Genomic DNA, 57,671 nt, shown 5'->3' on the forward strand with positions numbered 1-57,671 from the left:
GGTCTCGGTCGTGGTCCCTGCCTGCAAGCGGTGGTATGGTAGAAGTACATGCCGCTCGGAAGGCTCGCAGCATTGAAGCGGATCCTGCGATACCCGGCCTCCTTGTTCGTTGTTCACCAAAAGCTCCGCCACTTCGACGCCCAGCAAAATTAAAGATCTTCAACTGCACAGAGGCCTTTCGCGGGGAGACTGTAACGGATCGTTGTGATTTACTTTTCTGAAACGGATTCGGATAGTTCTGATCCAGCGTCACGGTCGCTCGGCGTGGTCCGGTTCTCCGCAACACTCGTCAGGGAGATACGCAATTCTCCATGTGCTGCTGAGCGGGCCCCCACCCGCTTAAGATTGCCCGCGACGCACGCGCCAGTAGTAGGTACCGGCGAGTGCCAGGCCGGAGACGCTCTTGGTCGTATCGGTCATTGAAGAATCCACGGACCGGCTTACGGTGAACAGGAATCCGTCGCGATCTCGAACCAGTACTTCGTCACACCTGCAACACCCCTGTTCCACACGGCTGTCCGTGGTGGCGGCGCTCACGCTGCCGTTCAGAGGGAGCAGCAATACCTTGGCGTTGATCACCACCGGCCCGTTCACCGTCAGCGGTTGGTCTGAATCGTGCCAGGGATTCTTGATCGCCAACAACGGTACTGCGCACCGTTGTCACCTGACCCCCGCAGGCGGGATAACGTACCGCGGACCGTCGGCACCAATGAAACGATATCCACCGGGTTCTTCTGCCACTCATACGTGATCGGTGGGGTCCCTGAGACTGCGGCGATGAACACCGCCGTGTCGCCTACCGTGATCGATGCTGACGCCGGATGGCCTTGCCACCGACATAAAGCGGGGCCACACTGCTGACCTTGAGAGATCATCGAAGGAGAACACGTCGCTTACCGAGTCATACGGCGCAAGGTAGAACATCATGCGGGCATCCGTGGCGACACCGGCAAAACTCCCGACGCGGTGAACGTCACCAGTGGTCTTTCCAGGTGGTGTCCAGATTGAAGACCTGTCCCGATACGCCGTACGATGTGAACGGTGACGCATGCTTGAATGCTCACGGAGACATCATGGCCGGACGTGCTACGCACTTAGGAAGTACAACCTGCATTGCGCACCGGCTTCGGAGCGTCACGCCGGTCTGGTGCCAATTGCACGTTGTTGCCTTTCCGTTGCGACCGCCACGCGACCGGCATGTAGTTCCGTCGGGCTTACCTGGTGCAGCGGGTGAACGTGGCGCTCCCATTCGTATAGAACGCCCACGATGCCGTTCCCTGTTCAAAACCTGCATTCGCAAGGACGGGAGAGATTGCCCCGTGGTGACCTTCTTAACTTCGCTTCGGCGCTGAAGGTGCTGTCGAGAGTGTTCTTCACGACACACTGGTACACCGACCCGCTGTCGACGAGGGTCGTTGCCGGAGTGGTGGAGACGGAGCCCCGTGGCACCATTGATCGGTGCGCCGTTCTTCTGCCATTGGAAGGAGATCGGCGGGGCACCCTGGACGCGCACGGTGAAGGTGGCAGGTCGCCCGACGCCGACCAGCTGGTCGACCGGGTTGAACAGGATCGTGGGCGCAGCAGAATCACCACGATCAGCCGCGCTGCCGCGCTGGGCGTATCGCCTCCGCCATTGCTGACGATGCAACGGAAGAGTGCGCCGCCGTCGGCCTTGCTTCACCGGTGGCGTCGTATGACGGTTCCGATGGCACCATCGATGTCGGCGCTGTTCTTCTGCCACTTGTAGGTCAACGGTGCCTGCCGGATGCCTGCACCGTGAATGTCGCGGTCGCACCCACGATCACCGTCTGGTCCGTGGGGTCCTTGTCGATCACGGCGATGTCGTCCCACTTCCTACCGCCGCGTTGCCCGGTTGCTCGTCGCAGTACCATAGTCACTGGTGACCACACACCGGAACGTGGCGCCATTGTCACCGGAGCTGGTTGCCGGGGTGGTGGAATCGAGCCGGTCGCCCCATCGATGTCGGCATCGTTCTTCTGCCACCGATACCGGAGCGGGGGCATGCGCTCGCGCCGACGGAGAATGAGGCCGTCGCGCCAAGTGCGACACTGCGGTTCGCCGGATGGCTGCTGATGCTCGGGCCAAAATTCCCCGCACTGCCGCCATACCGTACGATCAGGCCGGGACCCGGCCAGAGGATCTCGATGCCGTGATGGAGGATGTTCGACGAGAAGAACGTGATGGTATTCGTCCCCGACTGCAGATCTCCCGTCGGATACGAGCGGATGTTGAAGGAATACGCATGGTTCCCGCCATACTCACCATCCGTCCAACCGTTGAACCTGGCGATAACTGTAGTCGCCCGGCTCCTGGGCACCGTCGATGCCGTCTCCAGGTGACCATGCCGACCACTTCCGGTAGCCCGGGAGACATCGTCCGTCACGTTGTAGTGAACGTTCACCATCCAGGTCGCCGCGTGCCCATGCGCGTTCGGGCATATCCAGGGGTTCATACAATCGCACGTAACTTCCTGACCGCTGCAGGGTTAACCCCTGAGACCTCGGGCGACACATACCAGACACCATTGCCATTCCGGATCCGGGCAACGAGCTTGATGCTCCCCGGTGCCTGGTCCGGCACATACCGGGTGTCCCACACCGTCTGCCACCCGCCACCGGTCACCGTGCCAACATGGTTCTTGATGGTCGGCTCATATTCGCCGCCAAGCGGCGGTGCATAGTCATGATGATATTCCTGCCAGACCCCGTCGCCGTCCGTGTCGTATCCATCATAATACGCAAGGAAATCCACCCGGTCGGTCCCGCCGCTCACGCTCGCGGAGATCATCGGGTTCTCGCCCATCGTTCCGCCGCCGGAAGGCGACGTGATGGTTCCCGTGGAATGGGCCTTGCCATTGTCATAGTAGACGCGCAGGATGATGCTGTACCATCCGAACTGCCCCCAGCCGAAACCTACGGGCCTGTCTGCCCGGTGTTCGCCCCGAAACGTGTTCGTGCCGGAATGCAGGTCCGACAGCGGCACGGGGATGGTGAGGTCCATCTGGGAGATGTAGTAGAAGCCATCATGCCCGTCCGGAATACCGTTACTACTCGCCGAGTTCCGAATGTCGATCCAGCGTTCCCATTGAAACGGATCTTCTTCCCCGCGGTACCGACATGGCCGCCCCAGATATTGACAATTGCTTCCGCACGCACCGCACCGGAGAGATCGTCCACGCCAAGGTCCAGTGTGGGATTCGGGAGGAACGCGCCCTGCCTGGGGATACACATCGAGGTTGATGTTCGTCCGTGACGCGCCAATCGTCGCCGCTCATCGTCCGCATGAATTCTTGTACACATCACCGGGCTGCGGCGACATCAGGTCTGCGCGCAGAGCGGGCGAGAGGAAGAGCGGCAACGAGCAGGAGCAACAGGAATGCGCGCTGCACGATGCGAGGTGCAGGGGCAAATGAGCCATGAGTATCTCCATTCAATGAGAAGGATGTATATGATTAGTAGAGTCCAAAGTGCGGCCGTGCCGCTTTGAACCACGACCCGAGATCGAATTTCAAGACATACGGCGTGACGGTTTGGCCATCCGCCACCGTAAAATCCCCCTTCACCTTGAAGTCCTCATTGATGTCGGTCTTGAACACGAACGGTACCCATGCGCCGCCCGGATACTTCACCGATCCGGCGACCACCACACTGTAGCCGACAAGAGAATCGGGCAACAGCGGATCACGCGTCACATCGGACATGCGGAGTTTGTGGATATTGAACTTGAGGCCCGAATACTGACCGGGTGTGATGGTATCCACCGCGATCTGCACGGGGTGGTATCATGCAGCGCAACGATGAAGGGTCCCTTGAAGTGTGTCGTGGAATCCCTCTTCCAGCCATCATGGTCTTCCCTGTCCGCGTCGAATCTGCATTCAACGGAATCCCGGAGTTTTGCAGAATCGGGCGCTCCGAGAAAATGGATATCTTTCAGAACGATGAGCGCCTGCGTAACTTCCAGCGATTCGACCGGCGCAAGGACGCCGGTGGCTCCGCTGGTTTTCCTGAGCCGCACGGTACTCCTGATCGGCACCGCCGGAAACCATCAATTGAACGCCGCCATTTCGATCCCCCGGACCGGACGAGATTCCGGTGAGCACCCCACGATCATCACCGCCAGCACAACCGCCATCATCCGCACGAATGTCATGGCCTCGCCCTCTCCTTGCCGAACATTGCCCCGCCTCTTGCATGCTGGTCCGGGCGACATGAACCCCGTCCCGGTTCCCCGGCACAGGAGTCCGCTTCGTCCTCGCCTCCTGATGTCCATGATATCGGAATGGCCACGCCGCTGCAATCGGGAAAACGTTGTATTCCTACGCTACATCGATCGGTACCGGAGGGGTGTCACCGGCGCAGGATGCAGCGGGAATCGGTGGGGCGATCAAGGCTGGCGCGGACCGGCGTACCACTCCGTGCTGAACGGAGTCTATCCGTTCCGTGTGGCGCACTCGGGGCACTTCCTCGAAGCAACGTGGTTCTCTGAGATCCGCGCGACGTACTCCTGCACGGTCTCCCATTGCGTGTCGGCATGCTGGATGCGGCGGCACTCCGGACAGACAGAAGCGAGCCCCCGGAGTTCGGCAACCTCCGTATGGAGCGCGAGCATGCGCTCGGCGACACGAAGGCGTGCGTTCAGGGATTCGAAGTCGAAGGGCTTGGTGATGAAATCATCCGCTCCGGCATTCATCCCTTCGAGGTAACTCCCTTTCCCGCCCAGCGCCGTGAGGATGATGACATACGGTACACGGGCCTGCGATCTGCCCGGATCATGCGCGTGAACTCCGCCTGTCGATGAACGGCATCATCCAATCGGTGATGACGACATCCGGGTGTTCCGCGCGGTAGAGTTCCCATCCTTCCCGCCGTCGTTGGCCGCGATGACATGAAACTTCATCGACTGCAACTTGGTCATCAGGACAAGTTTCGAGACCGCATCGTCTTCAGCTATGAGTATCTTCATCCGGCAGGATCCCTTGCGCCTTCTCTGCGAGTTCTTCCCTGTCTATATCAAGACCCGTGCCCCTTTTCCGCACCGTGAATTCTCTCGAAATTGCGCAGCTGAGGGAAGCGCTTCCGGGAGGGGTGAACAATAGTGGCCATGAGCCCCAAAAAACAACGATGCCATAGGCAACAATCGACGTTTCACAGGTTACACCCTTCAAGACTTCCGTTGACTTTCTGCGGGATGAGCAGTATACTTTCGCATGTGTCGGGCACCCCGTGGCCGCTTCGCCGGCCGCAGCCGGTGCATGGACACTGCCTGTCGCCACATCCGCACCGTCCGCACGAGCATCCGCTTCCGCTCAGAGGCATACCGCTGCTGAAGGCACAGCGTCGATACCCGGCATGATCTGATCGTTCGCGCAGTATGTAGTTCCCGCCCCCTGGGACATCCTCTCCCCCGGGGCACTTCCACGCTCATCAACACGTCAAGACAAGGATAACATGAAAGCGGTCAATCTCTTTGACCTCGTGGTGATCTTCACCTACTTCATCATCATCATGGGGATCGGTCTGTTCTTCATGAAGGTGAACAAGGGAGGGAAGGAATATTTCACCGGTGGCAACATGATCCCGTGGTGGATGTCCGGGCTTTCGCTGTACATGGGCAACTTCAGCGCCTGGATCTTCACCGGGGCGGCAGGCTTCGCGTATTCGGCCGGGTTGTTCACCACGCTGTACTTCGCCATCTCCCCCTTCGCCTACATCATCGGCACGTCGCTCACCGCACGGCGGTGGCGCCGCACGCGATCCATTTCACCGTTGCAGTACACCTACACGAGGTACAACATCACGACCCAGCAATTCATGGGATTCGTGATCGCGACGAACTTCATCCTCTCCGCCGGTGTGCAGCTTGCCTCCACCTGTAAGCTCTTTGCGCCGGTGATCGGCATCGACATGACGCTCATCGTGCTGTTGATCGGCACCATCGTCATGATCCACAATTTCCTTGGCGGACTCTGGGGCGACATGGCGATGGATGTCGTGCAGGGCGTGATCCTGCTCGGTATCACCTTCATCGTGATGCCCATGAGCCTCGCGCTCGTTGGCGGTCCCGCCAACCTCTTCGAGCAACTGCCGCCGATCAGCTTCGACCACACCTACAACAACGTCCACTACACCGAGCACTGGTTGATCTCGATCTTCATGATCACCTCCCTGGGCTTCGCCGCGGGCGGGCACCAGAGGTTCTACTCCGTGAAGAACGAGAAACATGCACGCCGGGTGGGCTGGACCGCTGCCGCGCTCGCGCTGACGGTACCGCTGGTGTTCGGCATCCCGCCGCTCGTCGCGAAGGTGTACTGGCCCGACCTTGCGCAGGTCGATTTCTTCAAGCCGTTCATCGGCAAGAACCCGCAGGACCTGGTGTTCGTCGGCCTCGTCTTCAAGCTCCTGCCCCACGGATTGATCGGTGTGTTCATCGCGGCCATGCTTGCCGCCACCATGACCACCCTGAGCACGGTCTATAATATGGTCTCGTCGGTGATCTCGCACGACATCTACAAAGGGATCTTCCGTCCCGACCTCGACGATCAGATGCTCCTGAAGGTCGGCCGCGGCGTGGCGTTCACCCTCGGACTCATCGTGATGGGCCTCGCGATCGTGTTCGTGAACAGCACGTTCGGCATCTTCAATCTGATGCAGGCGTTCTTCACCCTGTTCAACATTCCGGTCATCGTGCCCATCGCCTTCGGTCTCATTTTCCGCCGCGTGCCGAAGTGGTCCGCTGCGGCCGCGATCACCTGGGGACTCGTTGTCGGCGCCACGACGCGGTATCTGTTGGGCTGGGACATCGGTCCGCAGGTCTACCTCGCTCTCGCCATGACGCTGGCGATCTTCGGGACCTCCCGGTGGACCGGCGTGCTGTACACGAAGAACAAGCCGGTCCTCGCAGCGATCTGCCTCGCGGTCATCGCCGGAACCGCCTCCATCTTCATGAATTTCGTCGTCGGCGAGCACGCCGCCTGGCATATGCCGCTCGCGATGGCGGCCGCGGCATTGCTGGGGATCAGCCTCTATGCGTATGCGCGGATGTTCGCGAAGGAGTCCGACGAGGACCGCCGCGTGGTCGCAGAGTTCTTCAAGAAACTCGATACGCCGATCGATGTCCCGAACGAGGTCTACGGCGCCGGCCGGAAGCAGGTGTCCACGCTCCCGCTCGTCGGGCGTACGATCATGTTCATGGGCATCCTGGTCTCCGCGGCGTTCTTCACCGGACTCACCGGCACGGAGATGATCGCCGTCGGGGTCATGGCCGGACTGCTCATCGCGTTCGGCGGCGGGATGTGGTTCTTCGGCAAACGCAGCGAGCGCAAAGAAGCGGAAGAGATCGCGGCTCTCAGCACACAGAGCTGATGCAGCAGTGCTGCTCCGTCACCGGCGTATCCCGGTGACGGAGCAGGTTCCTCCGGCGTCCCTCCCCGCCCGCCGTGCTTCTGAATGTTTTTCTGTGTACATTGGGCCGTTCATCCTGCCGTACACCCGCCGCCCCCGGCGGTTTGACCCGGCTTCCTCCTTGTTCATTATCTCGCGTGGCCATACATGGAATTCGTACCGATCCTCCGCGGACTGCTGGGCGTGCTCTTCATCACGGTGCTTGCGGTCCTCTTCTCCTCGAACCGCCGCGCGATCAACTGGAAGCTCGTGGGCATCGGCATCGTGATGCAGTTCGCGTTCGCCTTCATCGTTCTCAAGACCGATACAGGACGGTGGCTGTTCAGCGGGCTGAGTTCACTGTTCGTGACGTTCTTCACCTTCGCGTCAGATGGCGCAGCGTTCGTCTTCGGGAACCTCGCCAGAGGACCCGGCGCCGAGGGAAGTCTCGGCTTCATCTTTGCCTTCCAGGTCCTCCCCACCATCATCTTCTTTGCTTCCACGATGGCCGTGCTGTATCACTTCGGGGTGATGCAACGCGTCGTGCAGGGGATGGCATGGGTGATGCTGCGCCTCCTCCGCACCAGCGGCGCAGAGTCGCTGTGCGTCGCCGCGAACACGTTCATGGGCCAGACCGAGGCCCCGCTCGTGATCCGGCCCTACCTCGCCCGGCTCACCGAATCCGAACTGTACACGATCATGACCAGCGGCATGGCACATATCTCCGGCGGCGTGATGGCGGCCTACGTTGCGATCCTGGGAGTGGCGTACGCGGGCGCGACCGCGGGTGACGCAGGGGCATCGCAGGTCTTCTTCGCCGGACATCTCCTCGCCGCATGCATCATGGCGGCGCCCGCCACGATCGTCATCGCCAAGATCATACGTCCCGAAACAGACGATCCGGTGACGATGGGGACGGTGAAGGTCGCCATCGAAAAACAACACGCCAATGCGATCGATGCCGCGGCATCCGGCGCCGGCGACGGCCTCCGGCTTGCCCTCAACGTTGCCGGTATGCTCATCGCCTTCATCGCCATCGTGGCCCTGCTGAACGCAGTCCTCCTCTGGTTCGGCGGGATCACGGCGCTGAACGGATTCACCCAGACGCAGTTCGGACAGCCCCTCTCCATGGAGCTCATCTTCGGTCTCGTGTTCCAGTTCATCGCCTTCGCCATCGGCGTCCCGTGGCATGAAGCCATGCAGGTGGGCAGTCTGATGGGCATCAAGCTTGTCCTCAATGAGTTCGTGGCCTATTTGAAAATGGCCGATGCGATCGCCGCACACCAGATCTCCGCCCGCTCGATCGTCATCGCGACGTACGCGCTCTGCGGCTTCGCCAACATTTCCTCCATCGCCATCCAGATCGGCGGCATCGGGCCGCTGGCGGAGAACAGGCGCGGCGATATCGCGCGGCTCGGCGTCAAGGCTGTGCTGGGTGGCACCCTCGCGACGTGGATGACCGCGTCGATCGCCGGACTCTTCGTGAACTGACCCTGTCGCACAACCGGAAACGCCCCCCATGGAAACACGCGGTCAACGGTATAAGTGGTTCGTCCTCGGAGACCTGAACGGATTCTTCGGTCTCATCTTCGACAACCTGACGGTCCTCTCGTTCCTCGCAGGGATCCTCATCTTCGCGTTCAACTTCCCCGCGGACATCGTCTACACGAAGATGTTCCCGGGGACGGCCCTCGGCGTCCTCTTCGGCGATCTCGTGTACACATGGATGGCCTTCCGCCTGGCGAAGAAGACCGGCAATCAGAATGTGACCGCGATGCCGCTCGGTCTCGACACGCCGTCGACCATCGGCATCGCCCTCGTCGTGCTCGGACCGTGTTTCATCGCCATGAAAGCGAACGGCATGGACCCGCGTGAAGCGGCGATGATGACGTGGTACGTCGGCATGGCCACAATGGTCATGATCGGCATCATCAAGGTGATCTTCTCCTTCCTCGGCGGCTGGGTCCAGAAGATCGTGCCGCAGGCCGGACTGCTCGGGTCTCTCGCCGGCATCGGACTCGCCCTCATCGGGCTCATCCCCCTGATCGACATCTTCGGCATGCCGGTCGTCGGCCTGATCGCCCTCGGCCTGGTCCTGTATTCCCTGGTGGCGGAGATCAAGCTTCCGAGGAACATCCCCGGCGTGTTCGCGGCGGTGGTGGTGGGGACCACGCTGTATTACATCCTCGGTCCGCTCGGACTCGTTGGTGGCGGCACGTTCTCCGCCCCTCCACTCGAATTGCACGTCGGGTTCCCCCTCCCGACGCTCAGCTTCATCAACGGCCTCATCCCGGCCCTGACGTATCTCCCCATCGCAATCCCCTTCGGCATCCTGACGATCGTCGGCGGCATCAACGTCACCGAGAGCGCCCGCGTGGCAGGTGACGACTACAACACCCGCGACATCCTGCTGACCGAAGCCTTCGCGACGCTGATCGCCGGCATCTGCGGGGGTGTTGCCCAGTCCACGCCCTACATCGGCCAGCCCGCATACAAACGCATGGGCTCACGGGCCGGCTATACGCTCCTGACGGGCATCGTGATAGGGCTGGGCGGCATGCTCGGGGCCGTCTCGTTCGTTGTGGAATTGATCCCCCGCGCCGTGCTCGCCCCGATCCTCGTGTTCGTTGCACTCGACATCATGGTGCAGTCTTTCCAGGCCTGCCCGCCACGGCATGCTCCCGCCGTGGCCCTGGCGTTCTTCCCCACCATCGCCCGGCTGCTCGCGATCAAGTTCGGGAACCCCGAGATCGTGCCGGTACAGAACTTCCTGCGCCTCCTCTCCGCGGAGGGAAAGGCGCTCCCGGAGATGCTCGTGACCATCGCGCTCGGGAACGGGTTCATCGTTACTGCCATGCTGTGGGGCGGATTCCTCGCCGAGCTCATCGATAGAAAGATCAGAAGGTCAGTGGTGTATCTTGTTATTCTTGCGGTACTTACCTTCTTCGGCATCATCCATTCTGCATCACCCGACGGAAACATGTATCTCCCCTGGCTCCTCACCGGCATGGCGCGCCAGATACCGTATCAGTTCGCCACGGCATACCTGGTCCTGGGAGCCCTGTTCTTGTTCCTGTCCTTCAGGAAGATCGAGCCCGCAGAGCACTGAAGGGAAGCTGTTGGCTGTACGTATTAAAGAGCGAGAGCCGCCCCTCCCGGAGAACGGGACGGACGGCTCTTCGCATTTCAGAAGGGATGGATCAGGAGCGTTGTGCGGAGAATCGGCGCCATATGTAATAGACAGGGACGCCGGCCAGCACGATACCCACGCCAGGCCACGTATAGACCGGTTTCAACACCAGGAGCGCGATGCAGATGCCGGCAGCAGCCATGATATAGAGGGCCGGGAGCACGGGATATCCGAAAGCGCGGTACGGGCGCTCCGCATCGGGTCGCGAGCGGCGGAGCAGAAATATCCCGGCGACGGTCAGGATGTAGAATACCAATACCGCGAAGACCACGTAGTCCAGCAAGTCGCCGTAGGTCCCCGAGAGGCAGAGGAGACTCGCCCAGAGTGCCTGAAACCCGAGGGCCGCGGCCGGAACACTGCGCCCGTTGAGCGTGCCGGCACGTGCAAAGAACAGCCCATCCCTGGCCATGGTGTAGTACACTCTCGCACCTGCGAGGATCAAACCGTTGTTGCACCCGAACGTCGATACCATGATCAGCGCCGCCATGACGATCGTGCCTGCACCGCCGAACATCACTGTCGAGGCTGCGGTGCCCACGCGGTCGGAGACTGCGAACTGGATGCCGCGGCCGATCGCATCCCCCGCTTCGGGAGAACCGGCAAGCGGAAGCACCATAAGATAGACGGTATTCATGATGAGATAGAGGACCGTCACGATGCCCGTTCCCAGCGCCAGGCTGAGCGGGATCGTCCGCTTCGGGTCCACCACCTCCCCGGCAGTGAACGTCACATTGTTCCAGGCATCGCTCGAGAAGAGTGAGCCCACCATCGCAACGGCGATCGCCCCGAGCAGAGCAACGCCCGAGAGCGGAACCGCCCCGGAGCCGGAGAGGCCTACCGGGGTCAGCATGTCCAAAAAGTTCGCTCCCATCGCAAGGGCATTCCTTCCGATCACGGCGCCGCACACGATCAGCGCAACGAGGGCGATCGTCTTCGCCACGGTGAAGGTGTCCTGAACGAGCCGCCCGAGCTGGATGCCACGTGTGTTCATGAAGGTGAGGAGTACGACGGAGAAGACCGCAACGATCTGTGCGGCATTGATGTGAAAGGAGCCGGCATGGATCACGACGTGCGCTTCGCTGGCGGCGGGCACGAGCACCGCGGTGAATTTAGCAAAGGCCACGGCGACCGCAGCGATCGTGCCGGTCTGGATCACCATGAACAGGGTCCAGCCATAGAGGAACGCTGTCAGCGGCCCCCAGGCCTCACGCAGGTAGACATATTGTCCTCCTGCCCGGGGGAACATCCCGGCCAGCTCACCGTAGCTCAGAGCCCCTGTCAGCGTCATCATGCCGGTGAGAAGCCATACCAGCAGAAGATACCCGGGCGAACCGACGGTCCGTGCGATATCCGCGCTGACGATGAAGATCCCGGACCCGATCATCGACCCGATGACGAGGAGGGTTGCATCGATGGGGCCGAGGGCCCGTTTGAATTCGTGTGCCTGGCTGCTCATCACGCAAAGCCCCTTCGTTATTTCACGGTGAAGCCTGCGGGCACAGCGAACTTGGCTGCTGGAACCGCGACCTTCTCATCGAATTTCACTGCCCGCGTCGTCACGGTCATGTTCTCACGTTTCAATTCATGGAAGAGCGTCACACCTTGCCAGCCGGCGAACGTTGAGACGACGCTGCCGGACGTCACCTCATAGGACTGGCATTCCTTTCCGGCGATCGTCCGCGCAGGAAGTTGCTTTGCCTTCCCGGCTTGTTTGTCCTTGGCCGGCACCTCTCCCCAGTCGAACCGGTACTCGGTACCGCGCGATGCGTTACCGGACTTGAAGGCGGTCCGCTTGGCGGTCTTCACCGTATAGAGCGAGACGCCATCACTGAAGAACGACCCGGTCACCGCCCCGTTCTCCATGGTCTCCTTTGCCTCTTTCGTGCCGTAGTCATCGAACCAGACGACGTAGTGTTCGTTCATTTTGATCTTGCCCATGACGGTCTCTGTTTCGAAGGTCACGGAACCGGACTTGATGCCGTACTTGTGTGTCTGGGAGTTGCCCGAAAGCGGGCAGAGCATGAGGATGAGGACGGCTGCAGCAAGGCATGAGCGAACCATGGTGTCTCCAGGAGCGTTCGTTGATGGGTGGACAGCTGGCGGGAACAAGGTAGAGAACAGTTACGGGAATGGCAACCGCCGGCGAGGAACGCAACGGGAGCGTGCCAGGGGTGGGCACGAAATCGGCTTTCACTCCATTGAACTCGTCCCCATCGTGCAAAGCGGAGGCAAGATCGGGAGAATTTACATGAAAATGCCCAGAAAAATTCACTTGACACATTGTTCATAAGGGCGTATATTCAACGAGTCAGTTGGTTGACACAACCAACTAAGAGCACCTGGACGTTCGTGGCCACCCCTCCTGGTGGCACCCGTGTATCTACGATCCCCTACTCCCTCATATCCGGTCATCGATGCAGGCACGGCGGCAGAAACATGAAGGGATCACGCGCATCAATTCAAAGGTTGCGCGCGACATCAACCGCTCGATCATCCTGGCAACCGTCCGGCGTGGTCAGCCTATCCCCCGTTCTGAGATCGCCGAGATCACCCGCCTGAACAAGAGCACCGTTTCAAGTATCGTTGCACGTCTTATCGACGAAGAGCTTTTGATCGAATCACCCGACCGCATTGGCGCGGGGACGGTCGGACGCAAGCCGGTGAACCTGAGCCTTGCCCAGGGCAAGCACTTCATCGGCGCGATCTCTTTCGATGCACCGTGCACGCGCGTGGCGATCGTGGACATCAATGGCACTCTCCGCGCCCGCGACGAGATCTGGACCAAGGTCGTTTCTCCCGAAAGCCTGGTCGCCCAGAGTGTGGCGCGCCTGAATGCCCTGCGCGCAACCATCGGCCCGCACCGGTTCCATGGGATCGGCGCAAGCGTCGGGGGCATCGTGGACGCCGACCAGTCGCGTGTGATCTATTCCGCGAACCTTGGCTGGAGCAATGTGGACCTTTCGGCCCTGATACGGGAGCAGGCCCCGGATGTTGAGACCATCAGCGTCGAAAACGATGCCAAGGCATCGGCACTGGCTGAACTTTTATGGGGCGCACACAGAATTTCTCCGGCCAATCTGGTGTTCTTGCTTGTAGGGGTCGGGATCGGGGCCGGCATCACCATCAACGGCCGGGTGCTCAGCGGCGACACGCACGCGGCAGGTGAAGTTGGCCACATGACGGTTGTCGAAGGGGGCGAGCGGTGCTCCTGCGGCAACTCCGGATGCTGGCACCTGTATGCGTCCGAGCAGGCGCTCATCCGCTGGTTCACCGAACTCAAGAGCGCGAAGCCGGGATTCGTCCCGGCAGTTGCCCTCTCCGATGTCGTCGACGCCGCACGCGCGGGCGACGATGATGCGCTCCAGGCGCTCAAGACCTGGGCGCAGCACGTCGGGGTTGGCATCGGTGATCTGATGTGTATCCTCGACCCGTCCGCCGTCATCGTCGGCGGGCCGATCACGCAGGTGTGGGACCTTGTCGGCGAGACGGTCAACGCTTCCGCCGGCGGCCGCCGCCCGCTCGCATCCCAGCATAAGACAACGGTACTGCCTACATCGCTCCCCGACAATCCTCCACTGCTCGGGGCAGCAGCGTTGTCGATCAGAAGTGTCTTTGCAGATGTCACCATTTCCATGTGAGTCATTCACGATCATTCCTTTGTAAGGAGAATCGCATGTTCCACAGATACCAGGTGCTCGTCGGCGTCCTCGTCCTGACGCTTCTCGCATGTGCAGGCTCGGTGTTCGCACAGGGAAGCGGTACGGTCAAGGGCACGGTGAAAGACGGACAGACGGGAGAACCTCTTCCTTCCGCGAACGTCAGCGTGGTCGGGACCAGTCTCGGTGCGGTCACGGACGTCGAGGGTCGGTACATCCTGCGCGGCGTTCCCGTCGGGACGCGTACGTTGCGTGCCTCCTACCTTGGCTACAAGCCGAAGGATGTTCAGGTGCAGGTGAAGGCCAATGCCGAGGTGACGCAGGAATTCAAGATGGCGTATGAAGGCATCACGGGTGAAGGCGTCACCGTCACGGTGCAGGCCGAAGGCCAGATGCAGGCCATCAACAAGCAGCTCTCCTCGATGCCCGTCATGAACGCCGTATCGGCCGCACGCATCCAGGAGCTGCCTGATGCGAACGCCGCAGAATCCGTCAGCCGCCTTCCGGGCGTGTCGCTGGTCCGCACCGGTGGCGAGGGTTCGAAGGTCGTTATCCGCGGCCTCTCGCCGCAGTTCAACCAGATCACGGTGGACGGTGTGGAGTTGCCGAGCGACGTTGGCTCGAGCAACACGATCAGCGATGCGGGCGCGGGAAACATGGGGACCCTCGGCGACCGTGCCGCGGAGCTCAGCATGATCTCCTCCAGCATGCTGGGAGGCATCGAGGTGATCAAGGCCATCACGCCGGATATGGATGCGACCCTGATCGGTGGCGTCGTCAACTTCGGCCTCCGCAAGGCGGCCAAGGGCACGACCAGCATGTTCGCCGATGAGGCATCGTGGCTGCCGCTCATCGAATTGAGGGCATCAGGCGGGTACAACGACCTCAAGAAGACCTACAACGACTACAAGTTCGTCGGCTCCCTCGAAAAGCGATTCTTCGATCAGGCGTTCGGCGTCTTCGTCCAGGTCTCCAGCGAACGCCGTAACCTCAGCAACAACGCTCTCGGGGCAAGCTATAGCCTGACACAGAAGAACCTCGGGGATATCCCCTTCCCTGACCTTACCTCTCTGTCGCTGACGGACACGTGGCGGAAGCGCGAACGCCTCGGCGCCACGCTCGTTCTCGACTATCAGCATGAAACGGGCGAGATCGGCTTCATGAACTTCGTCAATGCCGGCGACACGCGCGAGACGAACCGCGGCATGCGTATCAATCAGGGCGGCCGCGGGTCGATCCTGTACTCCACGAGCGACAACCACAACGAAACCAACGTGATGAGCAACCTCCTCAGCCTCAAGCAGGAGATCGCCCTGTTCCATGTCGACCTGAAGCTCTCCCACAGCTATTCTGAAAGCCGCAATCCGGAAGACCTGTACTTCGATTTCTATCAGGATGGCGCCGGGCTGGACAATCTGGACCTTGCCAAAGTCCACCCGAAGGTCCTCTTCCAGTTCGCGAAGCCGAACATCAGCATCGCGCGCCTGAACAATCTGTCCACTTCCGGATCATTCCAGAAGGAGCGGGCGTTGACCGGGTCTCTCGACCTCCAGACCGAGATGCCGATCACGGATGAGATCGGCCTGAAGGTCAAGTTCGGCGGCGCGCTCCAGCGCCGCACCCGCGACTTCGACTTCAACTCCGGAAGCGGTAACCAGTACTATTCGGGCGGCGGCGCGATCCTCACGGCATTCGGCCAGGTCATGCCATCGCTCGCCGCTGCTACGGGCGGCGTGGGCGCCATGTCCAACTGGGCGCGCGGCGACTACGAGTACGGCGAGTTCCTGAGCGGCGAGTATTCGCTCCCCTATAAGATGGATCCGGACCTCATGTGGCAGCTGATGCCGGTGGCGAAGAGGACCTCGTCGCTGGAAGGCTACCAGGTCAACAAACTCGCCACCGTGATCAACGATTACGGCGGGACCGAAACGAAGAGTGCGGGCTACCTGATGACAACGGTGAACCTCGGCGAGGCCATCTCCATCCTCCCCGGCGTCCGCTATCAGAATCTTTCAACGGAATACACCGCCATGCGCGGCCGGACGATCCCCGGGCGGCATCCAGGGCGGCGACACCACCGTGGGGATCTCGCACGGCTACTGGCTCCCGATGGTGCACGTACGGTACCGTCCGTTCGAGTGGCTGCAGCTGCACTTCGCATACACGAATACGCTGAACTACCCGGACTACAGCACGATCACCCCGCGCTTCTTCGTGGGCTCGACCTCGATCAACTACAACAACTGGCGCATCAAGCCGGCGCAGTCCGAGAACTTCGACCTTGTGGCGTCGATCTACTCCAACGAGATCGGATTGCTCTCGGTGAACGGCTTCAAGAAGCGGATCGAGGACCTGATCTTCTTCTCGCAGACTTACACCAGCGACCTTTCCAAGTACCCCGATCTCCCGCAGATCACGGGGAACCAGCTGTTCGATCTCAACACCTACATCAACAACCCGGTCCCGATCGACATCTGGGGCCTCGAGACCGAATGGCAGACGCACTTCTGGTTCCTCCCCGAGCCGTTCAACGGGATCGTGTTCAACATCAACTACACGCACATCTTCTCCGAGGCCAGCTATCCCCGGAGCGAGAAGCGCGTGTTCTATGATGACGACGGCAATGCGGTCACCGTCCTGTCCGACACGACGTACCAGACGCGTATGCTGGACCAGCCGAACGACATCCTGAACATGGCACTCGGCTACGACTACATGGGCTTCTCGATGCGCCTGTCCCTGCTGTATCAGGACAACATCTTCAAGCGTCCGGATTTCTGGATGCAGAACCGTGTGAATTCGGACAAGTTCTCGCGCTGGGACCTCTCCGTGAAGCAGGAACTGCCCTGGCTGGGTATGCAGGTGTTCCTGAACATCAATAATATCACCGGCGCGGACGACATCGACATCAACCAGAAATCGAGTTTCCCTGCATCCGAACAGCGGTATGGCATGTCCATGGATGCAGGCGTGCGTATCCGACTCTAACCAGGACCCATTCACAAAGCAGGAGGTCACCGGCACCCCGCACTCCGTGGTACGCTGACAGCAGTCCATGCAATGTCGTTCCAGTGGCAGCGCAGTACATTCACAGAGGTAGATCCACCATCACAACCACCAGTAGTAAGGAGAAGTACCATGAAACACTTGTTCTCTTTCCTGGCACTCATCGCGCTCGTCGCGCTGTGTGCCATGCCGATGCACCAGGTGGCAATGGCCGCGGGCGACACCCTCGTCGTCCTCGCCACGCCTCCCGGTAACATCAACAACGTGATCAACGGTGACACGCTGACCGGCGGTCTCCGTGCGCATCCGGATCGCGTGTACAAGCTGCGCCGCGGTAACGTGTACCAGGTCACCGAGCCGATCAAGGTGAACGGTTCGATCCGCATCGTTGCGAACGACACCACCGCAGGTCTCCGTCCGCCGGTCCTCGCTCCTGGTATCCTTCTCGACAACTCGTCCGTCGATCACTTCTTCAATTTCATCGGCAAGGGCGCCACGGTCGAGATGACCAACCTGTACCTCCTGTCGGTCCGTTCCGATCAGAACTGGCTGGGCTGGAGCGACGGTATCCGCATCAACGCCGACAGCGTCAAGATCAAGCTGCGCAGCGTTGTGTTCGATGGTTGGAGCGATGCCGGTATCCGTATCGATGCACATTGGACCCGGATGGACGTGCAGGATTGCATGTTCCGTAACCACCAGCACTCCTCGTCGTGGTTTGGCGGCCAGCCCTTCATGACGGGCTCCCCGATCGCGTTGGACACGGTGAAGTTCATCAACAATAGCTTCTTCGCGAACAACTCGTATCTGTGGTCGATCCGCGGTTATGATGTGAAGTCCATCTTCGAGCACAACACGCTGGTGTACGGCACGGTGAACCCGTTCCTCACCCGCCAGGGCTCGCACCTCTTCATCAAGAACAACCTGTTCTACGCCATGCACGCCATGGGCGGAAACCCGGATCACGTGTGGGGCGGTTGGTTCCTGAACTATCCGGACACCACCTCGTCCGGTATCGTCCAGATCCGTTCGAAGATGACGTGGCAGGCAATCGAGACGACCGGACCGGAAGTGTATGTTGACTCTGCACACGGCGTGTATGCACCGATGGTCGCAGCGTCCAACCGTTCGCTCGACCTCCGCAACAACTACTGGTACCTCCCCACGACGCTGACCGGCTTCTATCAGGCCTACAACGACACGACCACCAAGTTCGACAGCCTTGACTACCAGCAGTATGGTCTTGGCCAGAAGGGCTGGATCAAACGCATCCTGGTCTCCCCGACCTGGATCAACCAGATGAGCGGCAAGGTCGTGGATAGCGTCATCGTTGCACAGGGCGGTACGGTCATCAACAGCGGTAACAACCTCAACACGGATCCTGGATTCGGTTCGACGGTCACCCCGCACATGGCCAAGCTGATCGCGTATGTGAACAAGATCTCCACGGGTACGCTGGATTCGACGTGGCACTACAAGGGCACCAGCGGCGTTCTGTATCCGCCGACCTGGCCGCTGCCGGAAAACCTCGCCTACACGAACACTGCCATGCAGACGGCAGGTTCGGATGGTTTCCCGATCGGTGACCTGAACTGGTTCCCGGCAAAGAAGGCCCAGTGGCTGCTGACGGATGTCCGTCCGGTCGACAACATTGTTCCGGATGCATTCACGCTGGATCAGAACTACCCGAATCCGTTCAACCCGACGACCCAGATCACGTTCTCGCTGAAGAGCAACGAGCAGGTGTCGCTGGTGGTCTACAACATGCTGGGCCAGCAGGTCCGCACGTTGGTCAATGGTCAGGAAATGGCCGCGGGTTCCTATTCCGCGACGTGGAATGGCCTCGACGATCGCGGCTTCCAGATGGCAAGCGGTGCGTATGTGTACCGCCTCCAGACGAAGTCGTTCTCGATGACCCGCACCATGATGCTGCTGAAGTAACACCGACCCGGCCGTTCCAACGGCCCGTCGTACAAAGGACGCCCCGCGAGATGCGGGGCGTCCTTTTGTGTCCACACGGGGTCTACTAAATGCAGGGGCGGTGCATGGCTATGAACAATGCAGGGGCGGTGCATGCCGCCACCTGCCACCGATGTCCAGTCCGCCCCGACGCCGTTCGACCACGGGGCGGGCATGGCCACGAACAGTGTGGGCGGGCCACGGGCGGGCATGGCGGCAGACGCGTTGCTGCCGGTCGGCAGGCCACAAAGTGTACGGGCGGTGCATGGCTATGAACAGTGTAGGGGCGGTGCATGCACCGCCCACAAGATACACCGATGTCCATGTCGACAGACCACCGATGCCGTTGTCTGCCACGGTCCCCCGGCCACGGCCGCAATGGACCCACCGACGTCATCGTATCCCACGGTCCCTGGGGCATAGCCACAAACAGTGTAGGGGCGGTGCATGCACCGCCCCTACACAAGATACACCGATGTCCATGTCGACAGACCACCGACGCCGTGTCGCCACGGTCCCGGGGGCACGCGGGCTGGCTACAACAGTGTAGGGGCGGTGCATGCACCCCTACAAGATACCGATGTCCATGTCACAGACCCGGTCAACCGCCCACCGACGCCGTCGTCTTGTACGCCCCTACTTCCGCACGACGAACTCCCCACTCCCCGCCGACCAGTCCAACCCGAAGAACCCGGTCATCAGGATCCCATCGTTCCCCTTCGTCAACACTTCCGGCGTGAACACCGTGACATCAGGAAGCCCTAAACCGGGCTCCAGATAGCGGACAATATGCGTGAGGCGCATCCCTTCCAGACCGGTACCCGAAACCGCGCCGACGGAAGCGATGGCACTGCCAGCACGCGGACGGACAAAGATCGCACAAATGTCGTCGTCCTTCACTGTCCGGCCCGGCATCTCCACCCGCCCCCGGTCCACCTGTACCGGAGAATCCGCAAGGAGCGACTTCCACAGCTTGTTCGTGCGGCGGTTGCCGTACAGGATCACGTTCCGGTCGGGCTCTTTCGACGGATCATACCCGGTATCCGCGAAGACGTCCACGGCTCCGTTCCCCTGATACCACAACTTCTCCGCATCGTACCGGGCACGCTCGTACGCCCAGGCATTCTCCTCGTCATTCCCACCGGTACCGTACACCAGCACCACCCGGTTGCGGAATGCTTCCTTGAATGTCCCATACCGTCCTGCACCCTTTGCGGACGGCGACGCTGCGGCCACCTGACCCCAGTTCCCCGCAACCTTTGCGAACCAGAACCGATCCGCCGACGGATCCACATCCTTCACCGCGATCTTCTGGCCATCCAGATCAACCATCGGCGTTCCCCGGAGGTCCAGCAGGTCGCGATCGAGGCCCAATCGCTGCACGTTCTCCGTCGTGCCCCGCACCTGATTGGCAGCCGGAATGCTCGCGATCTTCACCGTGCTCAGCTCCAGCTGCCGCTCCTGCGCTTCGATCGTCAGCCAGTTGTCGCGCGCCGAGATCCCCGGATTGGCGGTCATGAAATTGATCGTGCGCACACGGTCCTTGCCCGGACGGGTGTGCCGCGCGAAGAAGTCGAACAACGGACGCCAGTCGACGCAATCCGCACCGGGATCCTCGGAATTGTCCCACCAGTGCCCGGCTCCCGGCTCTTCATGATACTCGAAGTCGTGATGGAACGTCTTCAACCGTTCCATCATGAGATACGATTGCTGCGGCGGTACGTTGTCATCCTTGTCGCCGTGGATGATGTACACGCCAAGGTGGGCATAGTTCGTGGCGATCGACGGCAGGTCGCTCGGCTTCGCGGACCGCAACAGCATGCGCTGCACGGGGCTGGAGTCGGGCGTGGAGCCGGCAAAACGGTACGACTGGAACGTGATCCACCCGGCACTGGGCCCGATCGCCGCGAACTTGTCCGGATACGTCGCGCTCATGAACCATGTGCCATGGCCACCCATCGAATGCCCCGTCAGGTACACACGATCGGGATCGGTGCCATAGTTCTTCTCTGCGATGGCCTTCACTTCGAGGGCATCCAGCCGCCCCCAGTCCTCCCACGAGAATCCGTACGGCCTGCGGTTCGTGGGTGCGATGTGCACACCCCATGATTTCGGGGCATACGAACGGGCCTGGTTGATCGCCTCGACTCCCGCTCCGTGCAGGGACAGGAACAGGGCGGGTTTTCCGGCGATCGCGTTCTTCGCCTGCGGCATCACCGCGTAGTATTGCACACTGCCGTCGGTGGTACTGATGAAGGTCTCCTGCCGCGCTTCATAGGGATCCACCGCGCGGATCGTGATGCTCACCGTGTCCATCACGTTCGCCGATGCGCCACGCCCCGCGAGAAGCCGGAGCGCCAGGGAACGATCCCCCTTCGCATCCGCGGTCACGCGCACCCGGAACGGCACCTTGCGCACGCCCATGGCGGGCACATCAGGGACGGCGGTCGTATCGGTCGCCCCACCGGCCACGCTGCTCACCAGCCGGGCACCGCTCACCGTCTTGCCTGTCGCATTCACGAGAACGATCGCCCCCGGGGCATCCAGCGGTTGCCCGACAACTGCATCAGGGATCGTGAGGTCGTTCGCGTTGAAGGCGACCGGACGCGACGGCGGGTAGAGCTTGATCTTCAACCCACCACGCGTGAACCTGAACAGCAACAGGTTCTTCCCCTTCACGAGGTCGACCGGCACGCGGGAATAATCATCGTGCGGCTCCCACGCCTCACGCTGATCCTTCTGCTGATACTGGTTGCCGACCCGGGGTGTGCCATTCACATACACGTAATCATGGCCCATACCTTCCAGGATCATGCGGGCGGGCTCCGTACGCTCCAGGGTCACGGCAATGAAGCGTTCCGTACCGTACGAGCCTTTGAACCATCCTCTGGCATCCGGTTGCTCACGCGCCCAACGGGCCTCCCCTCCATCGGGGAACTTCACCACTTCGCCGTCCGCGGGGGCCGACGAACGTCCTTTCACGAACCATCCGTCCAACGGTGTCGCCATCACCACGCTGGTCGCCATCCGTCGCGGCAGCGTCAGGCCCATCGCCTCGCGGACCACCAGCGTATCTGCGGCATGCATCGACGGCAAACCGCCGGCGAGCACGAATGCCGCTCCGCCAAGCGCCAGGCGCCTGAGGGACCGGCCAAGAGTGTGTTCAGTCATTGGTGTTCCTTTCATTGTCCAACCACGGGGATCGGTCCCTCCATCGCCGCGTCGATGAGCTCCTGCACCGTTGCCGTCGCGAGCCCCACGACCGTGTCCGCGGCACCATAGTATACCTTCACTTCGCTGTCGGGCAGGGCATACCCGTCGGCGTCAAAGTGCTCCACGATCATCCCGCTCGGGAAGACCACGTTCGGGACCTGACCGGCAAGTTCCCAGATCTCGCGCGGCTCGAGGATGTTGCACCGGCAGCGGCCCAACACCTTCGCCGGATCCGCCAGGTCCAGCAGGATCACCCCTGCCTGATAGATGTTGGCGCTTCCGAAATGCGTCGCAACACCATGGTAGATGTGCAGCCATCCCCGGCGTGTCTTCACCGGCGGCGGGCCGGAGCCGATGAGTTCGTCCCAGTAGTGGAATCGTCCGCTGATCAGCGGCGCGATCCGCGTCCATGCGATCATGTCGGATGAGGACGAGAGCCAGATCGTGTTGCCGGTGCGCACACCGCCTTCCACTTCCGACTTGTTGGGGCGGTCCATGCGCATGTACTTCCCGCCGATCGTCTCGGGGAACAGCACGCCATTCCTCGTATCGTCCTGCGTGGTGATGCCGAGGAACGTGAACGACCGGAAGTCCTTCGTGCTGGCAAGGCCCAGATGGCACGCACCTTCCATATCCATCGCGAACATCGCGTAGACCGTATCACCGAATGCCGTCAGCCGGCCGTCGTACACATGATACACGCGCTGGCCGACCTTCTCCATCCCCTTCAGATCGACGACCGTGTCGTGGACCTTGAACCGGATCCCATCCGGGCTTTCGGCGACGATGAAGCCGGTCTCGCGTGAACGGCTCTGGACGCGCAGGAGCAGATAGTACTTGCCCTTAAACTTGATCGCTCCGGGGTTGAAGACCGAGGAGACGTCGGTGTACTCCGGCGGTATGGCGGGGACGTCCGCCCGCGTGACGACCGGGTTGTGTGGTGATCGTTTCATGGGATGAGCTTCACTCCGTCATTCGTTGGGATCGCGTTTCACAAAGCCGTCGTCCTGGTGATTCCGCACCGCCGTCGCCAGGCGTTTCAACATATCCTTCAGGTCGCGGGTGCCGCCGATGGTGAACCAGATGATGATCCCCACCGATGCGACGGTGTTGATCATGATGAACCATTTCCAGAAGGTCATCCAGGTGGAATCCGCCACTTCGGTCGTCAGGTTCGTCCAGGTGCCGACCAGGAAGATCGCCGCCCAAATGAAGGTCCAGGCGTACGCAGCAATGTAGATGATCTTGTCGCCGCGCGTGAATTCCTTCCCCATGCCCAGCATCTTGAGTCCGCGCGAAGGGGCCTCGCCAACGACCTGTGCTTCTTCCACCGCATAGACGCCCTTGTGGAGCATCTTGTCCATGTTGAAATCCTTCTTCCCGCTCAGCAGCGAGACGAGGATGTACACCACCGACGAGGTGAGCATCGCCAGGCCCCAGAACTCCTGGCCGTTGATGAAGAAGTCGGGGTTGATCTGCTTGGTGATGATACCACCCACGGCGATGACTGAACCGGTGATCAGTGCGCTCCATGCCGCCCCGGTGGTCCCCTTCTTCCAGTACAGGCCGCCAATGATCACCGCGCCCGAGCCGCCCGTGAAGATGGCGCCGGTGATGGCGAAGAACAGGAAGATATACTCGCTCTGCTGGAAGACGAGACTGAAGAAGAAGATGAAGATGCACACGCCGATGATCGACCAGCGGAGGATGCGCAGGTGCTGGGTCGGCTCAAAGGGCTTGTTCCGGAACGGCATCACGACGTCCTGAATGAAGATGCTCCCCCACGAGTGCAGATACGCATCGTGGGTCCCGATGGTCGCCATGAGCATCACGGCGGTCAACGCACCCATCATGCCGATCGGCAGGATCGACGCGAGGACCACCGGAACGGTCAGCTGGGTCCTGATGGCATTCGAATCGACCCCCTGGAGAAGCCCAGTCACCTGGGCGGCCGTGGCGGTCCAGTCCGGATGATGCATGATCGTATACGCGATCACGGGGATGAAATACAACATGAGCCACTTAGGGATGTCGCGGTAGTTCCCCAGCACCTCGCCCATCTTTGCCTCATGGGCGCTCTTGGCCGAGGAGTTATATCCCTGCGTACCCTGCCACGACATCTTTCCGTAGATCACGCCCGCCATGCCGATCAGGAAGTACCAGAAATTGAAGTCCTTGGTCTGGCTTGTGTGGAACGGGTTGATCAGCGATGCATCGGCGGGGGCCATGGTCACGGCGGTGAAGATCTGGTCCCATCCGATGATCACCAGGAAGTAGATCACGAGGACCAGGAACAACGTGTTCGCAAAGATCCCCTGGATGAATTCGGTGATCAGCACGGCCACCTGTCCGCCTGCGAACACGAAGAACAACGCGATGCTCAGGAAGACCAGCATCACGACCGGGAACGTCGCGATGTCCAGCCCGAGCAGCATGAACGAATGTGGGAGCCCGCAGAAATAAATGAAGAACCGGGCCCCGACCGACGGGAACAGGCCGAAGTTCACGAGTCCGGAGGCGAAGGCCAGCATGCCTGCGAAGATGCGGAAGCGCCGGCTGTACCTGATCTCGAAGAATTGCGCCACCGTCAGCGCGCGGGTCTGGCGGAAGCGGTAGATGACCCAGCCGGACACCGTGATGCCGAGCAGGACCACGCCCATGCTGAATTCCCACCAGCGCAGGCTGAACCCGGACACGTAGTACATCTCCCACATGCCGACGATGGTGATGGAGCCGAGCATGGAGATGCCCTGCGATACGGTGATCAGATAGCGTCCGGCCGACCGGCCCGCCGACAGGAAGTCGGCCACGCTTCGCATGTAGCGGCGGCTGCCACCCACGACGGCGATGAGGAAGATCATCGATCCTACAACGATCGCCCAATCAAGGAGGGTCATGTGCGCTCTTTCGTTTATTGGTCAGGAGTGTACGATCCGGGCCGTCGCGAGCAGCGCGGGACGCCGGGTATGGAGTGTCACGATCAATTCGCCGAACAAGGTGTTCGCCCACGCGAACCACGACCGGGTGAAGGTTGCCGGATCGTTCCTGTGGTACGACTCGTGGATGAATCCCGTGCCCGCATGGGTCGCCACCAGCATCCCGAGGCACCGGAGGATCTCCGTGTCGTCGTCGCTCGTCAGGGCCCGCATGATGATCGACATCGGCCAGATCATATCGTAGCCCGTATGCGGGCCGCCGATACCCTCGCCTGCCGTGCCCCGGTAGAACCACGGATTCTCCGGGCCCAGGACGAAGGCGCGGGTCCGGCGATAGACCGGATCGTCGGCCGCCACGCAGCCGAGATACGGCAGCGCAAGCAGGCTGGGGATGTTCGTATCGTCCATGAACAACGCATTCCCGTACCCGTCCACTTCGTAGGCATAGACCTCTCCCGCCGACGGATGGAGATGCCTTGCATGAGCGGCAAGAGCTCCCGACACCTCATCGGCAAGATCGTCGCATTCCCGGGCGAATGCCTGTTCGGTGCGCACCGCACGGATGATCTCCGCGATCTGGCGCAGGGACTGTTCGGCGAAGAAATTCGAGGGGATCAGGAACGGGAAGATACAGGCATCATCGGAGGGGCGGAACGCTGACTGGATCAGGCCCACGGGACGAGCAGGGTTACCCCGCCCGTACACCGGCATCGAATCGTAGGCCACGTGCGTCACGCGCTGGAAGGTGTACGGGCCCTGCTGGCCATCCTTCCGCTGCTGCTCCCGGAACGTCTGCACGGTCAGCTGCATCGCGCGCAGCCACGCATCATCGAATACCGAGGCGTCGCCCGTTGCTTTCCAGTAGCCGTACGCAAGGCGAACGGCATAACAGAGAGAATCGATCTCGAACTTGCGCTCATGCAACTCGGGGCGCATCGTTGTGAGATCCTTCTCCCAGGGACCGCCGAGCGGGCCATCGTTGAACGCATTGGCGTAGGGATCGATCAGGATGCAGGCGGTCTGCCGGTGGATCACGCCCGCGATGAGGCGCCGCAGGGGCTTATCATCCACGGCAAGGTGGACGTACGGCCAGACCTGCGCGGTCGAGTCGCGGAGCCACATCGCATCGATGTCACCCGTGATTACGAACGTATCGGGTTTGCCATCGACGGTGCCGGTCCGCACGGTCGTGTCGAGCGTATTCGGCAGACAGTTCTCGAACATCCATCCGAGTTCTTCATCCGCGATCGACCGGCGTACGGTCTGGATCAGTGCTTCGACCGATTCGCTCACGAATGCGCGCTGGCCTGCCGGCGGTCTGCAGGACGTGAAGCCCTTCGACGGGTCCGCACCCGTTGTGCCCGGGGAATTTTTCATCTTGCGTTGCTTCGAATTTTGGAGTATCCTTGATGCACCATATCACGCCGTACCAACATGTAAGGAGATCACGCAGTGAAGAGTTCAATGAACCGGCGTGCCTTGTTCCTGGTGATCGCCGCAACACTGATCACCGGTGCCATCGCCGTGGCACAGCACGCACCTGCTCCGGAGACCGAGACCGATCCTGCCGTTCTGCAGAAGCTCCAGTGGTTCCAGGACCAGAAGTTCGGGTTCATGATGCACTGGGGCCCCTACAGCCAGTGGGGCGTCGTGGAATCATGGTCACTCTGCAGCGAGGACGAGCCCTGGTGCGAGCGGCGCATGGACAACTATGTTGACTACTGCAAGGCCTATGAAGAGCTGCCGCGCACATTCAACCCCGTGTCCTTCGACCCTGATGCCTGGGCGGCCGCAGCCCGCAATGCCGGCATGAAGTACCTGGTCTTCACCACGAAGCACCACGACGGCTTCTGCATGTTCGACACGAAACAGACCGCCTACCGCATCACGGATCCGGCGGTGCCCTTCCACACCAACCCCCGCGCCAATGTCACGAAGGAGATCTTCTCGTCGTTCCGCAAGCAGGGGTTCGGCATCGGCGCCTATTTTTCCAAACCCGACTGGCATAGCCCGCACTACTGGGCACCGTACTGGGCACATGCGGACCGGAACGTGAACTACGACATCACGAAGCATCCCGACAGATGGAAGGCGTTCGTGGCCTTCACCCACGCACAGATCGAAGAACTGATGACCGGCTACGGCCCGATCGATATTCTCTGGCTCGACGGCGGCTGGGTGAACCCCGGCAACAAGAAGCAGGACGTCAACATGCCTGCGATCGCTGCCATGTCCCGCTCCCATAACCCGGGCATGATCGTGGTGGATCGCGCCGTTCCCGGACGCTACGAGAACTACCGGACACCCGAGCAGGAGGTTCCGGAACGCCCGCTGTCATATCCCTGGGAGACCTGCATGACCATGGGCAACTCCTGGTCGTACGTCCCCAACGACTCCTATAAACCCACCAACCGTCTCATCCATCTGCTCGTTGACATCGTGGCAAAGGGAGGCAACTTCCTGCTGAACGTTGGTCCCGATGCCCAGGGGAATCTGCCGCAGACAGCGCTTCTCCGCATGAAGGATATGGGGAACTGGTTGAAGGTGAACGGTGACGCCATCTACAAGACCCGGCCAGTGGCACCGTACAAGGAAGGGAAGATGTGCTATACCCGTTCGGCCGGCGGAGCCATCAATGCTATCTATCTCGCTGATGCTTCAGAAAAGGAGGTCCCGGCCAGTATCTGGCTTCAGGGCATTTCGGCAAAGCCCGGATCGACGATCCGGATGATGGGAGTACGGGAGCCGCTCGCCTGGGAAAAGAACGGTAAGGGTGTGCTCATCCGCATTCCTTCGGCGCTCTCGAGAAAACCCCCATGCGAACACGCATGGAGCTTCGTCGTCGAACAACCCATCCTGTGATCTGAGCACCTGCCCGGGGCACCCTCCCCATACGAAGGGTGCCCCCTGGCAGATGAAACGTCTGTGCAGCAATTAGTTGTTAAGAACAACTAATAGAACCAATGTAACCTGCGACGTTCACAAAGTCAAGCGATTTTCCCCTGCTTTTCCGCCGTCTTGGCCCATATCGGATTTGGTTGGTCACTCAATCAAATTACCTGATGAGCCCTACTCCCACTCGACACCGCGAAATGGCCTTCCGCGTAACCTGGCGGGATCCAGGACGATGTGCCGTATCTTCCCCCTCTTCCAGGTGTACGTCACATGCACCAAACCATCCGCCGACTGCATCACCGATGGGTAGGAAAACTCCGCGCCCTTCTCCACCTCCAGCAGACAGCCGGCCTCCCAATGCACCCCATCGGCAGACAACGCGACGGTGATCGTGTCGCGCCCGACACTCCAACTGTTCAACGCGTTCCGCGCATGATTGTAGACCAGCAAGAGGCGCCCATCGTGCAAGCGGATCGCATCCACACCCGAATTCGAACACAGGAACTCACACAGCGCCATGGGCGACCACGACTCGCCTTCATCGCGCGACACGGTGCGGAACATCCTTCCCTGCTTCGTACGCCCGACGGCAAGGATCGTATCGCCCATCCGCACCAGCGCAGGTTGGATCGCTCCGATGGAGGCCGTGTCATTCAATGGCCCGACCCGCGACCACTCCTTCCCTCCCGCATCCATGTGTTCCATCCACACCTGCCAGCCCGTCAATTCCGTGCTCGACGGGCAAAGGAGGCCACCCCCGGCGGTCCGCAACGGATGGTTCCGCACAGGACCGACAAACCCTTCGGGCAACCGCTCCGGGGGCGACCACGATCGTCCCCCGTCGCGTGATCCCTTCATCATCCCCCACCACTCGCGGGGATTGGGGCCAACCTTATAGAACACCACCAGGGAACCGTCCCTTGCAACATGCAGAACGGGGTTCCAGCACGCAAACACCGTGTCCCCGGGCATCTTCCCGTCGGCGATCCTCACCGGCGCGGACCATCCGTCCACTTCGCGCCGTGAGAACCAGATCCCGACATCCGCACACCCTTCGTACGAACCTCCGAACCACGCCACCGCCGGTACACCGTCCAGGTCAACGACCGACGAAGCATGGCATTGAGGTGTCGGCATGGTGTCCGCAACGAACTCCGTCAATATGACCGCGGATGACGTGTCCGTTTGCGCCGGGGCCGGGAGCGAAAGCAGTGCGGCGGCGAACACGCCGGCGAGCAGACATCTCATTTCGCTGTCACCTTCACGAATCCGCGCAGGCGGATGTCCGCGGAGGAAGCGCCGATCATGATCTTGATGTCACCCGGCTCCACGATGCGCTTCATATGCGCATCGAGCATGCTGAGTTCATCGAAACCGAGTTCGAACCGCACATCCTTCCATTCGCCGGGTTTCAGCGTGATGCGGCGGAAGCCGCGCAGTTCCATCACCGGGCGGGCGACGCTCGCCTCCACATCGCGGATGTACAACTGCACCACCTCGTCGCCGGTGACACTCCCGGTGTTCTTGACCGTACAGTTCACGACGACGCGCTTGTCCGCCTTCATGACTTCCGGCGTGATCCGCAGGCCGCTGTACGAGAAGTTCGTATAGCTCAGGCCATAGCCGAACGGGAAGAGCGGCTTGCCCGTGTGGTCCATGTAATCATCGCCGCGCCCGGTCGGCTTGTGATTGTAGTAGAGCGGTGCCTGCCCGACCACATCGGGGAACGTGATCGGCAAACGGCCCGCGGGGTTGTAGTCTCCGAAGAGCACCTCCGCGACCGCCGTGCCGCCCTTTTCACCGGGATACCAGACATCAACCACTGCGCCCACGCGGTCGAGCCAATGCTCCATCGTTACCGCGCTCCCTCCAACGATCACGACCACGACGGGCTTGCCGGTCGCGGCGATGCGGCGGATGAGTTCTTCCTGCCTCCCCGGCAGCGCAAGGCTCGAACGGTCACGGAACTCTCCCTCTTCCACCCCGGCAACAACGATGGCGATATCGGACGCACCGGCTGCATCAATGGCGTCCTTGATCGCCTGCTCCTTGCTTGCAACGCCGGCATCCCAGACCATGCGCACGCGGACATTCCCAACGCCTTCATGGAATTCAAGGCGCAACCGGTACTTCTGGCCCTTTGTCATGTGCACCGGCACAGTGGTCGTCGCAAATCCCCGTTTCTGCCAGCGGTCGATGACCAGAGAATCGTTCATGTACAGCCGGTATCCATCATCCCCTTCAAAGCCGAAGCGCACCGCACCCGACAGGGGTGAGGTCAGTGTGCCGGTCCACCGCACAGAAAACCAGTCAAAATTCACTTTGGGGTCCGCGGAGAAGAGCGTCCAGCCAAAATCGACCTCGCGGTCAACCCGGGTAAGCACCGGCGCGCCAGACAGATCGATCGAGTTGAAATACTCGGCCTTCAGTCCCGGCTTACCGTCCGGGGTTGTGAGAGCCGTGGAAGGGACGGTGACATACGTGGTATCGAGGCGTCCGCATCCGGGCGCATAGAGGACATTCGCCGCCCCGGCGGCGCGTTTCCGGATGCCGTCGAGAATGGAGACAACGCCGATGCCTGCGCCGCTATACCCGCCCAGGCGGGCCTCCACGGCATCGGACCCGATGACAGCGATGCTCCGGTAGCGGCCGTTCAGAGGCAGAAGCGCTCCCGCATTCTTCAGCAGCACGATGGATTCGCGCGCGGACTGGAGTGCGAGGCTCCGGTGATCGGCATGGCCGCTCCAGAACGTTGCCCCCGCTGTTTCCACATAGGGATGCTCGAACAACCCGAGCCGGAACTTCGCGCGCAGCACACGGCGAACGGCATCGTTCACCGCGGCCGTATCCACCATTCCTTTCTTGAAGGCATCGAGAAGAGGTTCATGGTGTTCGTAGGCGGTCTGGAAGATCACATCCAGCCCACCCTCGATCGCGGCCTTTGCGGACCCCTGGCGCGTCGACACGATGTGATGCAGGTCGAGGAGCCCTCCCACCGCGCTCGCATCCGAAATGATGAACCCGTCGAAGCCCCATTCCTTCTTCACTTTATCCTTGAGGAGGGCCGGATTCGCAGTACACGGGAGGCCATCAAGCGAATTGTATGATGTCATGAATGAGGTCGTCCGGCCGCGCTTCACCGCGGCGAGGAACGGCGGGTAGTACACCTCTTCCAGAGTCCGCTCGTTGAAGTCGATCGGATAGCTGTCGCGCCCGCCGTCGCCTACATTGGCGATCAGATGTTTCGGCGTCACCACCACACCGAGGTCCTCGATGTTCCGTACATAGGCAGCGGTCACCTCCGACATCAGGAACGGATCCTCGCCGAAGGTCTCCTCGACACGCCCCCAACGGGCGTCCCGCGCAAGGTTGATCACCGGGCAGAGCAGATCGCGGATGCCGCGTGAGCGGGCTTCCCGCGCGATCGCTGCGCCGATCTTCCCGACCAGTGTCGTATCCCATGTTGCGGCAAGGCCGATGGCCTGGGGGAACGCCGTGGCATCGTTGCGTACGAGGCCATGCAGCGCCTCATCAAAGGCGATGATCGGGATACCGAGGCGGGTCTCTTCAAGAAAGAACTTCTGGATCTCATTGATCTTGGCCGCGGTGTTCGCAGCCACACCCGAATCGTGGTACTCCAACATCTGCTCGGTGTCCGCCACCTTCCGCTGCTGGTCGCGGATGTTCAGGCCGAAGATCCCATTTTTGTATCGCTGTTTGCCGTCGGAAAGATCTCCCGGGATCATGAAGAGCTGCCAGAACTTCTCTTCGATGGTCATCCGTCCGAGAAGATCGTTCACCCGTTCTTCCACGGACCGGGCGGGGTCTTTATAGGGAGGTCGTGCCTGTGCGCCGGCATGAGCGGGCGCAAGAGTGACAAGAAGAGCTGCTGCGATGAGGGCTCGGAACATCATGGGCAACCTGAAGTTTGTGTGCGTGGGAGCAGAGGATCATGGGAGGCGATGGAGATGTCCGCCCCGCTCAAGATAACACTTTTTTGAGCTCCCCGCCACGGGCTCACATGTCCTAGACCCCGAGCGGCAGGGTGATGCAGAACGTCGTTCCGGCATCCGGGGTGCTTTCAAGCTCACCTGCCCGCCGAGATACCGTTCGGTCAGAAGCTTGATGCTGTAGGTCCCGAGTCCGCGGTCCTGCCCTTTGTTGAGAAGGACCGCTGGAAGATCTGGAATCTGACCTCAGGACTCATGACCGCGGGATTGTGCACGGTGAAGAAGATCACTTCGTGATTGGATCTGCTCGTTACGGTCACCGTTTCTCCGGATCCGGATGCCTCCAGCGCATTCTTCACCATGTTCCCCAGTACCCGTCGGATGAGCCCCGCATCGGCGATGAAGGACACATCGTCCCCGGCTCCGATCACCAGGCTTCTGCCGCGTGCCACTTCGTGGCCGGCGTAGCAGCCGATCACCTCTTCAAGGACGTCCTTGCTTCGCAGGGGGACGGGTGAGGTGACGAGTTCATTATTCTCGGCGGCATTGAGCTCGCGCTGGGCTCTGATCTCCGCAACGAGCTGTGACGCGATCCGATGCACGATCTCCACGAACTCATTGTCGTTGTCCCCATCGATCTCCAACTGCGCGAGCCCCTGCAACCCTCCCGCCGCATTCAGGATATCGTGGAAGAAGATCCGTTCAAGGGCCTTGCGCCGCTTCTGGTCGCTGATGTCCTGAACGGCGAAGAGCGTATAGCGCTCCCCTTTCACATCGAATGGGGACGCCATCACATGGAGATCAAGCGCGGAGCCATCTCCGTCGGTAAGGATCCGGCATTCGCGTTGCGACTGCTGACCCTGCTGGCTCTCGAGGATCGCGGTCACCGCCCCGCACGTACGGCAGAACTCTGTGGTGCCACACCCCCCTGTTGCAGCGGCGTGGGTGCAATTCAGCGCCTCACCAGGCCGGACGCCGAGCACCTCCGCGGTGGTCTTCTTGCCGATCGAGTGGAGAAACGCGGTATTGGCAAACGTCACCTGCCGCAGGGCGTTCAGCACCACAAGGGGCTCCGGAACAGCATCGAGGCAACGGCGGTCGCCGATGGCAAATTCAACAAGCGCCTGCTGCTCTTCCAACTCTCCCGCGCTGGATCGCTCCGCCGGAGCGAATGCTGTCGGTAGTGGCATCGAAAAGGATCCTCTGCTATATGCGTTAGCAGATACTTTCGCAAATATCGTGCCTTTGGCGGGCGAGGATACAGGGGGGAAGGGTCACGTCTTTGAGTCGGGCGGGATGGCGTTGCGGCGAGGGGCGGCCAGTAGGTCAAATATGACCACGCCGCGGGGATCATCACCCGCGCTCAGGACCCCGGGGGTTGTGCCCGGAGGCTGGTCATTTCACACCGCGTTTTCGCTTCTCGATGAAGACCTGGGCATCCACCTGCTCGCCGCAGAGAGAGCACACGTGGTGCCGCGTGGTCTCGTTGAAGTCGGGTTCGCGCGATTGTTTGCAATTGGGGCAACGCACGGTGATCGGTGTGTCATCCTGCTTCTTCGCCATGCTCTGGCCGTCCTCAGTAGGTCTTGCGTTTGAACAGGTCCCGCTTCACATTCGCGATCCGGTCCAGGAACAACACCCCGTCCAGATGGTCGATCTCGTGCTGCAGAACCACCGCTTCGAATCCGGATGTCTCCAACTCGGCTTCCGTACCGTCGGGTGTCAGGTACCGCACCCCCAGGATGGACTTGCGTTCAACGTTGCCGGTGAAATCCGGCACGCTCAGGCATCCTTCGCGCGTCACCACCGACCCCTGTGCGCCGGTGACCTGCGGGTTGATCATCACGAGGAGGCCGTGCTTGTCCGTCGCCTTCTTGTGCCCGGTCACATCCACGACAATGATGCGCCGGAGGTCGCCCACCTGCGGGGCAGCGATACCGACGCAGCCCCGGTTCTCCTGGATCATCATCGTGAGCCGCGCCGTAAATTCCACGACCGATGCATCGAGGTCCGTGACTGCACGGCAACGTTTGCGCAGGGTTTCGTCGGGGAATTGGAGAATGGAAAAGAGATTCATAGGATCTCGTTGACGATCCTTTGAACGGTCACATGCACCCCGGTCTTCTTCCCGGACCTGACGAGCGCCTGACGAAATGCGGTCTCCCCGACCTTCGCCGGCATGTCCACTTCAAGAAGCATGTAATATGCCGGCGGGGTCGTGCGCTGCGAGCTCTTGGTCTCGAGGTCGATGATATTTCCGCCCTTCTTCACAATGGCCTCCGTAATGCCCTGGACGATGCCCGGGCGGTCGGCGCCACTGATCGAGATCATGTATCGCTTGCCTTTTCCGTCATACTCCTGCATCTCCTTCCGGGTGATCTTCCGGAAGTCGACAGACATGCCGAACCTGTCACCAAAAGCCTTCAGCCTGCGGTCGAGGGCCTCCGGAAGGCGCGGGTCTTCACGTGACAGAAGAACGATGACCGAAAAGGTGCGGCGGAGCATCACCATCGACGAGTCTTCGATGTTGAAGGCGTATGCCGTCAGCAATTTCGTAAGTTCAAATACGATCCCCTTGCTGTCCACGCCGCCCGCTGTGAGAAGATAGAAGTGCTTGTCCATGCTCGTCTCCATGTGAACCGTCCCCTGCACCGTCGATGAGTGGCCGGATCACGCTCCGGAGCGCTGCCACCATCGGTGCTGTGCGTTCATGATAGCGAATCTGCGGCACGTTCACAACCGTCCCTCCCCTTCCCCGGAGGGAGGTTCGTCCCGGGCCCCGGATCGGCTTGATTCTCCGGTGGGATGTTTGTTCATTATCGGATGAAGCAAACCGCTCACATCATAGCTGCCTTCGCGTGCTTTCTTGCGGGCCCGGCCCTGGCCAGCGGCCAGGAGTGGCGCTCTTCACCTGCATCCGATATCCTCCCCTCGACGGGATACGTTTCAACATCCTGGGGTCCTGACGAAGGACTCCCTTCCGCTGAAACCGGCCCCATTCTCCAGGACCGTACGGGGTATGTGTGGGTCGGCACCGGGTTCGGGCTCGTTCGTTTCGATGGCATCGCATTCAGGACCTACAGCAGTGCCACGACGCCGTTGTTCCGTGGACAGCAGGTGACCGCGATCCACGAGGATGCCCGGGGGCGCATCTGGATCGGCCTCCTCAGTGGCGGACTCGTGATCTACGACCGGGGACACTTCTCCAGTCCGGCCTTCGCTGATACGATCGCGTATGAATCCGTGCACGGCATCTTTGCCGACAGTGCCGGCAACACGTATCTGTGTACATCGCTCGGCACCTTCGTCGAGCGGGATGGCAAAGCCACGCTCCTCCCCGGCCTCCCCGAGCAACCCCGTGCAGGTTTCACCGCGCCGGATGGCACGGTCTATTTCAACGCCCTGTCGCTCGTCCGCTATGATGCGCAGAACGATACAGGTGTCACGATCGTTCCCGGTGCCGGCGAGGTCCATGCCCTCGCGGATATCATTCTGGAGAAGGACCATCGCTTCCTTGCCTCCCGGCTCGGCCAGATCCAGCGCTACCGGATGAACCCTGACGGCCCGGCTTCTCTTGAAGAAACGTTCCGAACGCCGGGAGCCCTCCGGTTGCTCAAGGATGGTGACGAAGGGTACTTTGTCGGCACGATCGGGTACGGGGTCATCTACTTCGACGGCAAGCACTTCTCGTACCCTCACGGATTGGGGGTGCGACGCGGGGCCGGACGACAGACCCACGCACTCATGTGGGGTGCAGAAGGAAGCCTCTGGGCAACCACCAGCGGAGGGCTCTACAGATTTTCGCGGACGTTCTTCACCATCCTCGGCACGGATGCGGGGCTGACCACAGAGTATTCGTGGTTGGTCCATCTCCAGAAGCGGGGGGTCCTCTGGATCGGCGTCGGCACCGAAGGCACGTACCGATACGAAGGCAACGCGGCCCGCCTGATGAAGAAGAAGGACGGCATGCCGAGCGATCACATCACAGAACTGTTCGAGAGCTCGGATGGCACGATGTGGTTCGGAGGCCCGAACGGTGAACTCGGTTCGTCTACCGCCGGAGGGGGGATACGCCACTATCCCGCTGTTGCCACCTCCGGCCTTGGCCGGGTGCAGTCGATCAGTGAGGACTTCGACCACCGCATCTGGATCGGGACCCGCAAGGGGTTCTACACATTCGAAAGAGGGAAAGCATCACCGTTCATCCTTGCCAACGGGGGAGGCCGTGCCCGGCGTACGATGCGTCACGCACATGCCCGACGGATCGATCTGGTGCATCTCCTCAGGCAACGTCGTTCACATCAGAGAGGGGGTCCTTCGTTCGTACTGGACCCGGTCCGGCAGTGGCTTGTACGGCACCACCGCGATGATGGTGGACACAGGAAGGGTCTGGTATGGGACCTACGGCGGTGGACTCTACCTCATCGCCGGGGATTCCGTGATCGACGTCAATGCCGTGTGTCCGGGATTCGGCCCCCGCATCCTTGCCATTCACGAAGACCGTCTGGGATACCTCTGGATCAACGCCGAACGGGAATTGCAGCGCGTCCGCAAAGCGGATCTGCTTGCAGCAGTTGCGGGTAACGGCCGGCACGTCGTCATCGACTCGTTCGATCATCGGGACGGGCTCCGGGATATTGAATTCAACATGGCATCGGAGCACTCCGCGCAGCAATTGCCCGATGGCCGCATTCTCTACGCATCCACGAGTGGCGTCGTGGCCGTGAACCCCGCCGCGGTCTCCCGTCCGACCACCCCGCCACCCGTGGTGATCGAACACGTCATTGCGGATGATATCCCGTATGATGCCGGCGAGCACATTGTCCTGCCCGCAGGGACGTACCGTATCCAGATCGACTTTTCGGCGTTGCGCTTCCAGACGCCCGGGCGTGTCATGTTCAGGTACCGGCTGGTGGGGATCGACAAGGACTGGATCTCCAGGCCGGGGAGTCAGAGCGTTGCAACATATACCAACGCCGGCCCCGGCGAACTCGTGTTCAACCTCGCGGCATCCGTGAATGGCGGACCCTGGACAGATCCTCCCGCGGTCATGCGGATCACGGTCGGCCACTTTTTCTACGAAGAACCGGGGCTTCAGGCCGTGGGAGTGTTGGCACTGATGAGTGCGGTGATCGGCGCATTCCTCTGGCGGACGCGGCGGGTGCGGGAGAGGAACCGGCAGTTGGAAGAGGAGGTCCAGCGACGGATCGAAGCGGAATCGCGCATCCAGTCTTCTCTCGACGAGAAGACCGTGATGCTCAAGGAGATCCATCACCGTGTGAAGAACAATCTGCAGATCGTCTCGAGCCTGTTCTCCCTGCAGCTCGGGAATTCCCGCGATCCGATGGTCCTCGAGATGTTGAAGGAGAGCCAGACACGCATCCGCTCGATGGCCCTGGTCCATGAAGCGCTCTACCGCAGCAACAATCTCGCGGCCATCGACTTCCGCGAATACGTCCAGGCACTGGCCGCCCAGATCGCGCACACCCACCACCGGAAGAACATCGGACTCCGCTTCCTCGGCGAGTCCATCACCCTCTCCCTCGACCAGGCCATCCCGGCGGGCCTGATCATGAACGAGGCACTGTCCAACGCATACAAGCACGCCTTCCCGAACGGTGAACAGGGAACGATCACGGTGGAGTCGCGGAGCGAGAACGGAACCCATGCGGAGCTTGCGGTGAGCGATACCGGCCCGGGTCTTCCTGAGGGGTTCGATCCGGCGACGGTCTCATCGCTGGGCTTCCATCTCATCCTCGCCCTCACGGAGCAGCTCAGCGGCACGTTGACGGTCGACGGGAAGCCGGGGACAACGATACGGATCCGATTCCCGGTCGAGTGAAACCGGCCCGCGGGTCACCCGAAAGAATGGAAAAGGGAAGAAAGAGACCCTCGCTCCTTCTTCCCTTCAGTCATGCCCTCTGACTGCGCCCACTAGGGCATCGTGGGCCTCAGGTCGATCTCGCTGAACATCGCCCTCCCCTCCGCCGTAACAGCAAAGAGCACGGCTGCAGCCACATCCGCGGGTTGCGGAATGTTCGCCCCCTTCTTTCCCGATGTTGAGAATCCGGTCTCGACCGAACCCGGACAGATCGTGATCGTGCGGATATTGTACTCGCGGACCTCCAGCATCATCGAACCGGCGAAGCCGCGCAGCGCCCATTTCGTGGCGCAATAGCCGGCGCCATTCTTCATCGCATTCTTTCCCGCCAGCGAAGCGATATGCACGATGTCGCCGCCACCGGCCTTCCGCATATGGGGGACCGCCGCTTTGCTCATAAGGAACACGCCACGCATGTTCGTGGCCCACATCCCGTCGAACTCCGCCACGGTCATGTCGATGACAGGCTTGAATACTCCCCAGCCAGCGTTGTTGACCAGGATGTCCAGCCCGCCCTCGGTGCGGATCACATCGTCGACCAAACGCTCGACATCCGCCTCCTTGCTCACGTCCGCCTGCAATCCGCGCACATGGAGGCCGGCCGCACGCATCCCTACCGTCACCTCCCGGATCACTTCCTGATCGCGCGCCGCGAGAATGACGTGGGCCCCTTCGCGGGCCAACGCCTCGCCGATCCCCCGCCCGATCCCTTTGCTGCCACCGGTCACGATGGCAACCTTGCCTTCGAGCCGTTTCATGCGCTCAGTTTGCTTTCGATAAGGTGCAGGAACTCTCCGCGTGTCTTCACATCCTCACGGAACACGCCGAGCATCGCGCTGGTGGTGGCCAGCGAATTCTGCTTTTCCACGCCCCGCATCATCATGCACATGTGGCGGGCTTCGACCACGACGCCAACGCCTTCAGGGTTGAGAGCTTCGTAGATCGTCTCGGCGATCTGCTGCGTCAGCCGCTCCTGCACCTGCAGGCGCCGGCTGAACACTTCAACGATCCGCGGGATCTTGCTGAGTCCGACGATCTTCCCGTTCGGAATGTAGGCCACATGCGCCCGGCCAAAGAACGGCAGCATGTGATGCTCGCACATGCTGAAGAAGTCGATGTCCTTCACGATGACCATCTCGCTGTACTTCTCATTGAAGATGGCATCATTCAGGACCTTGCTGATATCCTCCCGGTACCCCTTCGTCAGGAACTCATAGGCTTTCGCCACCCGGTGCGGGGTCCGCAGCAGCCCTTCACGCTGCGGGTCCTCACCGATGTTCTTCAGCAACTTCTCGATCACCTGTTCCATCTCGCCACGATCCATGGCAGCAGTGTTCTTGTCCACTTATTCTCCGCGGTATTCTACCAGATTGTTCTCGGATTCATAGAGCTTGATGGAGTACAGGGTGCCGAACGGGATCTTCGGCGCCAGGACCTTCCAGAACGCCATGGCCATGTTCTCCGCGGTGGGGATGATCCCGGTCAGGAAAGGCACATCGACGTTGAGATGCTTGTGGTCGACGAGTTCGATCAGCTCGCGGTCCACGATCTCTGCCAGCACCTTCAGGTCGATCACCATGCCCGTCTCCGCCGGCGGCATCCCCGCGACGGTGACCTCGATGTTGTAATTGTGTCCGTGACCGCTCGGATTGTTGCACTTGCCGAACACCTTGTAATTCTCCTCCATCGACCAGGAAGGGTTATACAACCGGTGCGCGGCTGCGAAGTGGGCTTTGCGGGTGACGTAGACCATAGGAATGACCAGTTCAGAATTCAGAATGACGAATGACAGCATGATGCCAGATCCCTGGCGGGGTTATTCAGCCAGGGCAGCAAGGACTTCTTCCACGTGGCCGTCGACTTTGACCTTCCGGAAGACGTGGGTGATCTTCCCTTTCCCATCGATGATGAACGTCGTGCGTTCCACGCCCATGTACTTCCGCCCGTACATACTTTTCTCTTTCCACACCCCGTAGGCACCCAGCATCTTCTTCGACTCGTCGCTGACCAGGGGGAACGACAGGTCGTACTTCCCGGCGAACTTCGCATGGGAGGCAGCGCTATCCGGGCTCACGCCCACGACCACCGCACCCTTCTTCTTGATCTTCGCCAGCGTGTCGTTGAACGCGCACGCTTCCTTCGTACAGCCAGAGGTGTTGTCCTTCGGGTAGAAATACAGGACGACCGTCTTTCCCTTCAGGTCGGCCAGCGCGAGCTTCCCCCCGTCCCCGGTGGGAAGCTCAAATGCCGGAGCTGCGTCTCCGGCCTTGAGTTCTTTCATCTTTGTTCTCGTGGTTCTTCGTTCCGTTCAGATATCAGTTCTTGTCCTTCTGCCATCGGCTTTATTTCAGCGCTGCTTTCACTTCTTCATACGGGGGCTCGGTGGCCGGCGTATCCGTCATCCACACGTACGTCACGACGCCCTGGCCATCGAGGATGTACACGGCGCGCTTCGATGCCGTGTACCCCTGCACTCCGGCGAAATCCGCGTAGAGACCGGCGTACGCCTTGCTTGTCTCACGGGAGTAATCGCTCAGCAACGGGAATGCCAGTTTGTTCGCATCCGAGAACGCCTTGTTGGCGAACGGTGAATCCACACTTATACCGAGGACCTGAGCATCGACCGCATTGAATGCCGCCATCGCATCACGCAATGCACACATCTCCTTCGTGCAGGCGCCGGTGAACGCACCGGGGTAGAATACCAGCACGACCTTCTTGCCGGCGAACTCCGCGAGCGAACGGGGCTTGCGGTCGGTATCGAACAGGGTGAACGCCGGTGCTTTTGAACCTACGGTAACAGACATGGGTTTGCCCTCGTGTGTGGGTTGTGATGAGGAAATGGTCGTATCGCCGAACAGCAAGAACACGAAGGACAGCATCGCGGCAACCGAAGGCCGGTACCGACGTCCTTCATGCAGCATGGTCGGTCCGCTCATAACTCCATCCGTATGGTCAGTGATCCGTAATGGTCCCTGGAATCCGCCCAGCCTGCCGGCAAGGAACCGTCCAGCGTGAAGAAGTGCAGCCCATACGGAAATCGGACTGACTCGAACCTGTACAACCCCTCGATCCAGAGGCCATTCATCGGCTCCCACACTGCCTCAACGTCGGTTCTCAGTGTCTTCTGGAGGGTCCCCGCAAGAAACACCTTACGCTCGGGGTCCTCATTGCGGTGCGGGATCAGAGGATCCGCCCCGAAATTCCGATCCAGCTCGCCCGTCCAGGGGTTGACATAGTTCAAGCCTTGCCGCCCCAATAGAACACTCCCTCTGATGCTGAGGTTCCACCGTGGCACAAAGGTCACGCCGATTTGCCACGCATCCCCGTTGGGCCCGACGCCCGGCCCGAGAATGCGCCCGAGACTCGTGAAATTATCGTCACGCGAGCGGCCATGACTGAACACGTAGGGCTCGACGCGGGTGTACTCCACCATCAGGTCGGTGTTGGGCAGAGTGAAGGGATCGGCCCAGTGAACACCCACCTGCCAGGCATACCGGTCCGTCCAGAGATCCGAGAACATATCCGGCACGTTGATGTCATCATACAGGATCGTCCCGGTGAACTGAACATTCGGGATGAATCGGGTCTTGAGGTCGAAGACCCACATGACGTTGTCGCGCTCTCCCCGTGAGCGTTGGGTGGATTCGATCAACGACAAGGGGGTGAGGTAGGCCAGATCAACGGACCGGTTGCTGTACACGACCATTTCCTGGAAACCGATATCGATGATCCCGGGGAACGAAAGGCCGAAGCGGTGGGCGGCAAAGTACTTGTCCGAGATCACCGGCTCGCTGTGACTTGTCGAGGAGTCGTTGCCGATCATGAAGAAGACACGGGATTCTGTACCGAGGATCCAGGCATGGATGAAGGAGTACCTGAACACGCCGTACGTCAGATCGGCCCGGAGGTAGTCGAACGCGCGGGGATGGTCCGAGAGGACCATCTTCTCTCCGAACACACTGTTCCCCCAGAGCACGCGGTCGCGCCCGATCTGCGCCGACAGGAAACCCGCATCATACCGGACGGAACCTTCCGCGAGATCAAAATTCTGTATGTTCCCCACACCGAGTGCGTGGCTCTGCGCGATCCGTTCATCCCGGAAGAGCAGGTCGCGACTCCCCCAGAACTGCGCATTGGTCATGCGGAAACTGTAGCCCAGATGGCCGAGGAGCGTGCCGCGGGCGCGGATGCCTGCCTCCAGGTATTGCGCCCCCGAACTCCCGAAGGCATCTCCCGAGATCCTTCGCGTGTCGAAGGACACCAGCGCATTGGCGAACAGCGTGACGGCACTGTCGGCATGGAGGACAGCCACGCGCTCGCGGCCGGGATGTATCCCTGACCCGACGGAATCCACCCTGTCGCCGGACGCACTGATGAGTGCATCGAACCGGGAGACGGATCCGGTGATATCGTAATGGTACTCGGAGAGAAGATCGTCGAGTCTGTCCCGCTCCACCGCGGAGAGGACGGCACGGGATGCATCGATGGTTGTCAGGTAGCGCGCAACGGCAGCCCGGGAGATCGGCAGGACGACATCGTCAAAACTCCTGAGGACGCCTTTCACCTCCATGGTCTTCAGGAACCACATCACCGGATCATGCGCCGGAACATTCTCGGCCTGGGAGAAGGCGGGGGCATGCATCGAGCCCAGAGCCCAAACCAGAAGCACCGCTATGCAGCATACCCTCTTCATAGTCACCATGAACTCTCCCTCGTGCAAATTAAGAATCAAGAATTCTTAGTTCTTCATTCTTAATTAGAAGTACAAGCCGTACCACACCGCGTTTCCCGGCCCGATCCTCACCGCAGGCATCGGGAGATGCAGGAAGTTCAATGCCTCCCCCAATGTTCTCAGGAACCATGTGCTGCGGGGAATGATGAAGCGGAAATCAAGTTCCGGGGCAAGATACCACGCCAGATACCTGTTGTCACTCACGTTGTCGCGCACGGCCATCCCCACGGCGATCCCGAGGAAATCTGGCCACCACCGATCCGCCGCGGGGAACCATGAATGCGGCGTTACCGTGATCCAGAAGGTCTGCCCCTCGTAGTCATCGATGATCGTCTTCGTCTGTCCCGCGATGGCTGACGGAGCTCCCGCATCCTTTGGATAGTAGCTGAAGCGGAGTTGCACATTCTTCAGCTCGGGGACGTAGTGTTGCAGCACAGGGTACCAGGCCCCGGCCAGATCCGCGGCGAAGTCCACCCGATCGAACCCCCAGAATTCGGAGTACCCGTCCTCGATCTCCACGTACGTCTGAAACACTGTGGCACCGGTCGCCCCCCAGACGAGAGAACTGCCTTCCGAGAGGTTGGCCCACTGCAAGGACTTGCTGAAGAGGAAGGTCATGACCGAGGCACCGTACAGGTGACCGATCTTGTCAACGTTGGAGGCGTACGTGAGGTCTTCGCGGAAATGAAAACTTGTCCGATGCTCCTTCCACCAGGCATTCTGCTGGTAGAGGTGGATCGCCGTGATGCCGGCGGCGGCAGTTCCCGCGACGATCGCCAGGCGCGTGCCGTTCACTCCGGTGCTATCGTCGTCCGGCTGCGGCACCGCGAGCGCATCCGGAAGGACGAGTGACAGCACGATGAGGACGACGGCGGTACGGATGGGCATTCCGATTCTGTGGATCAGTGATGCCCTCAAAGTAGCGGATTCATGTGAGAAGGTCAATCGTTCCTCCCCTTCTCCGCCATCTGTTCCGGGGCCAGGTTCCTGCCCGCTACACCCTCAGGAAGACCTTGTTCCTGTACAGAATGTACAGGAATCCCAGCTTCAAGGACAACAATGCTGCGGCGAACCAGAATGGTGCCCAGGGCGCACCGATGATCCGGAGAAGTCCCCCCAGGAAATACTGCACGGTCGTGTCATAGTTGATCATCCCCGCCTGCGTCAGGTAGAGTGTCAGAGGATTCACCCCGATCAGGACGAAGAGAAATGCCCACTTCTTCCAGCCGATGACATCCATGACCGCGTAGAAGACCGAAAGGAGTATCAGGCTCCACCCCCCCGTCACAAGCACGAACGAACTGGTCCAGATGTTCTTGATAACGGGGAACACCATCCCCCACAGATGGCCGAGCAGGAGGAGGGCAATGCCGGCCCCGGCCATCATCCCGGCCTTCCGCCATTGCCCCACATCCGTGCGCATCAGCAGATGCCCCGTGAGCGCACCGAGCAAGGCGGTGGACACGGCAGGGATCGTCGAGAGGATCCCCTCCGGATCATAGATCGTGAACCAGAGCTTTCCGGGAAGCAGGAGCCGGTCGACATATCCTACGATGCTCCCCTCCGGCGTGATCACCCCGGCCCCGATCCCGGGGACCGGGACGAGGGCGACGACCGCCCAATAGCCGAGGAGGATCGCACCGGCGATGACGGACTGGATCTTTGGCGAGGCATGGGTGACGATCAGCGCAGCGAAATAGTATCCAAGGCCGATCCGCGCAAGCACGCTCGCGTAGCGCGTGTTCGGCCAGTCGAAGTTGAAGAATCCGTTGTACATCATGCCCAGCGCGATCAGCAGAAGCGCGCGACGCGTGAAGCGCCAGAAGAGCGAGGCGGAGCCTTCGCCGCGAGACCGGCGGCGGGACACCGCGAACGGGATCGTGACACCGGAAATGAACAGGAACATCGGAAAGATCAGGTCGTAGAAGTGGAATCCTTCCCACGGCACGTGTTCCATCTGCTCCGTCGCCGCATGAAGAATGGACCATCCGGTGATGTCGCGGAGTGCGGACAGCAGCATGTCGCCGCCGGAGATCCAGAGCATATCGAATCCCCGCAATGCATCAAGTGAGTCGAGACGCCCGGTGGGCGCTACGTCGTGTGCCATGGGTCAATCCTGTGCAGGAGGAACGGAAGGCGTGCAGTCAGATGACAGAAGGATAGCGGGAAAAACGGAAATTGTCAAGCAGCTCCGGCGGAGCCGTGCCGGCGATGGGCGTGGGATCCCGGCATGACACCGGGATCCCGCTCCTCTCAATTCGTCATCGCTGTGGGCAGGTCGAGGCGGTAGTGTGTGCCGGCGTCTTCAATGCACGACAGCGTCGCACCGACGTCCTCCACGAGAGCGGTCACGAGCGTGAGCCCGATCCCCGACGCTGCTGGTTTCACACTGCTGCGGCCGCATCCATCATCATGGATGCACAGCGTCAACCCGCCGGCATCGCCACGGAGGAGCGTGACCGTGACGGTCCCCTTTGCGCTCCCTTTGAAGGCGTGCATGAATGCATTCGTGATGAGTTCATGGGCGATCATCCCGAGCGGCACGGCGAGATCGATGCCGAGGGCCAGACGCTCCCCCGTGACGCTCCAGGACACCGATTCCATGTTGAAGATCGAGCTGATCTCGCTCGCCAGATTCTCCAGGTAGCGCGTGAAATCGATGCTCCCGAGATCGTCGGATCGGTACAGTGCTTCGTGTACCATGGCCATGGAGCGGATCCGGCCCGTGGCCCGAACGAAGGGGGCCCGCACGGCGATGCTCGTGATGTTCATGGCCTGCATATTGAGGACGCTGGAGATGATCTGCAGATTGTTCTTGACCCTGTGGTGGATCTCCTTGAGCATAAGTTCCTTCTCGCGCACGAGGGAGGCCACGAGCTCCACCGCATCCCGGCGTTCATGGATGTCTCCGTTCGTCGCCTGCGCCAGAAGTGCCGCCAGGGATTCCTGGGAGGACGCAAGCTGGTGGGCAACATGCGCTTTCTCCTCGGTCAGGTTGTAGCGGTCCACAGATTCCTGAATGAGTATGCGCAACAGCGCGTCGTTCCAGGGCTTCGCAATATACGAAGCGATGCCCGCCACGTTGATCGCACGGGTGGTGTCGGCGTGGTCCACGAATCCGGTGACCATAACGCGGACCGTCGACGGATGGCGATGCGCGACGGCCTCGAGCACTTTGACGCCGTCCATTCCCGGCATCCGCTGATCGGACAACACGATGGCGAACGGGCCGTGTTCATCGAGCATGGAACCGATCTGCGTCGGATCCTGCAGCGTATGGATCTCGACCCCTTCTTTGCGGAGCAACAGGCCAAACACCGTGAGCAGCGCCTGTTCGTCATCCACGTACAGCACGCGTGTATTGCGTTTGTAAGGTTCCATGGTCAATCCCCGGCTCCCTCCGGATCACCCCTGGACCTTCACCCGCACCATCGCGGGGAGAGGGTCCTTCAGATGCCACTGCTTGAGAATGTTGATCGACATGACGGTCATGGACGTCCCTGCACGCATCAGCACTTGCTTCTCCGAGCTCAAGACATCTTCGAGAAGCACCATGCCGGGCTTCAAGTCCTCGATACCGAGGTCGGCGCTCGTTCCGTCCGGCGATGCGGATTCCGGCCGCTTGAGCATCCGGTTGATCAGATTCGTGTCGAACATCGCCGGCTGACGCAGCATCCAATCAAGGATCTCGCGGCCCCGGAACTTGTCGGTGGTCTTCTTGTCCAGTTCCACGAGGATGTGCAACATACGCGCTCCAAGCGGGAGCTTCTCGCCGGCCACGAGTTCGTCGGCGGGTTCCCCGCTCCCGTCGAAGTTCTTGCCATGCAGGCGCAGCATGCGCGCCACATTCTCGAACCCCGGGATCTCTTTGACCAATCCCGCGGCGATAAGATGGTGAGCACGCACGGCAGGGAAACGCTCGAGAGAATTGAATCCCTGCTTGTTCAGCGTCACCTGGATCCAGGGTGGCAATGCCGCCACCCCGAGGAACGCCAGATCGAGGGCGATCGTGATCTCCCGGCGCTCTCCCTCCGGGATCTCCGGCATCATCTCCAGGAAGGCGCGACCGAGTTGACGTACGCGCATAGCACGCGTGCCGGCGTCGGGATTCAGTGTCTGGATCATGTCACCAAGGAGCCGTACGGTACCCGCCACCGTACCGTCAAGGGCCTCCTTCAGCGATCCATTTGCCACCTTCAACGCCTCCAGCAGGTAGGCATTCTCCCCTGCCAGATTGTAGCGGTGTACCGACTCCCGCACCAGGGCCTTCAGGTGGTCATCGTTCCATGGTTTGGAGATATAGGAGGTGATGCCACCGACATTGATCGCGCGAAGCGTGTCGTTGTGGTCCGCAAAGCCGGTGATCATCACGCGGATCGACGCAGGATGGATCCGCGCGGCGGCCTCGAGCACTCCCACACCGTCAAGCCCGGGCATTCGTTGATCCGAAAAGACGACGGCAAACGGACCGTTGTCGGTGAGCACCTGTTCGATCTTTGTGGAATCCTGCAGCGTGACCACCTCCACAGGCTCTTTCCGGAGCATCGCGTTGAAGGCCGATAGGAGGGCACCCTCGTCATCGACATAGAGTATGCGGTTGTTACGTTGATATGCTTCCATAGTCATCCTTCGTCCTTGACCTTAGCGGGTCGCTCCAGTTCCATTCATGATCCGGTCCCTCCACGGATCGACGAGTTCATCTACAGCGGGATCGTGCGGAAAAGCGGCATTCCCGCGTTGCAGGATGTCCGCAAGCTGCAGGATCTGCGGCAAGACCTGACCGCCCGTCCTCTTGTGATGCAACGACACTCCCGCGATGATCGGCCGCGGGAAATTCCAATACTCCAGGAGAGCTGCTCCAATGGCGTCGTGACCGCTCCCAAAGAACGCGTACTCCGCATTCCCATCCATGCCTGCGGCGTCGGAGCGTGAGGCACGATACTCCTTGTAGCGCGCAGGATCGTAGCACAGCAGAGCGACCTGACCGAGGTCCTGGAGCAACGATGCAACATACACCTCCTCCCGGACATCGCACTCCTGCCAGTGCTCGGCGATGTGCTTCGCGATGGAAGACCGGCTCACGGCCGCGTTCCACACACGCTCGATCTCCGCAATGCATTCCTGCTGAGCAGCACATGCGAATCCTTCAAATGCCTCGATCGCTGCAACAAGGCCTGCCACATACTCCGTGCCGATGAAGAACACGGCATCATGCACACTCGATACTGGCTTCCTGCTCCCGTAGTAGACCGAATTCGCGACGCGGAGGAGCTTGGCGACGATCGGCGGGCTCTTCTCTATCACATGCGCGATATCCGAGACCGAGCTGCCATCGCGCGTCAGCACTTCATGGACCTTTGTATGAAAGCCCGGAGGGGCGGGAAGCGTGGCAACCGTCCGCAGGATCTCCGACAACCGATCCTTGCGCTGCGTGCTGAGCTGCTCCAGCACATGCTGCACGAGGTCCCGCAGTCCGGCGTCCTCCCAGGGCTTCAGGACATAATGCTGCGCAAGGGACCTGGAGAGGGCGTCCATCACGACGCCCTTGTCCTCCTACCCACTCAGCATGATCCGCACCGCCTGCGGATTGATCCCCGATGCGTGGTTCAGGAATTCCGCGCCGGTCATCACCGGCATACGGAGATCCGAGATGATCACATCGGCCGGGATACCGCGGATGAACTCGAGGGCATCGGGGGCGCGCTGGAACGTATGTATCGAATACCCGGCACGCCGGAACAGACTCCGGAGGCTCGCCAGGATCGCCTCTTCGTCGTCAACGAAGACCACGACGGGGGCAAGGTGGGTCACTTTCGCCGCTTCATTGCGGGGCACCGTGGTCTCAGTCATGCTGCCTCCCCCGTACCTGCGTCACGTACAAGCGGAAGGGCTATCGTCATTGTCGTGCCCGACCCTACCACGGAATCGACCGTCAGGTTCCCGCCGTGTTTCTGTATGATCGTGGCGGAGATCCAGAGCCCCAATCCCGTCCCCTTCCCTACCGGTTTCGTGGTGAAGAACGGATCAAAGATGCGTTTGAGATGTTCCTCGGGTATACCGCTCCCGGTATCGGCGACCTGCACTACCAGGTTCCCGGCATCCTCCTTCGTTCGTAACGTGATGGTCCCCTTGTCCTTCAGGGCCTGCGCGGCATTCACCAGAAGATTCACAAGCACCTGCTTGATCTCGCCGATATTGCAGCTGATCCGCGGCACCTCTCCGTATTCCTTGACGATCGTGGCCTTGTACTTCAGCTCATTCCAGGTAAGATTGATCGTGTCGTCGAGTGCGGCGTTCATGTCCGCCTCAGCATAACTCTCCGTCGCCATGTGCGAGAAGCCGCGCAAGCGATCCACAATGCTCCGGATGCGTTCCGTCCCCTCGCTCGTGTGCGTCATGAGCACCGGGAAATTCGTCGCCGCGAACTCGACATCCGCCTGTTCCTCGGTCTTCGCGATGAGCATCAAGAGCGGCTGGAACTGCGGGTCCTGCTGCAGTTGAGCCTTCACCCCATCCCACGCCTTGAGCACACTGAGGACATCGCTGAAGTACTCGCCGAACCGATTCAAGTTGCTCGATACGAACGCCAGGGGGTTGTTGATCTCATGTGCGATCCCTGCGGTGAGTTGACCGATAGAGGCCATCTTCTCGGACTGGATCAGCCCTTCCTGCATCTGCCGGACCTCGGCGATGGTCTTCTCCAGGACGGCGTTGCGTTCACTGAGTTGATGCTCCAGTTCCTGACGCTGTTCGTCCTGAAGCTTTCTCTCCGTCATGTCGCGCACAAGAACGAGGAGTCGCGCCCCCGCGTCGTCCACAATGAGCGTCATCGAGGCATCCTTGAACCGCCAGAAGCCCTCTCCGGTGCGGAGCCGGAACTCGATCGATTGATGTCCATGCCCTTCGACAACCCTCGCGATCGCGTCACGAACACGTGAGACGTCGCCCGGGTGGATCAGGGAGAGATAGTCCTGACCCTCGACGGTATGAGGAGGAAGACCATCCTGAAGATGGGAAGGGCTCGCATATTCACACACCCCGGACGGGTCGATGATCGCGAGAAGGTCCGCGATGTTCTCGGAGACGAGCCGGAAGCGCTCCTCGCTTTGCCGCAACGCTTCCTTCGCCGCCTCCCGCTTTGAGATATCGCGGATCGCCGCCACGATGTAATCTCTGTCGAGATGGACGAGGTTGACACTGACCTCGGAGGGGAACGCGGATCCGTCCCGGCGCCGTTGGTGCCGGTGCACCATCGCTCCACCCTTCGATTGGAGGTCCGCAAGGAGCTGTGCGTAACGGTTGGCGTCCACGCTGTCATCAATGTCCGCCATCGTCCGCTGCAGGAATTCCTCCCGGCTGTACCCCAACGTCCGGAGCGCGGTTTCATTCGCATCGAGAAACGCCCGGATGCCGGATCGACGACCACGATCGAATCGTTCGAGTTGTCGATGAGCGCACGGAAGAGGCGCATCGACTCCTCCGCGCTGTGACGGTCCGTGATGTCCCGGCCGATCCCTACCAGCCCCGCAATGTTCCCTGCGGCGTCCCGGAAGGGTACCTTCGTGGAGAGCACCCATCGCCGGACACCTGAGCGATCGAGGATGGACATCTCATGGTCGATGATCCCTTCGCCGGTGCGCAGGACCTGTTGGTCTAAACGGGTGAACTCTGCGGCGAGTTCCTCTTCATAGAATGCGAAGTCATCCTTACCCAGGACCTCTGCTTCGGACGCGCAATGCAGATACTCACGAACCTCGGCGAGATTGGAGAGAAGTTTGCGCCCCTGCAGATCCTTGGCGTAGACAATATCCGGAAGACTGTCCACGACCGTCCGGAGCAGTGCCATCTTCTTTACGGTCTCGGTCTCCCACGCCTTCCGGTCGGTCACATCGCGCAGCACGCCCGTGTAGGCAGCGATGAGTCCGCTCTCCGTGATCGAGCCGGACCTGTCTTCGAGGCAAATGATCGTTCCATCCTTCCGGCGGAACCATCGCTCGTCATCCGCAACGGTCGGGGCACCTGAAACGGACACGTCCCCGGCAAGACCGCCGGAACCGGACCCGTGGTCCGGGTAGCGTCATCGAACGCGGCGCGCCCGCCCATGACGTGGATGTCCTCGAGCGTATAGCGGGTCAATGCTTCAAAAGCGGGGTTGACATAGGTATACTCTCCTGTCGTGGCGTCGATGCAATACAGCGCATCCTGAAGGCCATTGACGATCCTGGAGATCACCTGCTCACCCGTGTGTACAGTCTCTTGTAGCGCCACGTGCTACTCCCACTTGGACTGCGAGGTCCGCTGCATCCCGGGGATGGGTCGGCCCTTCGGTTCTCGGACATATGCGCAAGGAAGGACACTACCCCGGTCCCTGCGATGCACCCGGATCACAAATCTCTCCCGTTCGGCCCCATCACACTTCCCCACATACTATATCGCAATTCCTGTGCCAGTGGAAATCGTTGCACTCACACTCTTCCCTTCAAGCGGTACTTGAGGTGACGCATGGATTTTCGGTCAAGGAAATGGTATTTTGAGGCATTCACAACCTGACATAGCCGGCAATGAGATCATTGAACGTTCATCCACGCATTTCGGGTCGGGCCCTTGCGGCCCTGATCGGAGCTTTCTGCATAACCTTTTCCTTTTGGTCGGCGAGAGCCCAGGAAGGCGTGCCCGCGTCACATTGGTTTCCCCCCGGAACGGGTTTCACCCCGCTCTTCGCCAACCATGAGGAACCACGGATGGGCATCGCACAGGAGATCGGGACCTCCCGCATGAAGGTGGCCATCGGGAATGCCGTCGATGCCTACGAGCATCGCTGGGGTACCGATACGTTGCGCGTCTCCGCACTCTTCTTTGCCTACGCACTCGCGAACGACCACCGGGGCTACCGGTTGAAGATCGATGCCGCGGACGGATTCTTCGGACTCGGTCTCAGCCTGCATGGCGCCTCGGCCTGGAGCTTCCGCTTCCGATTCCTTCATCTGAGCGCACATATGGTCGATGGACACTACAACGACGATCTGGGAATGTGGCGTGACGGGAATGACCCATTCCCCTTCTCACGTAACTACGCAGAGGTCATTGCGGCCTATCACCATCGGTGGGGGGAGTGGCTTCTGCGGCCTTACGCAGGCATCACCTACGCGCCGATCGTCAAACCGGTCGCGATACGCAAATGGACACTCCTGGGAGGGTGGGAAATTCACGCGCCGGGTTCACCGCACATCTACGGTGCGCATCATTTCACATTGATGGGCACCCCGGCGGTCATCGGGAGCAACACCATCGAGGCGGGAGTGAAGTTCGGAGCATGGAATGCGAAGGGTGTGCGGCTGTTCCTGTCGTATCAGAACGGCTGGGACAATTTCGGTGAATACTACAACATCCGTCGGGAGGCGATCGCAGCAGGATTTGCGTTCGACTTCAGCGACTGAACTGGCGACGGAAGGAACTGGAGAATGATGCGGTGTTATCTCAGATGCAGCAGGTACCCCAACGGCCCCTTCCCCTCCGTCAATTTCAATGCCGGTGCCGGGAAGTGATAATTGTTGAACACGCGCTCGACGACCAACACGTGATCGTTGTGCGTTGAGAACCCTTCCAGATTGAGATCGAGGCCGATCACGAATTCCCGGCGCGCATTCCCCCATCCGACGCCGTAGCCAACACCCACCTGCAGCCACTCCGGCCAGCTCTCGCCGACCGCACCCGGAAGGACGTTATGCATATTGGCGGTCAGCCAGACCGTCATCGCATCATAGTCGCTCGTGAAGTTCGCCGGGGTCGTGAAACCCTGTTTCGGCCAGAAGCTCACCTTGAAATTGAAATTGTACAGGTACGGATAGTGGGTCTGCAGCATTCCGTAGCCCACCCCCATGAGCCCGAACAGGAGATCCTGGGGGTCGAACCCGTAGGGGGTGAAGGCATCCCCGAGTTCGATCTCGAGGGCATGGAAGATCGCGATGCCGGCGGGCCACCAGTAGGATGCCTCCGGAGAATACCCGCCCCAGAGCATCACCTCACGCATCCCCTTGAACTCGAGATACGTCCCATACATATGCCCGACCTTGTCGAGTCCGCGGACCGTTCCACCGAACCAATGATCCGAGTAGAACGAGAAGGGGCGCTCGGCATCCTTCCACCAGGTGAAATAGGCATCGGCGATCATGCCTGCGCCGACGATCGCGACGATGCCGGTGGCGGCGCCCTGGCGGAGCGGGGTGATGTTCTCGCGGGAATAGCCGGCGTAGGGAGCAGTCTCCTGCGCAACCGCAGGAGAAGGAAGGAGGGACATGCAGGCAAGAAGGAACATCAACACAAGGGAAACCACCCCGTCCCTCGTCATGCCGCCATGCTTCCTTCCTCCCACGTCCCTCTTCGCTTGCTTCATCGTTGCATGGTCTTCTTGAAGTATTCCACCGTCGCTGTCAGCCCCACCTTCCGGTCCACGCGTGCTTCCCAATGGAGAAGCGTGCGTGCGCGTGTGGTATCGGGTTGCCGTATCTTGGGGTCGTCCTCCGGGAGGTCCTTGTGGATGATCCGGCTTGAGCTGTTGGTCAGCGCGATCACCTCGCGTGCAAGGTCAAGCATGGTGATCTCGGCCTGATTGCCGATATTCACCGGATCCGGGAGATCCGACAGGAGGAGCCGGTGGATCCCTTCAATGAGATCGTCCACGTAGCACACGCTGCGGGTCTGGAGGCCATTGCCGAACACCGTCACATCCTCGCCACGGAGAGCCTGCGAGATGAACGCCGGGATCGCGCGGCCGTCGTTGATGCGCATCCGCGGCCCATAGGTATTGAAGATGCGCACGATCCTGGTCTCGACACCGTGGTATCGGTGGTACGCCATCGTCATCGCTTCGGCGAAGCGTTTCGCTTCATCATAGACGCCGCGCAGGCCGACGGGGTTCACGTTGCCCCAGTACGATTCCGGCTGCGGGTGGATCAGCGGGTCGCCGTAGGTTTCCGATGTGGACGCCAGCAGGAACCGCGCATTCTTCGCCTTGGCAAGGCCCAGCGCCTTATGGGTCCCGAGCGAGCCGACCTTCAATGTCTGGATCGGCAGCTTGAGGTAGTCGATCGGGCTTGCCGGCGAAGCAAAGTGCAGAATGTAATCCACGGGGCCGTCGACGAAGATATACTCCGTGACGTCATGCTTCAGAAATCGGAAATGCTCATTGCCGAGGAGGTGCGCGATATTCCGGACATCTCCGGTGATGAGGTTATCGATCGCCGTCACCTTGCATCCTTCAGCAAGGAGCCTGTCGCACAGATGAGATCCCAGAAATCCGGCCCCGCCGGTAACGATTGCGTGCTTCACGATGGCCTCCTGAACGAAGAGAGAGTGCTTCAAGCTACGAGTTGCCGCGTCCGATCCCGTAGTAGACAAAACCCTTTTCCCGCATCACTTTCGGATCGTAGATATTCCTCCCGTCGAAGACCACGGGTTCGCGAAGGAGCGATCTGATGCGCTCAAAATCCGGGCGCCGGAACTCGTTCCACTCGGTCAGCAGGACGAGGGCATCCGCGCCCTTCACCGCGTCATAGTTGTTATCGACGAGCTTCACCCCTTTGCCGAACCGTTTCTTCGCCTCGTCCAGCGCCGCCGGATCGAAGGCGCGGATCAGCGCACCTTCGCGGACGAGCGCATCCACCACCGTCAGCGCCGGAGCCTCGCGCATGTCGTCCGTATTCGGCTTGAACGCCAACCCCCAGAGCGCGATCACCTTCCCCTTCAACCCGGCACTGAAATGCTTCTTGATCTTGTTCACGATGACGAGCTTCTGTCGGCGGTTGACGGCCTCAACGGCCTCCAGGATCTGCAGATCGTACTCGTTCGTACGTGCGGTATTGAGCAGCGCGGAAACGTCCTTGGGGAAGCACGACCCTCCGTACCCGATGCCCGCGAACAGGAACTGGGTGCCGATGCGCTCGTCCGTCCCCATCCCTTTCCGCACGAGGTCCACGTCGGCGCCGAGGCGTTCACAGAGATTGGCGATCTCATTCATGAACGACACCTTGGTGGCGAGGAACGAATTGGACGCATACTTTGTAAGCTCGGAGCTATGGATGTCCATGACGATCAGCGGGTTGCCGGTCCGGACGAACGGTCCGTAGAGGTCCTGCATGATCGCGAGGGCTTTCGGGCTGCTGGAGCCGATCACGATGCGGTCGGGCTTCATGAAGTCGTTCACCGCCGCGCCTTCCTTGAGGAACTCGGGGTTCGAAACGACATCGAACGGATGCTTCGTCTCCTTCGCGATGATCTCACGCACGCGGTCGCCGGTCCCGACCGGCACAGTGCTCTTATTGACGATCACCTTGTACCCGTTCATGATGCGGCCGATCTTCCGGGAGACCTCCAGGACGTGCTGCAGGTCCGCGGATCCATCCTCCGCCTGGGGTGTGGGCAATGCGAGGAAGATCACTTCCGACTTCTTCACGGCAGCGTCGAGGTCGGAGGTGAACGTGAGCCGTTTCTCCGCGATGTTCTTCTTGAGGAATTCCGTGAGTCCGGGCTCGTAGATGGGGCTTTCGCCCTTCCGGAGAGTTCTGAGCTTCTGTTCGTCCACATCCACGCAGATCACATCGTTGCCGCTCTCTGCAAAGCACGTTCCAACGACGAGTCCGACGTATCCGGTGCCGACAACGCTGAGTTTCATCGATATCCCCTCTTATTCATTCGACGACTTCATCGAGTATACGGAAAACCGCTGAGAGTTTCAAAATGCCCAAAAACTTGTAAGGGCGGTGCATGCACCGCCCCTACGAGTACCACGCATCCATTCGGGCAATGACGGTTGATGCACCGCCCATGGGAAAGACCCCGAACCCGCCCGACATGGCGGCATGCACCACGCGGACGTTTCTGCTTCTTAGTATGCCCCCTTGCCGAAGAACACTACCGGCACCGTCTGCGCGAGGATCTCGAGGTCGTACAGGATCGACTGATTCTCGATGTAGTACAGATCCAGAAGGACCATCTCGCGGAAGCCGATATCGCTGCGGCCGGAGATCTGCCACAAGCCCGTCATACCCGGTTTAGAGAGTGTGCGCTGACGGAAATACCCTCCCAGGGCATCCTCCTCCTTCATACGCCGGTAATCGGACACGGGAAGCGGGCGGGGGCCGACCAGGCTCATGTCGCCGATCAGCACGTTGAAGAGCTGTGGCAGTTCATCGATACTGTAGCGCCGGATAATCTTCCCCACTTTCGTGATGCGGGGATCGTCCCGCATCTTGAACAATGCCCCGTTGGCTTCATTGTGATGGAAGAGCTTTTCCTTTTCCGCATCCGCACCTTGATACATGCTGCGGAACTTGAAGAAGTCGAACGGCACGTCCTCGTCTGAGAGCGACCGCTTCTGGCGGAAGAACACCGGCCCGCGGGATTCCAGTTTTGTCGCGAGAGCGACCGCAATGAAGATCGGCGAAAGCATCAGGATGCAGAGGGATGACACGACGATATCGAATAAGCGCTTGATGATCCGTTTGGCGAAATCGACCCGATGGCGCGTGGGAGTATAGATCGAGATCCCCGCGATGTCGTGAAGGCCTGCCTTCGAGAAGAGGAAATCCGCCTCGGGGGAGATCACACGCATCCCGATCCGTTCCCGTTTACACAGCGACTCCAGCACCTCGTAGGAGCCGTTCAACTGGGCGGTCGAGATCGTGATCAATTCGATGTGCTTGTCTTCTACCACGCGTTCGACCGTGCTCCGTTCAACGTGCAGGTTGTTGTCGCCGTTCTCGCTGAACGGTGTGGTGATCACACTGACGACAACGTACCCGAGGTCCGGGAACCGCTCCAGGCGGCGGAGGAGGCTTCCCAGGTAGGGGTTCGAGCCGATCGCCAGCGTATTCCAGCGGCCGAATCCGAGCCTGCGAAGCGCGCGGAGGATGTTCCGGGCAAGATACCACGCCGAAAGGTAGAGGAACGGGTAGCTGAGGAAGAATGCGAGCAGCAGAAGGCGTGAGATCCCGCTTCCGTAGACCAGCAGCAAGCCGGTCAGGATAATGGCGACGCTGAACACAAAACCTTTTCCGGCGAGGTATGCCTGGCGATAGAACGAGGATTGCGCAGTGGTGCGATACACCCCGAGTGAGGTGAAGAGGAGAAGGAAGACACCCAGGATCGACGCCAGCGTCCAGGCATACTGCGACAGGGCCTCGGAGAATGACACCCCTGTCATCTCCACCCGCACGGCGAAGAGGAACGCAGCCGTGATAACCGCGGCATCAAACCCGAGAGACCCGACAGCGATGACGGTCCGCCAGTTGCGCCGGATGAACGCCTGTTGTGAAGGCATAAGAGAACCAAAGTTCGCGAGATGCAGGAGGCTGGATCGCTCCCCTGAAGTTCCTGCATGCTATAGGGCAAAAGATAGCGATTGGCAACGACATATGCAACTTCACATGAGCTGTCGTCGCTAAACCTCAATTCCTCGTGCCGGCGCGTTCTGCGGTTCTCTCCATTGAACTGGAGGCTGAAGCAGGATGCAGGAGCGGCGCATCCACCGCCCTGCGACGATCTTCATCGGACCAGGCTCACTTTCTTGATGATCCTCGCGTCCCTGCCCGCCGACACGAGCCCGTGCGCTTCGAGCACTATGATGTACGCACCGCTTGCCAGACCCACGGGCGACCATTGCACGGTATGATAGCCTTCGTGAAGATCGGAAGAGAATATCGTTGCAACGAGCTGTCCGAGGATATTGAACACCTCAGCATGCACTCTGCTCGGTTCCGGCAGGCCGAACCGGATGGTCGTGGCAGGATTGAAGGGGTTCGGGTAATTCTGGAACATCACATAGTCCGCCGGCACATCCGGAGCCACGGTGCC

Annotated in this window: 47 protein-coding genes and 3 pseudogenes (1 of these 50 running past the window's edge); 10 read left to right on the forward strand and 40 right to left on the reverse strand. The window is 60.7% G+C overall.

All coding sequences use genetic code 11. From position 1 onward, the window contains the following. Positions 1 to 339: 339 nt before the first annotated feature. The 8 genes from IPI01_20750 to IPI01_20785 all read right to left on the reverse strand — a co-directional run bounded on the left by IPI01_20750 (position 340) and on the right by IPI01_20785 (position 4,983). Positions 340 to 639, reverse strand: a complete 300-nt coding sequence (locus IPI01_20750; protein ID MBK7260186.1) for a hypothetical protein — start codon at positions 637 to 639, stop codon at positions 340 to 342. Between the two features lie 421 nt (positions 640 to 1,060). Then, the gene (locus IPI01_20755; GenBank protein MBK7260187.1) at positions 1,061 to 1,681 is read right to left on the reverse strand and encodes a hypothetical protein; all 621 of its coding nucleotides are present in this window, start codon (positions 1,679 to 1,681) and stop codon (positions 1,061 to 1,063) included. A gap of 67 nt (positions 1,682 to 1,748) precedes the next feature. Continuing rightward, the gene (locus IPI01_20760; protein ID MBK7260188.1) at positions 1,749 to 1,892 is read right to left on the reverse strand and encodes a hypothetical protein; all 144 of its coding nucleotides are present in this window, start codon (positions 1,890 to 1,892) and stop codon (positions 1,749 to 1,751) included. Positions 1,893 to 1,930: 38 nt separating this feature from the next. After that, on the reverse strand, positions 1,931 to 2,473 hold the full coding sequence (locus IPI01_20765; GenBank protein ID MBK7260189.1) for a hypothetical protein: 543 nt from the start codon (positions 2,471 to 2,473) through the stop codon (positions 1,931 to 1,933). Next, positions 2,470 to 3,021, reverse strand: a complete 552-nt coding sequence (locus IPI01_20770) for a hypothetical protein (GenBank protein MBK7260190.1) — start codon at positions 3,019 to 3,021, stop codon at positions 2,470 to 2,472. The genes IPI01_20765 and IPI01_20770 overlap by 4 nt, the downstream gene beginning before the upstream one ends. 451 nt (positions 3,022 to 3,472) lie before the next feature. Next, complete coding sequence (locus tag IPI01_20775; GenBank protein ID MBK7260191.1) at positions 3,473 to 3,793, reverse strand: hypothetical protein; 321 nt, start codon at positions 3,791 to 3,793, stop codon at positions 3,473 to 3,475. 656 nt (positions 3,794 to 4,449) lie between these two features. Next, positions 4,450 to 4,710: a hypothetical protein gene (locus tag IPI01_20780; protein MBK7260192.1), complete on the reverse strand. Its 261-nt coding sequence runs from the start codon at positions 4,708 to 4,710 to the stop codon at positions 4,450 to 4,452. Positions 4,711 to 4,824: 114 nt separating this feature from the next. Beyond that, a complete protein-coding gene (locus IPI01_20785; protein ID MBK7260193.1) occupies positions 4,825 to 4,983 on the reverse strand; it encodes a hypothetical protein in 159 nt (52 codons plus the stop codon). A 485-nt stretch (positions 4,984 to 5,468) separates the two neighbouring features. Here IPI01_20785 and IPI01_20790 point away from each other — a divergent pair, with 485 nt between their 5' ends. From IPI01_20790 to IPI01_20800, 3 genes are all read left to right on the forward strand, one after another. Continuing rightward, on the forward strand, positions 5,469 to 7,382 hold the full coding sequence (locus IPI01_20790; GenBank protein MBK7260194.1) for a hypothetical protein: 1,914 nt from the start codon (positions 5,469 to 5,471) through the stop codon (positions 7,380 to 7,382). A gap of 186 nt (positions 7,383 to 7,568) precedes the next feature. Then, a complete protein-coding gene (locus IPI01_20795) occupies positions 7,569 to 8,891 on the forward strand; it encodes a NupC/NupG family nucleoside CNT transporter (protein ID MBK7260195.1) in 1,323 nt (440 codons plus the stop codon). A 28-nt stretch (positions 8,892 to 8,919) separates the two neighbouring features. Continuing rightward, positions 8,920 to 10,509 carry a hypothetical protein gene (locus IPI01_20800; protein MBK7260196.1) on the forward strand — a complete coding sequence of 530 codons (1,590 nt, stop codon included), beginning with the start codon at positions 8,920 to 8,922 and terminating at the stop codon, positions 10,507 to 10,509. Between the two features lie 91 nt (positions 10,510 to 10,600). Here IPI01_20800 and IPI01_20805 read toward each other — a convergent pair whose 3' ends face one another. Both IPI01_20805 and IPI01_20810 read right to left on the reverse strand, forming a co-directional pair. Next, the gene (locus IPI01_20805) at positions 10,601 to 12,046 is read right to left on the reverse strand and encodes an amino acid permease (GenBank protein ID MBK7260197.1); all 1,446 of its coding nucleotides are present in this window, start codon (positions 12,044 to 12,046) and stop codon (positions 10,601 to 10,603) included. A gap of 17 nt (positions 12,047 to 12,063) precedes the next feature. Beyond that, positions 12,064 to 12,651: a hypothetical protein gene (locus tag IPI01_20810; protein MBK7260198.1), complete on the reverse strand. Its 588-nt coding sequence runs from the start codon at positions 12,649 to 12,651 to the stop codon at positions 12,064 to 12,066. Between the two features lie 353 nt (positions 12,652 to 13,004). Between IPI01_20810 and IPI01_20815 the strand changes: the two genes are divergently transcribed. From IPI01_20815 to IPI01_20830, 4 genes are all read left to right on the forward strand, one after another. Then, a complete protein-coding gene (locus IPI01_20815) occupies positions 13,005 to 14,228 on the forward strand; it encodes an ROK family transcriptional regulator (GenBank protein ID MBK7260199.1) in 1,224 nt (407 codons plus the stop codon). Positions 14,229 to 14,263: 35 nt separating this feature from the next. Beyond that, positions 14,264 to 16,858 (forward strand): carboxypeptidase-like regulatory domain-containing protein, encoded by a 2,595-nt coding sequence (locus tag IPI01_20820; GenBank protein MBK7260200.1) that lies wholly within the window; start codon positions 14,264 to 14,266, stop codon positions 16,856 to 16,858. Beyond that, positions 16,848 to 17,234: a hypothetical protein gene (locus IPI01_20825; protein MBK7260201.1), complete on the forward strand. Its 387-nt coding sequence runs from the start codon at positions 16,848 to 16,850 to the stop codon at positions 17,232 to 17,234. The genes IPI01_20820 and IPI01_20825 overlap by 11 nt, the downstream gene beginning before the upstream one ends. Before the next feature lie 150 nt (positions 17,235 to 17,384). Beyond that, a complete protein-coding gene (locus tag IPI01_20830; GenBank protein ID MBK7260202.1) occupies positions 17,385 to 19,193 on the forward strand; it encodes a T9SS type A sorting domain-containing protein in 1,809 nt (602 codons plus the stop codon). Between the two features lie 654 nt (positions 19,194 to 19,847). On the opposite strand, the gene IPI01_20835 is transcribed toward IPI01_20830, so the two are convergent. From IPI01_20835 to IPI01_20850, 4 genes are read right to left on the reverse strand one after another with little or no spacing between them, the layout of a single operon-like run. After that, complete coding sequence (locus IPI01_20835) at positions 19,848 to 22,382, reverse strand: prolyl oligopeptidase family serine peptidase (protein ID MBK7260203.1); 2,535 nt, start codon at positions 22,380 to 22,382, stop codon at positions 19,848 to 19,850. 11 nt (positions 22,383 to 22,393) lie between these two features. Continuing rightward, positions 22,394 to 23,377 carry a glycoside hydrolase family 130 protein gene (locus IPI01_20840; GenBank protein ID MBK7260204.1) on the reverse strand — a complete coding sequence of 328 codons (984 nt, stop codon included), beginning with the start codon at positions 23,375 to 23,377 and terminating at the stop codon, positions 22,394 to 22,396. 18 nt (positions 23,378 to 23,395) lie between these two features. Beyond that, a complete protein-coding gene (locus tag IPI01_20845) occupies positions 23,396 to 25,321 on the reverse strand; it encodes a sodium:solute symporter (GenBank protein MBK7260205.1) in 1,926 nt (641 codons plus the stop codon). Positions 25,322 to 25,342: 21 nt separating this feature from the next. Beyond that, positions 25,343 to 26,737, reverse strand: coding sequence for a glycoside hydrolase family 125 protein (locus tag IPI01_20850; protein MBK7260206.1), 1,395 nt, complete (start codon positions 26,735 to 26,737; stop codon positions 25,343 to 25,345). Between the two features lie 87 nt (positions 26,738 to 26,824). On the opposite strand from IPI01_20850, the gene IPI01_20855 reads away from it, so the two are divergent. Then, positions 26,825 to 28,222 (forward strand): alpha-L-fucosidase, encoded by a 1,398-nt coding sequence (locus IPI01_20855; protein ID MBK7260207.1) that lies wholly within the window; start codon positions 26,825 to 26,827, stop codon positions 28,220 to 28,222. 207 nt (positions 28,223 to 28,429) lie between these two features. Here IPI01_20855 and IPI01_20860 read toward each other — a convergent pair whose 3' ends face one another. The 6 genes and pseudogenes from IPI01_20860 to IPI01_20885 all read right to left on the reverse strand — a co-directional run bounded on the left by IPI01_20860 (position 28,430) and on the right by IPI01_20885 (position 34,827). After that, positions 28,430 to 29,503 carry an exo-alpha-sialidase gene (locus IPI01_20860; GenBank protein ID MBK7260208.1) on the reverse strand — a complete coding sequence of 358 codons (1,074 nt, stop codon included), beginning with the start codon at positions 29,501 to 29,503 and terminating at the stop codon, positions 28,430 to 28,432. Then, a complete protein-coding gene (locus IPI01_20865; GenBank protein MBK7260209.1) occupies positions 29,500 to 32,169 on the reverse strand; it encodes a glycoside hydrolase family 3 C-terminal domain-containing protein in 2,670 nt (889 codons plus the stop codon). The genes IPI01_20860 and IPI01_20865 overlap by 4 nt, the downstream gene beginning before the upstream one ends. Before the next feature lie 112 nt (positions 32,170 to 32,281). Further along, a pseudogene (locus IPI01_20870) lies at positions 32,282 to 33,395 on the reverse strand (GHKL domain-containing protein). Between the two features lie 205 nt (positions 33,396 to 33,600). Next, positions 33,601 to 33,768, reverse strand: coding sequence for a hypothetical protein (locus IPI01_20875; GenBank protein ID MBK7260210.1), 168 nt, complete (start codon positions 33,766 to 33,768; stop codon positions 33,601 to 33,603). 13 nt (positions 33,769 to 33,781) lie between these two features. After that, on the reverse strand, positions 33,782 to 34,282 hold the full coding sequence (gene def / locus IPI01_20880; protein MBK7260211.1) for a peptide deformylase: 501 nt from the start codon (positions 34,280 to 34,282) through the stop codon (positions 33,782 to 33,784). Further along, the gene (locus IPI01_20885) at positions 34,279 to 34,827 is read right to left on the reverse strand and encodes a hypothetical protein (GenBank protein ID MBK7260212.1); all 549 of its coding nucleotides are present in this window, start codon (positions 34,825 to 34,827) and stop codon (positions 34,279 to 34,281) included. Before IPI01_20885 ends, def begins: the two co-directional genes overlap by 4 nt. A 1,816-nt stretch (positions 34,828 to 36,643) precedes the next feature. Between IPI01_20885 and IPI01_20890 the strand changes: the two genes are divergently transcribed. After that, positions 36,644 to 38,047: a hypothetical protein gene (locus IPI01_20890; protein ID MBK7260213.1), complete on the forward strand. Its 1,404-nt coding sequence runs from the start codon at positions 36,644 to 36,646 to the stop codon at positions 38,045 to 38,047. 92 nt (positions 38,048 to 38,139) lie between these two features. Here IPI01_20890 and IPI01_20895 read toward each other — a convergent pair whose 3' ends face one another. From IPI01_20895 to IPI01_20965, 15 genes and pseudogenes are all read right to left on the reverse strand, one after another. Beyond that, entirely contained in the window at positions 38,140 to 38,844 is a 705-nt protein-coding gene (locus IPI01_20895) for an SDR family NAD(P)-dependent oxidoreductase (protein MBK7260214.1), read from the reverse strand. After that, positions 38,841 to 39,410 carry a GTP cyclohydrolase I FolE gene (folE, locus tag IPI01_20900; GenBank protein ID MBK7260215.1) on the reverse strand — a complete coding sequence of 190 codons (570 nt, stop codon included), beginning with the start codon at positions 39,408 to 39,410 and terminating at the stop codon, positions 38,841 to 38,843. Before folE ends, IPI01_20895 begins: the two co-directional genes overlap by 4 nt. Positions 39,411 to 39,431: 21 nt before the next feature. Next, complete coding sequence (locus IPI01_20905; protein MBK7260216.1) at positions 39,432 to 39,839, reverse strand: 6-carboxytetrahydropterin synthase; 408 nt, start codon at positions 39,837 to 39,839, stop codon at positions 39,432 to 39,434. Between the two features lie 63 nt (positions 39,840 to 39,902). Next, complete coding sequence (gene bcp, locus IPI01_20910) at positions 39,903 to 40,367, reverse strand: thioredoxin-dependent thiol peroxidase (GenBank protein MBK7260217.1); 465 nt, start codon at positions 40,365 to 40,367, stop codon at positions 39,903 to 39,905. Between the two features lie 61 nt (positions 40,368 to 40,428). Next, positions 40,429 to 40,893 carry a redoxin domain-containing protein gene (locus IPI01_20915; protein MBK7260218.1) on the reverse strand — a complete coding sequence of 155 codons (465 nt, stop codon included), beginning with the start codon at positions 40,891 to 40,893 and terminating at the stop codon, positions 40,429 to 40,431. Between the two features lie 128 nt (positions 40,894 to 41,021). Continuing rightward, positions 41,022 to 42,791: a hypothetical protein gene (locus IPI01_20920; protein ID MBK7260219.1), complete on the reverse strand. Its 1,770-nt coding sequence runs from the start codon at positions 42,789 to 42,791 to the stop codon at positions 41,022 to 41,024. 54 nt (positions 42,792 to 42,845) lie between these two features. Further along, positions 42,846 to 43,709 (reverse strand): DUF2279 domain-containing protein, encoded by an 864-nt coding sequence (locus IPI01_20925; GenBank protein ID MBK7260220.1) that lies wholly within the window; start codon positions 43,707 to 43,709, stop codon positions 42,846 to 42,848. Between the two features lie 106 nt (positions 43,710 to 43,815). Next, positions 43,816 to 44,928 (reverse strand): DUF5009 domain-containing protein, encoded by a 1,113-nt coding sequence (locus IPI01_20930; GenBank protein ID MBK7260221.1) that lies wholly within the window; start codon positions 44,926 to 44,928, stop codon positions 43,816 to 43,818. A 146-nt stretch (positions 44,929 to 45,074) separates the two neighbouring features. Then, entirely contained in the window at positions 45,075 to 46,202 is a 1,128-nt protein-coding gene (locus IPI01_20935) for a response regulator (protein MBK7260222.1), read from the reverse strand. A gap of 24 nt (positions 46,203 to 46,226) precedes the next feature. Further along, entirely contained in the window at positions 46,227 to 47,441 is a 1,215-nt protein-coding gene (locus IPI01_20940) for a response regulator (GenBank protein ID MBK7260223.1), read from the reverse strand. Between the two features lie 21 nt (positions 47,442 to 47,462). Next, positions 47,463 to 48,359, reverse strand: a complete 897-nt coding sequence (locus IPI01_20945) for an HDOD domain-containing protein (GenBank protein MBK7260224.1) — start codon at positions 48,357 to 48,359, stop codon at positions 47,463 to 47,465. A gap of 15 nt (positions 48,360 to 48,374) precedes the next feature. Next, positions 48,375 to 48,671: a response regulator gene (locus IPI01_20950; protein MBK7260225.1), complete on the reverse strand. Its 297-nt coding sequence runs from the start codon at positions 48,669 to 48,671 to the stop codon at positions 48,375 to 48,377. Further along, positions 48,668 to 50,188: a PAS domain S-box protein gene (locus IPI01_20955; protein ID MBK7260226.1), complete on the reverse strand. Its 1,521-nt coding sequence runs from the start codon at positions 50,186 to 50,188 to the stop codon at positions 48,668 to 48,670. The genes IPI01_20950 and IPI01_20955 overlap by 4 nt, the downstream gene beginning before the upstream one ends. Before the next feature lie 107 nt (positions 50,189 to 50,295). Continuing rightward, positions 50,296 to 50,667, reverse strand: a pseudogene (locus IPI01_20960) (PAS domain-containing protein). 15 nt (positions 50,668 to 50,682) lie between these two features. Next, positions 50,683 to 50,853, reverse strand: a pseudogene (locus tag IPI01_20965) (PAS domain S-box protein). A gap of 709 nt (positions 50,854 to 51,562) precedes the next feature. On the opposite strand from IPI01_20965, the gene IPI01_20970 reads away from it, so the two are divergent. Beyond that, positions 51,563 to 52,258 carry a hypothetical protein gene (locus IPI01_20970; GenBank protein MBK7260227.1) on the forward strand — a complete coding sequence of 232 codons (696 nt, stop codon included), beginning with the start codon at positions 51,563 to 51,565 and terminating at the stop codon, positions 52,256 to 52,258. Between the two features lie 35 nt (positions 52,259 to 52,293). Here the strand turns inward: IPI01_20970 and IPI01_20975 are convergent, their stop codons facing one another. The 5 genes from IPI01_20975 to IPI01_20995 all read right to left on the reverse strand — a co-directional run. Beyond that, positions 52,294 to 53,214 (reverse strand): DUF2279 domain-containing protein, encoded by a 921-nt coding sequence (locus IPI01_20975; protein MBK7260228.1) that lies wholly within the window; start codon positions 53,212 to 53,214, stop codon positions 52,294 to 52,296. After that, positions 53,211 to 54,149, reverse strand: a complete 939-nt coding sequence (locus tag IPI01_20980) for an SDR family oxidoreductase (GenBank protein MBK7260229.1) — start codon at positions 54,147 to 54,149, stop codon at positions 53,211 to 53,213. Before IPI01_20980 ends, IPI01_20975 begins: the two co-directional genes overlap by 4 nt. 34 nt (positions 54,150 to 54,183) lie before the next feature. Continuing rightward, on the reverse strand, positions 54,184 to 55,491 hold the full coding sequence (locus IPI01_20985) for a UDP-glucose/GDP-mannose dehydrogenase family protein (protein ID MBK7260230.1): 1,308 nt from the start codon (positions 55,489 to 55,491) through the stop codon (positions 54,184 to 54,186). Between the two features lie 213 nt (positions 55,492 to 55,704). Beyond that, a complete protein-coding gene (locus IPI01_20990; GenBank protein MBK7260231.1) occupies positions 55,705 to 57,138 on the reverse strand; it encodes a sugar transferase in 1,434 nt (477 codons plus the stop codon). A 224-nt stretch (positions 57,139 to 57,362) separates the two neighbouring features. After that, a protein-coding gene (locus IPI01_20995; GenBank protein MBK7260232.1) for a T9SS type A sorting domain-containing protein crosses the window boundary here: on the reverse strand, positions 57,363 to 57,671 show its 3' portion. The gene runs 177 nt beyond the window's last position; only the last 309 of its 486 coding nucleotides appear in the window; its start codon lies beyond the right edge, outside the window; the stop codon is at positions 57,363 to 57,365.

Source organism: Ignavibacteriota bacterium (assembly GCA_016707525.1).
GTDB lineage: Bacteria > Bacteroidota > Ignavibacteria > UBA10030 > UBA6906 > JAGDMK01.

Excerpts from the sequence above, each read along its gene's own strand:
- IPI01_20765 (MBK7260189.1), bottom strand. The coding sequence starts at position 2,473 with ATGAACCCCTGGATATGCCCGAACGCGCATGGGCACGCGGCGACCTGG.
- IPI01_20770 (MBK7260190.1), bottom strand. The coding sequence starts at position 3,021 with ATGGACCTCACCATCCCCGTGCCGCTGTCGGACCTGCATTCCGGCACG.
- IPI01_20885 (MBK7260212.1), bottom strand. The coding sequence starts at position 34,827 with ATGGACAAGCACTTCTATCTTCTCACAGCGGGCGGCGTGGACAGCAAG.
- IPI01_20860 (MBK7260208.1), bottom strand. The coding sequence starts at position 29,503 with ATGAGATGTCTGCTCGCCGGCGTGTTCGCCGCCGCACTGCTTTCGCTC.
- IPI01_20785 (MBK7260193.1), bottom strand. The coding sequence starts at position 4,983 with ATGAAGATACTCATAGCTGAAGACGATGCGGTCTCGAAACTTGTCCTG.
- IPI01_20800 (MBK7260196.1), top strand. The coding sequence starts at position 8,920 with ATGGAAACACGCGGTCAACGGTATAAGTGGTTCGTCCTCGGAGACCTG.
- IPI01_20950 (MBK7260225.1), bottom strand. The coding sequence starts at position 48,671 with ATGACTGAGACCACGGTGCCCCGCAATGAAGCGGCGAAAGTGACCCAC.
- def (MBK7260211.1), bottom strand. The coding sequence starts at position 34,282 with ATGAATCTCTTTTCCATTCTCCAATTCCCCGACGAAACCCTGCGCAAA.
- IPI01_20790 (MBK7260194.1), top strand. The coding sequence starts at position 5,469 with ATGAAAGCGGTCAATCTCTTTGACCTCGTGGTGATCTTCACCTACTTC.
- IPI01_20865 (MBK7260209.1), bottom strand. The coding sequence starts at position 32,169 with ATGATGTTCCGAGCCCTCATCGCAGCAGCTCTTCTTGTCACTCTTGCG.
- IPI01_20855 (MBK7260207.1), top strand. The coding sequence starts at position 26,825 with ATGAACCGGCGTGCCTTGTTCCTGGTGATCGCCGCAACACTGATCACC.
- IPI01_20840 (MBK7260204.1), bottom strand. The coding sequence starts at position 23,377 with ATGAAACGATCACCACACAACCCGGTCGTCACGCGGGCGGACGTCCCC.
- IPI01_20820 (MBK7260200.1), top strand. The coding sequence starts at position 14,264 with ATGTTCCACAGATACCAGGTGCTCGTCGGCGTCCTCGTCCTGACGCTT.
- IPI01_20925 (MBK7260220.1), bottom strand. The coding sequence starts at position 43,709 with ATGCCCATCCGTACCGCCGTCGTCCTCATCGTGCTGTCACTCGTCCTT.
- IPI01_20970 (MBK7260227.1), top strand. The coding sequence starts at position 51,563 with ATGGGCATCGCACAGGAGATCGGGACCTCCCGCATGAAGGTGGCCATC.
- IPI01_20905 (MBK7260216.1), bottom strand. The coding sequence starts at position 39,839 with ATGGTCTACGTCACCCGCAAAGCCCACTTCGCAGCCGCGCACCGGTTG.
- IPI01_20895 (MBK7260214.1), bottom strand. The coding sequence starts at position 38,844 with ATGAAACGGCTCGAAGGCAAGGTTGCCATCGTGACCGGTGGCAGCAAA.
- IPI01_20990 (MBK7260231.1), bottom strand. The coding sequence starts at position 57,138 with ATGCCTTCACAACAGGCGTTCATCCGGCGCAACTGGCGGACCGTCATC.
- IPI01_20805 (MBK7260197.1), bottom strand. The coding sequence starts at position 12,046 with ATGAGCAGCCAGGCACACGAATTCAAACGGGCCCTCGGCCCCATCGAT.
- bcp (MBK7260217.1), bottom strand. The coding sequence starts at position 40,367 with ATGAAAGAACTCAAGGCCGGAGACGCAGCTCCGGCATTTGAGCTTCCC.
- IPI01_20810 (MBK7260198.1), bottom strand. The coding sequence starts at position 12,651 with ATGGTTCGCTCATGCCTTGCTGCAGCCGTCCTCATCCTCATGCTCTGC.
- IPI01_20935 (MBK7260222.1), bottom strand. The coding sequence starts at position 46,202 with ATGGAACCTTACAAACGCAATACACGCGTGCTGTACGTGGATGACGAA.
- folE (MBK7260215.1), bottom strand. The coding sequence starts at position 39,410 with ATGGATCGTGGCGAGATGGAACAGGTGATCGAGAAGTTGCTGAAGAAC.
- IPI01_20915 (MBK7260218.1), bottom strand. The coding sequence starts at position 40,893 with ATGTCTGTTACCGTAGGTTCAAAAGCACCGGCGTTCACCCTGTTCGAT.
- IPI01_20760 (MBK7260188.1), bottom strand. The coding sequence starts at position 1,892 with ATGGTACTGCGACGAGCAACCGGGCAACGCGGCGGTAGGAAGTGGGAC.
- IPI01_20845 (MBK7260205.1), bottom strand. The coding sequence starts at position 25,321 with ATGACCCTCCTTGATTGGGCGATCGTTGTAGGATCGATGATCTTCCTC.
- IPI01_20920 (MBK7260219.1), bottom strand. The coding sequence starts at position 42,791 with ATGGTGACTATGAAGAGGGTATGCTGCATAGCGGTGCTTCTGGTTTGG.
- IPI01_20875 (MBK7260210.1), bottom strand. The coding sequence starts at position 33,768 with ATGGCGAAGAAGCAGGATGACACACCGATCACCGTGCGTTGCCCCAAT.
- IPI01_20930 (MBK7260221.1), bottom strand. The coding sequence starts at position 44,928 with ATGGCACACGACGTAGCGCCCACCGGGCGTCTCGACTCACTTGATGCA.
- IPI01_20985 (MBK7260230.1), bottom strand. The coding sequence starts at position 55,491 with ATGAAACTCAGCGTTGTCGGCACCGGATACGTCGGACTCGTCGTTGGA.
- IPI01_20835 (MBK7260203.1), bottom strand. The coding sequence starts at position 22,382 with ATGACTGAACACACTCTTGGCCGGTCCCTCAGGCGCCTGGCGCTTGGC.
- IPI01_20940 (MBK7260223.1), bottom strand. The coding sequence starts at position 47,441 with ATGGAAGCATATCAACGTAACAACCGCATACTCTATGTCGATGACGAG.
- IPI01_20830 (MBK7260202.1), top strand. The coding sequence starts at position 17,385 with ATGAAACACTTGTTCTCTTTCCTGGCACTCATCGCGCTCGTCGCGCTG.
- IPI01_20815 (MBK7260199.1), top strand. The coding sequence starts at position 13,005 with ATGCAGGCACGGCGGCAGAAACATGAAGGGATCACGCGCATCAATTCA.
- IPI01_20850 (MBK7260206.1), bottom strand. The coding sequence starts at position 26,737 with ATGAAAAATTCCCCGGGCACAACGGGTGCGGACCCGTCGAAGGGCTTC.
- IPI01_20795 (MBK7260195.1), top strand. The coding sequence starts at position 7,569 with ATGGAATTCGTACCGATCCTCCGCGGACTGCTGGGCGTGCTCTTCATC.
- IPI01_20975 (MBK7260228.1), bottom strand. The coding sequence starts at position 53,214 with ATGAAGCAAGCGAAGAGGGACGTGGGAGGAAGGAAGCATGGCGGCATG.
- IPI01_20780 (MBK7260192.1), bottom strand. The coding sequence starts at position 4,710 with ATGAATGCCGGAGCGGATGATTTCATCACCAAGCCCTTCGACTTCGAA.